Source organism: Undibacterium sp. Ji50W, from assembly GCF_049340445.1.
Taxonomy (GTDB): Bacteria; Pseudomonadota; Gammaproteobacteria; order Burkholderiales; family Burkholderiaceae_D; genus Undibacterium.
Window position 1 is genome coordinate 287653 of sequence record NZ_JBMPOX010000002.1, and the last position, 56564, is coordinate 344216.

The following is a 56564-nucleotide window of genomic DNA, read 5'->3' on the forward strand; positions in this document are numbered from 1 at the left end:
ATGGCAGGGCTTACAAAGTGTGACTAAAACGCTATGCTGTACCTTAGCACACATCGAAAAAGCACGCTAAAAATGCTAAAATGCGAATATGGCGAAGCAAACAAAATCCCTACATATCAATTTGCACGATGAGGCAACGCAGTCTGCATCACAGACTGCCAAACACAAGTTCAAAGTGAAAACTGAAGATGATGCCAATTTGGAATTGAATCTGACGAATCATTTCCTGATCGCAATGCCCTCCATGCTCGACCCCATTTTTGGCGGCACGGTCATTTACCTGTGCGAGCATAGTGCACGCGGTGCCATGGGTATGGTCATCAACCGTCCTACCGATTTGACAGTGGCGGGCCTGTTTGATCGCATAGACCTGAAGCTGGAAATCATTCCCGATTCGCACCCCATAGGCAAACGCCCAGTCATGTTTGGTGGCCCGGTGCAGGATGACCGCGGTTTTGTGCTGCATATGCCACCAGGCAAGTATTCATCTTCCCTCAAGGTAACGGACGACATCGCCTTTACTACCTCAAGAGACGTGCTGGAAGCCGTGGCTGCCGGTGACGGCCCCGAACAGGTGCTGATCAGTGTCGGTTATGCTGGCTGGAGTGCCGGTCAACTGGAACAGGAAATACTGGCCAACGGCTGGCTGACGGTCGCCGCTGACGCCAGCATCATGTTTGATCTGCCTATGGAAGAGCGCTTCGCCGCTGCCATCAAGCTGTTGGGCATCGACCCCATGATGCTCGCCGCCGATGCGGGACACGCCTGATGGCTGCGAGCGACGGTACCGTCCTTGCATTTGATTTTGGTTTGAAACGCATAGGCGTTGCCGTTGGAAATACTTTTCTGCGCCAGGCAGAAGCCTTAAGCATTATTCACGCCCCCACCAATGATGGCAAATTTGCCGAAATCAGCCGTTTGATGGAACAGTGGCAGCCTGTCCTCTGTGTGGTTGGCCTGCCCATGCATTCCGATGGCGCGGACAATGAAATGACACAGCGCTGCAAGCGTTTTGCCAATCAGCTCAATGGCCGCTTCAATGTGCCTGCGGTACTGGTGGATGAACGTTATTCTTCCGCCGTGCTGGATGCGCGACGTGGCGAATTTATCGACGATGACGCGGCTGCCCTTATCCTGCAACAATATTTTGATGAAACGCCATGACTTCTCCACACCTCAGCCTGGATGCAGAAGCACTGTACCAGCAACTACTGAATCAGATACGGCCCCATGCCGCAGTACAGGAACATCTTGCCATTGTCGGCATTTATTCTGGCGGTGCCTGGATAGCCGAACGCCTGGTGACTGACCTGGGCCTGAAAGACAAGGCCGGTTTCATCGACGTTTCCTTTTATCGCGATGACTATGCCGCCAAAGGCCTGCATGCCGAAGTCAAGCCCACGCACATTCCCTTTGATGTGAATGGTGCCCACATCATCCTGGTGGATGATGTGCTGTACACCGGCCGTACCACCCGTGCCGCCATCAATGAATTATTTGATTATGGCCGTCCGGCCCGCATCATGCTGGCAACCCTGGTCGATCGCGGTGGCCGCGAATTGCCGGTTGCAGCCGATTTTGTTGCCCATGCAGCCTCATTTGAACCCGCCGTCTCTGTCAATCTGCAGCGTGCAGATGATGGCACTTTCAGCATCTCTGTCGACCATGCATAATCCCCAGCTCAACAAACACGGCGAACTCCAGCATTTGCTGACGATAGATGGTTTACCGAAAGCCATCGTCAACCATATCCTGGATACCGCTTCCTCCTTCGTCAGCGTCAGCGACAGGGAAGTCAAGAAAGTGCCGCTGATGCGTGGCAAAAGTGTATTCAATCTGTTCTTTGAAAACTCTACCCGTACCCGTACCACGTTTGAAATTGCTTCCAAGCGTTTGTCGGCTGATGTCATCAATTTGAATATCGCCGCTTCCAGCACCAGCAAGGGTGAATCCCTGCTCGATACCATAGACAACCTGGCGGCCATGCATGCCGACATGTTCGTGGTACGCCACGCGACTTCCGGTGCGCCTTTCCTGATCGCCAAACATCTGAACGACACCAAACAGCATCATGTGCATGTGGTGAATGCCGGTGACGGCCGGCATGCCCACCCCACCCAGGGTTTGCTGGACATGTACACCATACGTCATTACAAAAAAGACTTCACCAACCTGACGGTCGCGATCGTTGGTGACGTCTTGCACAGCCGTGTGGCCCGTTCCGACATCCATGCCCTGACCACCTTGGGCGTGCCAGAAGTACGCGTCATTGGTCCACGTACCCTGTTGCCAGGTGGCCTGGAACAAATGGGTGTACGGGTGTTCAACAACATGAACGAAGGCTTGAAAGGCGTCGATGTCATCATCATGCTGCGCCTGCAAAATGAACGCATGAGTGGTGCCCTGCTGCCCTCGGCGCAGGAATATTTCAAGAGCTATGGCCTGACGCCTGAACGTCTGGCACTGGCCAGGCCAGGGGCCATCGTCATGCATCCGGGGCCGATGAACCGTGGTGTGGAAATTGATTCTGCCGTGGCCGATGGTCCGCAGGCAGTTATCCTGCCACAAGTCACGTTTGGTATTGCCGTGCGCATGGCAGTCATGAGCATCGTGGCTGGTAACAGCGGCGGGGTATGAGGGAACTATGAAAATACATATCAAGAATGGCCGCGTGATTGATCCCGCAAGTGGCACAGATGCTGTACAGGATCTATTTATCGCGGCCGGCAAGATCGTCGCCATCGGCCAGGCACCGGCAGATTTTGTCGCCAATAAAGTTGTCGATGCCACCGGTTTGGTGGTCGCACCTGGCCTGGTTGATCTGAGTGCCCGCCTGCGTGAACCCGGCTTTGAATACAAGGCTACGTTGGAATCCGAATTGCAGGCCGCAATGCGTGGTGGTGTCACCAGCCTGGTCTGTCCGCCGGATACGGACCCGGTGCTGGATGAATCCGGCCTGGTGGAAATGTTGAAGCAAAGAGCGCGCATGCAAAACAAGGCGCATGTGTATCCGCTCGGTGCACTGACAGTCGGCTTGAAGGGCGAAGCCCTGACCGAGATGGCAGAGCTGACACAGGCCGGTTGCATCGGTTTTTCACAGGCAGAAGAAACCATTGCCAATACCAATACTTTGCAAAGAGCGCTGGAATACGCCAGTACCTTTGGCTTCACCGTCTGGCTGCGTCCGCAAGATGCCTATATCGGCAAGGGCGGGGTGGCGCATAGTGGGCCATTGGCGTCGCGTCTGGGTTTGTCTGGTGTGCCTGTCATGGCAGAAACCATTGCCCTGCACACCCTGTTCGAACTCATGCGCGCGACCAATGCCAAAGTGCATCTGTGTCGCATCTCTTCCGCTGCTGGTTTGGAGTTGATACGCAAGGCCAAGAAAGAAGGCTTGTCTTTGACCTGTGACGTTGGTGCCCACCATGTGCACCTGACCGATGCAGACATCGGTTTCTTCGATTCGAATGCACGCCTGACCCCCCCTTTACGCAGCCAGCGTGACCGCGATGCCATCAGCGCGGCATTGAAGGATGGCACCATCGATGCGATCTGTTCCGACCACACGCCGGTCGATGATGACGAAAAATTGCTGCCCTTTGCCGAAGCTTCACCCGGCGCAACCGGTCTGGAATTATTGCTGTCGCTGGTACTGAAATGGGTAGAAGACAGCCGTGGCGAAGTCAGCCTGATGCTGGCCCTGTCCAAAATCAGCCACCATGCAGCCAGGGTCGCAGGTGTGCCTGCCGGACAAATCGCCGTTGGGCATGCTGCCGATATCTGCATCTTTGATCCGGCTACGCGCTGGAAGGTAGAAGCAAAAGCCCTCGCCAGCCAGGGCAAGCATACCCCTTTTCTGGGGTATGAATTACCGGGTATGGTGAAGGCAACCATCGTGTCGGGGCACGTGGCGTTTGATACCCTGCATTGATTGAGCTTTACTACATTGAGCTTTATTGTGCAGGCAGTTTCTGAGGATGTAGATTGAGCTGCATCATTTGGGTAATAAGATACATGCTGGGAGTATGGTTCACCGTACTCCCGTTTGTTTTATTGTGATTTAAAATTTTATTCTTACCCCTTGTGGGTATGGGCGAGTTGGGCATGATCGTTTGGCATTTTTTTCGGGTATTCATTCATCTCATGGCGGGTCTGCTGACTTGCGCAGTGGTCTTTCCGTTTGCCCATGATGCCAGGCGCGGTTATCTGGTGCGTCGCTGGTCGGTCAGATTGCTGGCCATCTGCACCGTGGATGTTGCTTTCAAAGATAAAAGCGAAGGGGCGGTGAATGCGTCTGCGATGATTGTTTCCAATCATATTTCCTGGCTGGACATTTTTGTCATCAACACCTTGCACCCTTGCCATTTTGTTGCCAAGTCAGATATCCGTAACTGGCCTTTGCTGGGTTGGTTATGCGAGAAAGCGGGCACCATTTTTCTGGTGCGTGGCAGGCAGCGTGATGTACGTCGTATTTATGAAGGACTGGTACATCAGATCGAAGCGGGTAAACGCATTGCGTTTTTCCCCGAAGGCACGACAGCATCACAAGGGAATGTGCTGTCTTTTCATGCCAATCTGTTTGAAGCAGCGATAGAAGCCCGTGTGCCGGTGCAGCCATTTGTGCTTCGCTATCTGGATGCACAAGGCCAGTTCCATACGGCGGCTGATTTTATTGGCGACATGACTTTTGCAGAGAGTATGCGCATCATCTTGCTGGCACCACGCATGACGGCAGAACTGGTGCGCTTGCCCAGCATCCCTACCGACGGTGCGCACAGGCGCGATGTCGCCAGGCTGGCGCGCGCAGCCGTGATGCAGGAATTGGGTGTGGTCGAAAATTAACCTGGCTGTTGCTGTTGCGGGCAATCTATCTGCACCACGTCACGGTCTTCCAGCGCAACCGCCGTCAATTTGCCGCCCCAGACACAACCGGTGTCCAGGCTGACCAGATTGGGGCGCAATACCAGACCCAGTGTCGACCAGTGGCCGAAAACCATGGTGCTGTCTTCTGTGGCCCTGGGCAAATCAAACCATGGCGCAAATCCTTCGGGTGCTGCACCCGCACCATCCTTGGTAGCAAAATCCATCTTGCCGTCGGCGCTGCAAAAACGCATGCGTGTTAGTGCATTGATGATGCAGCGGTAACGTGCATGACCCTGTAAATCATCTTGCCAGTGATCGGGTGTGTTGCCATACATATTCTGCAGCAGGTCCAGCCAGTCAGGCGCGCGCAAGCGGGTTTCCACTTCCTTCGCTAGACTCAGCGTCTGCGCTGCCGACCATTGCGGAAAAACGCCAGCATGTACCAGCACATGCTGGTTCTTGAAAATTGCCAAAGGGCGTTGTCGCAACCAGTACAGCAAGGCATCACGGTCAGGGGCTTGCAGGATGTCGTCCAGGGTGTCGTTGCGGTGGGCAGGGCGTATGCCATGGGCGACAGCCAGCAAATGCAGGTCGTGGTTGCCCAACACGCTTTCGGCGCGGCCACTTTGTTGCAGGCTGCGTATCAAACGCAGGCTTGCCAGTGAATGCGGACCACGATTTACCAGATCACCGGCGAACAGAAAGTAGGCGTGCGGTGAGCGCGCTTCTATCTTGTCAAGCAGGGTTTGCAACTGTTCGGCACAACCTTGTATATCGCCGATGAAATAGGTTTTGCTCATTGAGTGATTAATGATCCGCACCCAGTCGTTTCGATTCGGAGCGACTGATCAGGGCTTGCTGTTTTTGTTGCTCACGCACGCTGGCAGTGATCATGGTTGGCCAGCCTATCAGGTGTTGCTCGGCAATCTCTGCCAGGCCACGCATCCACACCGGCGATTCATTCAGGCAGGGGATGTAATTGAATTCCTTGCCACCGGCCCGCAGGAAATCGGTCTTCACTTCCATGGCGATTTCTTCCAGGGTTTCCAGGCAGTCGGCGATAAAGCCGGGGCAGATCACGTCGATGTGTTTGACACCGTCTTTTGCCAATTTTTGTACCGTCGGTGCAGTATAGGGTTGCAACCACTCGGCACGACCCAGGCGCGACTGGAAGGTGACAATATAATCGTCCTTGCCCAAGCCCAGCTTGTCAGCCAGCAGGCGGGCGGTTTTATAGCATTCGCAATGATAGGCGTCGCCCCGCAGTAAAAAAGCTTTCGGCAAGCCGTGAAAACTCATGACCAGTTTTTGAGGCCGGCCATGGCTTTGCCAGTGCTCCATGACAGATACTTTCAATGCCTGAATATAGCCGTCATGATCATGATAGTTCTTGATGAAGCGCAGCTCAGGCATGTTCCTGACTTGTTGATAATGCTGGACCACCGCATCAAAATTGGATGCGGTGGTGGTGCCAGAATATTGCGGATAGGCGGGCAAAATCAATATGCGCTCGCAACCTTCTTTTTTGAGTTTTTGCAAGACCTCAGGGATGGATGGCGAACCGTAGCGCATGGCATAGGCAACTTGAACTTCGTGTCCGCGTTCACCCAGGTAGCCCTTCAGCAGGGCGGCCTGTTTTTCTGTATGAATTTTCAGCGGTGAACCATCTTTGGTCCAGATGGATGCGTATTTTTTTGCAGACTGGCCAGAACGAAATGGCAGGATGATGCCGTGCAAGATCAGCCACCAGATTGGGCGCGGCACTTCCACTACACGGCGGTCCCATAAAAATTGTTTCAGGTAGGGGCGCACTGCCGATGCCGTAGGGGCTTCCGGTGTGCCGAGGTTGATCAGTACGACGGCAGTTTTAGCTATCTTGCCGTGGGAATATTCGGGTTCTTTGAGGAAGCGCATGATGTTTTATATTCTTAAGATGCCAGTAATTCTCTGGCGTGTTTGCGCGTGGTTGCTGTGATTTCTATGCCGCCCAGCATGCGGGCGATTTCTTCGACACGTTGTTTGTTATCCAGCGCTTCAATCTGTGATGTGGTCTTGCCTTTGTGGCTGGCCTTGCTGACCTGGAAGTGCTGATTGGCTTGGCTGGCGACTTGTGGCAAATGGGTGACGCACAGGACTTGCCGGTCTTGCCCCAGTCGTTTCAACAAACGCCCGACCACTTCGGCCACACCACCGCCGATGCCGCTATCGACTTCATCGAAAATAAGGGTAGGGGTGGCAGTGGCACCGGAAGTGATGACCGAGATAGCTAGCGAGATACGTGCCAACTCACCACCGGATGCGACTTTGGCCAGTGGGCGCGCCTGTACACCGGCATGGCCGGCTACCAGGAATTCGATTTGTTCCAGCCCATAGGTGGCCGGTTCGGAAGCATGCAGGGCGATGGAAAAACTGCCGCCGCCCATGCTCAGGTCTTGCATCGCGGCGGTGACTGCCGACCCCAGTTCTTTTGCTACTTTGGTGCGTGCCTTGCTGAGTTTTTGTGCCACCTGCAGATAACTTAAACGGGATTTTTCTTCTTGCGCTTTCAGGGCATCCATATCGCTGGCATTGGATAGCTGCTGCAACTGTGCCGATAAAATGGCAAATTCTTCATGCAGTTTTTCTGGTGCGACGTGGAAGCGACGTGCCGTAGTGTGAATTGCTTCGACGCGGCTTTCGACTTTGCGCAGGCGCGCCGGGTCTAGCTCGGTGCGACTCAGGTAATCATTCAGGGCATAGGTGGTTTCCTGCAGGTTGATGCAGGCAGAATCCAGTGCCTCGATGACAGGCTTGAGGGCAGCGTCATAGTCCAGCAGCTTTTGCAACTTGTGCTGGACTGCCGTCAGTTGTGACAGCACAGGATGGTCCGATTCGGAAATCAGGGTGCTGGCTTCCTGCGCCCCTTCCAGCAAGCTGGCGGCGTGCGCCAGACGGCTATGTTCCTGGGTGATGTCTTCCCACTCACCGGGCTTGATCTGCAATTTGTCGAGTTCACCGACTTGCCATTCCAGCCTTTCGCGCTCTTGCAAGACATTCTTGGCATTGGTTTCAAATTCCTCACGCTGCTTGCTCAGATTGCGCCAGGCCTTGTAGCGCAGGCCGACTTCGCGTACCTGTTCTTCCAGTCCGCCCTGCATGTCGAGCAGGGAACGCTGGGCCTCGGTTTTCAGCAAGGATTGATGGGCATGCTGGCCATGGATATCCACCAGCAAATCACCGATCTCGCGCAACTGACTGGCGGTGGCGGTGATACCGTTGATCCAGGCTTTCGAGCGTCCGGCATTGTCTATCGTACGGCGCAGTATCAGTTGCTGGTCGGGGTCGCTGAAATCATTGGCTTCCAGCCAGTCTGCCAGGTTGGTATTGATGGCAAATTCGGCGCTGACATCGGCTTTGGCAGCCGATTCGCGCACCATGCTGGCATCACCCCGGCCACCCAGTGCCAGGGTCAGGGCATCAATCAGGATGGATTTACCGGCTCCGGTTTCACCGGTCAGTACGCTGAAGCCGGATGAGAATTCGAGTTCCAGTGTATCGACAATGACAAAGTCACGAATGGCAAGCGTGCGCAGCATAATGAACAGACGTAATGGTATGAAATGGATGTGGGTAAGGATGTAGGTAATACAGCGGCCAAACAGTGCCAGCCGCTATTTTAGCAATACCCGCTATATACGTGTTTCAGTTGAGGTTTCAGTGAATGGTTCAGTAGATGGTTCAATTAAGTGCACCTTCGACCGAGGGATATTCGTTCCAGTGCAGTTTTTCGCGCAGGGTATTGTAATAATTCCAGCCATGCGGATGCAGGAAGGTCACCGTATGGGCAGAGCGGTTCACGATGATCCTGTCCTGATACAGCAGGCTGGCAAAGTTCTGCATGTCAAAGTTCAGGCTGATGTCGCGTCCGGCCACGATCTCGATCACGATTTCACTACTGTCCGGCAAGACGATCGGGCGGTTGGACAAGGCATGCGGTGCAATCGGCACCATGGCAATGCCAGACAGACTGGGGTGTAGCAAAGGGCCGCCTGCCGACAGGGCATAGGCGGTGGAACCGGTAGGGGTAGAGACGATCAGGCCGTCAGAACGCTGGTTGTACATGAAATGACCATCGACTTCGACCCGCAGTTCCACCATGCCGGAACCGGCACCGCGTGACACCACGATATCATTGAAGGCGACACCGCTGAAAATCTGGTAACCGTCACGTACCACGATGGCCTGCAGCAGACTACGGCGCTCGGATGCATATTTGCCATCCAGTATGTCGGTAATCGCCGGTATCATGCGATCAAGAGCAATATCGGTAATAAAGCCCAGCCGGCCCTGGTTGACGCCTATCAGCGGTACGTTATAGGGAGCCAGTTGACGCGCGATGCCCAGCATGGTGCCATCCCCGCCGATGACGATGGCGGCATCGGCAGATTTGCCGATTTCAGGAACAGTCATGGTGCTGAACTGCACCAGTTGCGGGTATTGCGCTGTTTCTGCCTCGATAACGACGTGATGTCCTGCGTGCTCCAGGAAGTTTGCCAGTTCCGTCATGGAATCCGCGATACCGGCAGCATTATATTTCCCAACAAGTGCAATGGTTTTGGCCTGGACTGTCATAAACAAGGGGGAGGTGACATGATGCCTCAGATTAGACCATAATTAAGCCAGGAATGAATGAATTGAGTGCACTTTATGACATTAAAAGCTGTTTTGCTGGATCTGGATGATACCTTGTGGCCGGTGGTGCCGGTGATACGCCATGCCGAGGCGGTGTTGCAGCAATGGATGCATGAACACGTACCCGTGGTCGCCCAAAATTACAGTGTGGAAAAATTGCGTGAACGCAGGAATAGTCTGGTATCGGCCGACCCGCGTTTTCAATATGATTTGTGGGCGCTGCGCCATACCTTGCTCCGTGAGGTATTCCAGGAACATGGCGTAGCGGTGGAAAAAGCCGATCATGCCATGGCCGTATTCGCCGATGCCAGGAACCAGGTGGATTTGTACGAAGACGTCAGGTCAGGCTTGCTGGCGCTGGAAAAAAAAATAGTGCTGGGGACGGTCTCGAATGGTTTTGCCGATTTGTCGGCCATTGGTATTGCCGGGCATTTCAAGGTATCGATTGCGGCGTACCGCTTTGGCTGTGCCAAGCCCGACCCGCGCATTTTCCTGGCGGCTTGCGACGCGCTGGAGTTGGCACCCTCTGAAGTCTTGTATGTGGGTGACGATTTGTTGCTGGATGTGCAAGGTGCACAACAAGCTGGCCTGAAAGGTGGCTGGATGAATCGCAAGGGTTTGAAAATTGAGGATGAACGCCATATGCATATCAGGCCCGATGCAGAATTTGCCACCTTGCATGAGCTGGTACAGTGGATATGAAACTTTTAGGACTTACGCAAAACCGCCCCAGCTGCGTTGTAGCTCCTCTCCTAGGAGCCGTGTACTATTCGTACTGTCTTCGTCGCTACGGTGTAGACGGGGTTTAAGACAACACCGTTGTCTGCCGACGAAACGAACCTCCCTTGCAAGGGATGTTTCCTAAAAGCGATAGCCTTGCTGGGACAATTTTGCGTAAGTCCTAACTTTCTATGTTCATTGCTGGCATGAACGCATAAAATGAAGCTATGCAACTCGATATTCGCGCACAAACCTTATTAAAAGCACTGGTCGAACGGTATATCGCCGATGGCCAGCCTGTGGGCTCCCGCGCGTTGTCGAAAATTTCCGGCCTGGAATTGTCGCCTGCGACCATACGCAATGTCATGGCTGACCTCGAAGAGATGGGTTTTGTTGCCAGTCCGCACACGTCAGCCGGACGCATACCCACGCCACGCGGGTATAGGGTGTTTGTGGATAAATTGCTTACAGTGCAAGAGATCAATGAAGTTGGTCTGGAGTCACGTCTACAGGCAGGCATGTTGTCGCAACCGCCACAAAAATTGATCGCCAATGCCGCACAGATTTTGTCTTCGCTGTCGCAGTTTGCCGGCGTCGTCATGACACCGCGTACCGAATCGATATTCCAGCAAGTCGAATTTCTGCGCTTGTCGGAAAAACGTATCCTGCTGGTCGTGGTGTCGCCCACCGGGGATGTACACAACCGTCTTTTGCTGACCGACGTAGACTATAACCAGGGGCAACTGGTGCATGCGGCCAATTACCTGAACCAGAATTTTGGCGGTTTAAGTTTTTCCGATGCGCGTACCCGCATCAACAGCGAATTACGGCAACTGCAAAATGACATGACCCGGTTGATGCAGGCGGCGGTGGAAGCGGGCAGCAACGCCATGGATGAGCAAAATGACGAGGTTGTCATTTCAGGTGAGCGCAATTTACTGAATGTGCAGGATCTGTCTTCCAACATGAGTTCCCTGCGTAAATTGTTTGACATGTTCGAGCAAAAAAGCAGTTTGATGCAATTGCTGGATGTGTCCAGCAAGGCGACTGGCGTGCAGATCTTTATCGGTGGTGAATCGCAGCTGGTTCCCATGGAAGAAATGAGCATAGTGACCGCACCCTATGAAGTTAACGGTAAGATAGTTGGTACACTGGGAGTCATAGGTCCGACCCGTATGGCCTATGAAAGAGTGATACCAATCGTGGATATTACCGCAAAGTTATTGTCGAATGCGCTGAGCCAGTAGCCTTTGAATTAATCGATATAGTTGACGTCATGCGCCTTGCTGAAACAGGTTTGGCGAGCAACCATGTCCAGCCTCTGGGTCGTGCAAGCAATTCTCTTACACTTGTGACTGATAATTATTGATATGGACAAGAAAAACGTAACAATACTATTGGTGGACGATAACGACGTCACCAGGGAAGTGCTGAGGGTAATCTTGCGCAGCGAAGGCTATGATGTCGTGGGTGAGGCAGCCGATGGCAGCACCGGGCTGGAAATGGCAGTCAAGCTCAAACCGCAACTGATCATGCTGGACGTGGTCATGCCCAAGATTAGCGGTATCGAGATTTTGCCGCGTCTGAAAGAACTGGTTCCCAATGCCCGTGTACTGATGGTCACCGCCAACAAGGACCAGGCAACCATTGCAGAAGCCGTCAAGACCGGTATTCATGGCTATATTCTCAAGCCATTCAATGCACAAAAAGTGATAGACACGGTAGCGGCTGTCGTTGCCAAAATCAGCAAGTAACGCAAGACCACCAGACTCAGGCAGGCTTGCCTGAGTTCTATTTGACTGCCTGCTTATGTGTCGCGTTGTGTGTTGATATGTGCAGAGTTATGTGCAGAGATTCGTCTGCAGGATGGATGAATGGTTTTTAAGTCTTGTGTTCGCAGTTGTTTTTTGTGCAGTTACCGTAAATGGCCAGCGCATGTTCGGCAATTTTAAAGCCACGGTCCAGCGCTACCTTTTGTTGGCGTTGCTCGATTTCTTCATCAAAAAATTCTTCAACCCTGCCACAATCCAGGCAGACCAGATGGTCATGGTGTGAACCCTCGTTCAGTTCGAAAATTGCCTTGCCGGTCTCGAAGTGATTGCGATTAAGCAGGCCGGCCTGCTCGAATTGCGTCAAAACACGATACACTGTTGCTAAGCCAACATCCATATTTTCATTCAGCAGGATCTTATACACGTCTTCTGCTGTCAGATGGCGAACCCGGCTGTTCTGGAAAATTTCCAGTATCTTCAGTCGTGGAAGGGTAGCTTTCAGGCCGCTGGCCTTCAGGTTTGGAGTGCTGTTTGTCATGTTTTCGATCAAAAATTTGCTATCTGCTTTATGATATCGGGTTTTAGGGCTTGTTGCTCAATAATGAGGTTACCTATGCGTTTGTTGTTTTCAGCTTCAAAACGGACCACACTGGGCCGTGCTGCAGGTCTGGCACTGATTGCCTGCCTGACTGCATGTTCGTCAGTTTTGCCTTTCTTGTCCAGTGCAGACAAAACTTCGGTGTATGCCACACCGACAAATACTGGTGACACCAGCGGAGCCCAGGTGGTCGCACCTACCGGTTTTGCTAAATTGCTCAGCTATATCTCACCTTACCGCGTGCCTATCCAGCAAGGTAACTTCGTATCACAGGAAATGATTTCCCAGTTGAAAGAAGGCATGACCCGTGAGCAAGTACGTTTTTTGCTGGGTACGGCTTTGCTGACTGACATGTTCCACGAAGACCGTTGGGATTATCCCTTCCGCCTGACCAAGGGCAATGGCGAACAAATCTCCAGCCGGGTATCAGTGTATTTCAAAAATAACACTGTTGCCAAGTTTGAAGGCGGTAACCTGCCGACTGAAAAAGATTATCTGGCCCGTATTACCGAATCCGCCCTGGGTGTGAATCGCGTACAGTCTGTCATCGATACTGATGGTCCGGCCAAGAAAAAAGAGAAATAAGACACTATGACAGCCTTGAAAATTGCCGTAGCGGGTGCTTCTGGCCGTATGGGGAAAATGTTGGTTGAAGCAATCAGCGCTGCGGATGACCTGGTACTGGCCGGGGCGCTGGATGTGCCTGGTTCGCCGGCACTGGGTACGGACGCCGGTCTCAGCCTGGGTAAGCCGACAGGGGTGTTGATCGAGTCGGATCTGGCCAAGGCTTTGGCAGATGCCGCCTACCTGATCGACTTCACCCGCCCTGAAGGTACGCTCAAGCACCTTGAGTATTGTGCTGCGCATGGCATCAAGATGATCATAGGTACCACCGGTTTTGACGAGGCAGGCAAGGCAGCCATTGCTGCCGCCGCGCAAAAGACTGCCATCATGTTTGCGCCAAATATGAGTGTGGGCGTGAATGTCACGATGAAGTTGCTGGAAATGGCCGCCAAAAGTTTTTCTCACGGGTATGACATTGAGATCATTGAGGCACATCACCGTCATAAAGTGGATGCGCCATCAGGCACTGCGCTGAAAATGGGTGAAGTGATTGCTGACACACTGGGTCGGGACCTGAATGAAGTCGGGGTATTTTCCCGCGAAGGCGTGACCGGCGAGCGTGATCCGTCCTCCATCGGTTTTGCCACTATCCGTGGCGGCGATATTGTCGGTGATCATACAGTCCTGTTTGCCGGCATCGGTGAACGAGTGGAAATAAGCCATAAGTCATCCAGTCGCGTCACCTATGCGCATGGCAGTTTGCGTGCAGCCCGTTTCCTGCAGGATAAAGCCACTGGCCTGTTCGACATGTATGATGTATTGGGTTTGCGCTAGTCGAAACGCTGACCCGGCCCTATGAATTCTGCGATCGCACATTATTGGGAACAGGCGGATTTGCTGGGACACATGGTCGGCTGGTTTTTGCTGGCGATGTCGGTACTCAGCTGGACCCTGATCTTGTTGAAGGCCTGGACTTTCTGGCGTATCCGTCAGGCGGCACCAGCCTTGCGGGCTTTCTGGCAATCACCCAGCCTGGCGGATGCCATGGCCATGCTGCGACAGGCCGATAAAGCACATATCTTTATGGCCCTGGCAGATGCCGCAGAGCAGGCAGACAGACGTGCCGGCACCTTGTCTGAACACACCGCATTCAGCGAAGTCCTCACCCGCAGCCTGCGCCAGCAATTGCAGACGCTTACCACCAGGCTGGAAGCCGGATTGACCATGCTGGCGTCGATAGGCGCAACGGCTCCCTTTGTCGGCTTATTGGGCACGGTGTGGGGTATCTATCATGCGCTGACGGCCATTTCGGCATCAGGTGCCGTGCAGATAGACCAACTGGCTGGCCCGGTTGGTGAAGCCCTGATCATGACCGCACTGGGATTGATAGTCGCCATCCCGGCAGTACTGGCCTATAACGGTTTTAACCGCATCAACCGCATTACCCTGGCCGAGCTGGATGGCTTTGCCTTCGACCTGCATGCGCACTGGTGCAAAACCTGAGGCTGACGCATGTCATTCGGTCAATTCCAACAATCTGATTCTGCTGCCTCCCGTTCACAGGGGGCGATGGCGGATATCAATGTCACACCCATGGTGGATGTGATGCTGGTCCTGCTGGTGATTTTCATTATCGCGGCCCCTTTCATGACGCATGCCATCAAGCTGGATTTGCCCCAGGCACAGTCTGCTGCCGTGCCAGAACCGGCGAATGCCATACCTATCGCATTCGATGCTGCAGGACGTCTGTACTGGGACAAGGACCTGTTGTCCATGGCTGAACTGGAGTCCAGGCTAGCCGTGCTCGCACGCAGTAACCCGCAGGCAGAAATACAATTGCGCGCCGACAAGGCAACCCGCTATGAAATCATTGCCCAGGTCATGGCTGCCGCCCAGGCACAAGGCTTGAGCCGGATTTCTTTCATTACCGACAAGAAAGCTGCACGCTAAACCTGGCAGGCCTGTCACGGGCAATGCACATTATTCCTTTCCACGACGCCATTATTCGGGTCTCTCCCAGAGGCTTTACTCAATAATACGGAGTAAGCAGTTATAATCTACGGTTCTGAGTCATTTCCGCACCTACTTCTGCTTACGCCATGCAAGAAAAATATACGCCTTCCGACGTCGAACAATCGGCGCAGTCCCATTGGAAAAAGATCGATGCCTATACGGTAGTAGAAAACAATCCACGTTTCCCTAAAGGCAAGTATTACGCTTGCTCCATGCTGCCTTACCCTTCCGGCAAGCTGCATATGGGCCATGTGCGTAATTACACGATCAATGACATGCTGGCACGCCAGTTGCGCATGAAGGGCTATAACGTCCTCATGCCTATGGGTTGGGATGCGTTTGGCTTGCCAGCAGAGAATGCCGCGATTGCGTATAAAAAATCGCCGGCAGAATGGACTTACGCCAACATCGAAGACATGAAGTCACAAATGCAACCCCTGGGTCTGGCATTTGACTGGACACGTGAAGTCGCGACTTGTGACCCGGACTACTATCGCTGGAACCAGTGGCTGTTCCTGAAGATGCTGGAAAAAGGCGTTGCCTACAAAAAAACCCAGGTCGTCAACTGGGACCCGGTCGATCAAACCGTGCTGGCGAACGAGCAGGTGATCGATGGTCGCGGCTGGCGCTCTGGTGCACTGGTCGAAAAGCGTGAAATCCCTGGCTATTATTTCGGTATCACCCAATACGCAGACGAACTGCTGAACAGTATTGACGATCTGGATGGCTGGCCTGAGCAAGTGCGTACCATGCAGCGCAACTGGATAGGCAAGAGCGAAGGCGTGCGCTTCGCTTTCCCGCATGACATCAAGGATGACAGCGGCGCGCTGGTACAAGACGGCAAGATGTATGTCTTTACGACCCGCCCTGACACCATCATGGGCGTGACTTTCTGCGCAGTAGCAGCAGAACATCCTATCGCCACGCTGGCAGCAAAGAACAATGCCGCACTGGCAGCCTTCATCGAAGTCTGCAAGGCGGGGGGTACCACGGAAGCCGAAATGGCGACCAAAGAAAAAGAGGGCATGCCTACCGGCCTGTTTGTCACCCATCCTTTGACAGGTGAGCAGGTCGAAGTCTGGGTCGGCAATTATGTCTTGATGACCTATGGTGATGGTGCTGTCATGGGCGTGCCTGCACATGATGAACGCGATTTCGCCTTTGCGAAAAAATACCATATCGCCATCAAGCAAGTGGTGGCGATTGAAGGCGAAAGTTTCAGTACTGATGCCTGGGCAGAATATTATGGCGACAAGCAGCGTGGCGTTACCGTCAATTCCGGCAAGTATGATGGCCTGAGCTTTAAAGCCACGGTTGATGCAGTGGCGAATGACCTGGTAGCCAAGGGGCTGGGCGAAAAGAAAACCACCTGGCGCTTGCGTGACTGGGGCATTTCTCGCCAGCGCTACTGGGGTACACCCATCCCTATCATCCATTGCGCAAGTTGCGGTGATGTGCCTGTACCATATGAAGATTTGCCGGTGGTATTGCCTACCGACTGCATCCCGGATGGTTCTGGCAATCCATTGAAGCACCGTGAAGATTTCCTGAATGTGCCTTGCCCTAAATGTGGCAGCCCGGCACATCGCGAAACCGACACCATGGATACTTTCGTTGATTCCAGCTGGTATTTCATGCGTTATACCTGCCCGGATGCGACCACCATGGTGGATGAGCGCAATGATTACTGGATGGCGATGGACCAGTACATCGGCGGCGTCGAACATGCGGTTTTGCATTTGCTGTATGCGCGTTTCTGGACCAAGGCCATGCGTGACCTGGGCCTGGTCAAGATAGACGAGCCTTTCAAAAACCTGTTCACCCAGGGCATGTTGCTGAACGAGTCTTACTATCGTGAAGATGCCAGTGGCAAGAAAATCTGGTTCTACCCGAATGAAATCGAAGTCCAGCATGATGACAAGGGCCGTCCTGTTGCTGCCGTGTTGAAGTCGGATGGACAGCCTGTGCAAATGGGCGGCATCGAAAAGATGTCCAAATCCAAAAACAACGTGGTCGAACCCAAAGACATTATCGAGCAGTTTGGTGCTGATACAGCACGCCTGTTCACCATGTTTGCCGGTCCTCCAGATCAAAGTGCGGCCTGGAGTAATAGCGGGGTAGAAGGGGCATCGCGTTACTTGCGTCGCCTGTGGGCATCGGCGTTGAAATTGTCTGGCACGATTGCCTCTGGTTCGGTCGCGCCCCTTGCTTACGCCAATGATGTCAAGGCCTTGCGCCGCGAAGTGCATCTGACGCTGAAGCAGATCGATGCCGATTACGATCGCCTGCAATACAACACCGTGGTCTCCGGTGCGATGAAGTTGTTGAACACGATAGAGTCCTTCAAGTCAGAAGCCGAAGGTAGTGCAGCAGCCTTGCGCGAAGCTTTCGGCATCTTGCTGCGTGGGCTGTATCCGGTGTGCCCGCACATTGCCCATGTGCTGTGGCAGGAACTGGGTCTGGCTGCTGACCTGGGTGAAATCATAGATGCACCCTGGCCGCTGGTGGATGAAGCGGCATTGGTGCAGGATGAAATCGAGCTGATGGTGCAAGTCAATGGCAAACTGCGTGGCAGCATCAAGGTTGCCAAGGATGCCGACAAGGCCACCATAGAAGCGACTGCCCTGGCCAATGAAAGCGTGCAGAAATTCATGGAGGGTGCCGCCAAGAAAATTATTATCGTGCCTGGCAAACTGGTGAATATCGTTGCCTGAGGTGTGGTAAAAGCGATGAAAAAAGCGGTGACAAAAGCGTGGTGTTGAACAATAGTCTGATTTGTAACAAAGGAAACTGCATGCAAGCAATGTATTTCAAGCGTCTGCAATGGCTGGCAGCCATCCTGTCTGTGATGCTGCTGTCTGCTTGTGGGTTTGCCTTGCGCGGCCCGGTGGCTTTGCCGTTCAAGAATATATACATAGGCATGCCGGAAAGCTCGGCACTGGGTGGTGAATTGCGTCGCCAGATACGCGCCAACGGGCAGACCCAGATCATGTCCAGCGCCAAGGATGCGCAGGTCATACTCGAAGTCATGAGTGAAACCAGGGACAAGCAGATTCTGTCTCTGAACAGCCAGGGTCGTGTGCGTGAATACAATTTGATTTACAACTTCCGTTTCCGCCTGCGCAACAACGAAGGCAAGGAATATCTGGAACCGGTAGATATACAACTGAAGCGCAACATCAGTTTCAATGAAACCCAGGTGTTGGCGAAAGAGGCCGAAGAAGTCTTGCTGTACCGTGACATGCAAAATGACCTGGTGCAGCAGATCATGCGCCGCCTGGCCGTTGTAAAGATGGACGATTAAGATGCTGCTACGCTTCGATGCCCTCGATGGCCATCTGGCGAAAACACTGGCGCCACTGTATGTGATCACCAGTGATGAGCATTTGCTGGCGCTGGAAGCTGCAGACAAGATACGCCGCACGGCAAAGGCACAGGGTTTTTACGAGCGTGACATCCTGACGGTGGAACGCAGTTTTAAATGGGGTGCCTTGCTGGCAGCGAATCAGTCGCAATCCCTGTTTGGTGATAAAAAACTGATCGACTTGCGCATTCCCACCGGCAAGCCCGGCAAGGATGGTGGCCAGGCCTTGCAGGAATATGTGGCGAATCTGTCGCCAGATAACCTGACCCTGATCACCTTGCCCAAGCTCGACTGGGCTACGCAAAAAGCCGCCTGGGTGACCAGTCTGCAGCAGGCTGCGGTGTATATCGATATCCCGCTGGTGGAACGTAATCAGTTGCCTAACTGGATCAGCCTGCGCTTATCGATGCAACAGCAAAACGCTGACAGGCAAAGCCTGGATTTTATTGCTGACAGGGTAGAGGGCAATTTGCTGGCTGCGCATCAGGAAATCCAGAAACTGGCATTGCTGCATCCACCTGGCAAACTGAGTTTTGAACAAATCCATGATGCCGTACTGAATGTGGCGCGCTATGATGTCTTCAAGCTCAATGAAGCCATGCTGTCTGGCGATGTGGCAAGACTGGTACGTATGCTGAATGGTTTGAAGGGCGAGGGCGAAGCATTGCCACTGGTCTTGTGGGCCATGGCAGAAGAAATTCGCACCTTGCTGAAATTGAAGTCCGGCATGGCGCAGGGCAGACCCTTGTCAGCCTTGTTGAAAGAATATCGCATCTGGGGCCCGCGTGAAAAGCTCATGGACCCGGCCCTGCGGCGCGTCAGCCTGACAACTCTGCGAGCGGCCCTGCAAGAAGCTTCACAAGTCGATAAGATGGTAAAAGGTTTACGAGCCAAGGCATTTGCAGGCGATCCCTGGGATGCCTTGTTGCAATTGGGTTTGAAAGTGGCCAAGGCAGCTTAAGCGCTGCATGGCCTGCACCTGATGCTGATAGCAAGCGGTTTATCAAACCGGAAATTGAATTCTCTTGCCATCTTTCTGGTGGCTGATCAACGAATATGAGGATGCTCAGACGTTCTCTGAAGACGATATGGATATCAAGCACTACATGAACGACCTCGGCACCCGTGCCCGCGCAGCATCGCGCGCCATGGCCAAAGCCGACACTGCCGCCAAGAACAAGGCCTTGTCACTGATCGCCGCAGCCATCAGGCGTGAAGCTGCGGTCTTGCGCGCAGCCAATGAACTCGACCTGGAAGCAGCAAAAGCAGCAGGCATGGAAGCCGCCATGCTGGACCGGCTGACCCTGTCCGACAAGGCAATTGCCACCATGGCCGAAGGGCTGGAACAGATCGTCAGCCTGGCTGACCCTATTGGTGAAATCTCGAACATGAAATACCGTCCTACCGGCATACAGGTAGGGCAGATGCGGGTGCCGCTGGGTGTCATTGGCATTATTTACGAAGCGCGCCCGAATGTGACCGTGGATGCGGCTGGCCTGTGCATCAAGAGTGGCAACGCCACCATATTGCGCGGTGGCTCGGAAGCCATACACTGCAACCAGGCCCTGGCGAAACTGGTCAAGGAAGGCCTGGCCGGTGCCGGCTTGCCGGCTGATGCTGTACAGATTGTAGAAACTACTGACCGTGCTGCCGTTGGCGAACTGATCACCATGCCGCACTATGTCGACGTGATTGTCCCGCGTGGCGGCAAGGGCCTGATCGCGCGCCTGATGCAGGAAGCGACCGTACCGATGATCAAGCATCTGGACGGTATCTGTCATGTCTATATCGATGACAAGGCTGACCTGAAAAAAGCAGTCGATGTGGCCTTCAACGCCAAATGCCATCGCTACGGCACTTGCAACACCATGGAAACCTTACTTGTCGCGCAAGGCATTGCAGCGCAGGTCTTGCCTGCACTGGCTGACCTGTATGCAGGCAAGCAGGTGGAATTGCGTTGCGATGATGCCGCCGCTGCGATCCTGGCAGGCTATCCGTATCTTGCCAAAGCCACAGAAGAAGACTGGAGCACGGAATACCTGGCAGCGATCCTTGCAGTCAAGGTGGTGGCCGACATGGATGAAGCCATTACCCATATCAATGATTATTCATCCAAGCATACCGAATCCATCATCACTGAAGACTATAGCCGTGCCCTGCGCTTCTTGCGTGAAGTCGATTCGGCATCGGTGATAGTGAATGCCTCTACCCGTTTTGCCGATGGGTTTGAATATGGTCTGGGTGCAGAGATTGGTATCTCGAACGACAAGCTGCATGCGCGTGGACCGGTAGGGCTGGAAGGCTTGACTTCGATGAAGTATGTGGTCTTTGGTCATGGCGAAGTGCGTCAGTAACAAAGTAAAAATAAATACTGCAAATTAAAAAAGGTACATCATGCTTTGGGTAAAAGCTTTTCACATCCTGTTCGTCACGTCCTGGTTTGCCGGTCTGTTTTATCTGCCGCGCATTCTGGTCAATCTGGCGATGGAAAGCCATGTGACGACCACGGAGCGGCTGTTGTTGATGGCGCGCAAACTGTATCGCTTCATGACGATATTGGCCGTGTTGGCCCTGGTGCTTGGCCTGTGCTTATGGCTGGGGTATGGCATAGGCAAGGGGCCGGGTAATGGCTGGCTGCATGCCAAGCTGGCTTTCGTGATCTTGCTGATAGGCTATCACCACGCCTGCGGCAGCTTGCTGAAGAAATTTGAGAAGGGCATGAACAAGCGCAGCCATGTCTGGTTTCGCTGGTTTAATGAAGTGCCGGTGATTTTGTTGTTGGTGATATTGATTTTGGTTGTTGTCAAACCTTTTTAGGGAACTTAATTTTGTAGGAGCGGCTTTAGCCGCGAACATTGTGCCGTGTCCATCATTCAGCTTACATCGGCTATTCGCGGCTGAAGCCGCTCCTACACGAATCAGAACTCCAGGTCAGCAATTGGCGGTGAAAATTCACCATTGTTTTTTAACGGATAAAGGGCACTCCTATGACGCGTTATTCTTATTTTTGTCCATGCCCACGTGGCCTGGAAATAGCCCTGGCTGAAGAGCTGGGTGAAATTGCAGCCATGGATAAAACCATGTCTGTGCACAATCAGGTGCCTGGCGGTGTGCACTGTTCAGGCAGTCTGCATGATGGCTGGCGTATCAACCTGCATTCACGCATTGCTTCACGCGTGCTGATGCGCATGGCGCATTCCGGCTATGCCAATGAAAATGATATTTATGACCTGGTGCTGGATCAGCCATGGGAAGACTGGTTTGGCTACCACCACACGATACGGGTTGATGTCACGGCAGTGAAGTCGCCTTTGAAGAGTCTGGATTTTGCCACGCTTAAAATCAAGGATGCGATCTGCGACCGTTTCCGCGACCAGTTCACCCAGCGTCCATCGGTCAACACCAAGAACCCGGACATGCGCATCGTCGGTTTTCTGGATGCGCGCAATTTCACGATTTACCTGGATATCTCAGGCGAACCATTGTTCAAACGCGGCTGGCGACTGGAAACCGGTGATGCGCCCTTGCGTGAAAACCTGGCAGCAGGTTTGTTGCGTACCGCTGGCTGGAAACCGGGCACCCCCTTGTTTGACCCTATGTGCGGGTCCGGTACCATTCTGATTGAAGCAGCGCAAATCCTGGCAGGTATTCCACCAGGCCTGAAGCGTGAATTTGCGTTCGAGAAAATGCATCAGTTTGATGCCGATGCCTGGGCACAGATCAAGGCCAGCGCCAAGCCACATCCTTTGCCAACCGAGCCAACTATTTTTGGCAGTGATATTTCCGGTGACATGATCGTCATGACGCGCAATAACCTGAACAAGGCTGGTATCCGTTTTGACGTGCCACTGAAGCAGATAGAGGCGCAGGAAATCAAGGCACCGACGACCGCGCCGGGTGTTTTGCTGACCAATCCACCTTACGGCGAACGTATCGGTGTGCGCGGCGACAGCACGATGGAAGATGATGATATGGCCAAAGATTTCTTCAGTGCTTTCAGTACCACGCTGAAGCAGCGTTTTGCTGGTTGGAGCGTGTTCCTGTTTACTGCTGATTTGAGCTTGCCGAAAATGTTGCGCCTGAAAGAATCGCGCAAGACGCCGTTCTATAACGGCGCGCTGGAATGCCGTTTGTTCCGCTTTGATATGGTGGCCGGCTTTAATCGCAGGGAAGAAGCCAAGCCCAAAGATATCGCTGAATAATTTTCATCATGTCGTTACAAAACGGCCAGGCCTCAGCAGACCTGGCCGTTTTGCTTTAGGCTTACAGGTATTCCTGTCGTTTGCAAAAAGTGGAGATACTCTGATGTCACAAGAAGCAATAGCAAAGCAATTGAATTTGAAAGATCCATCCTTATTGCGTGACCGCGCCTATATCAATGGTGAGTGGGTCACAGGTTCAGCCAAGTTTGAAGTGAATAACCCTTCCACATTGGCAATATTGGGTACGGTGCCGAATCTGGATGCCAGCCATACTGAAATCGCCATCAAGGCTGCACAAGTTGCCTTCCCGCTGTGGGCTGCAAAAACCGGTAAAGAGCGTGCCAATCTGATGCGCAAATGGTTTGACCTGATGATAGAGAATGCCGATGACCTTGCCGCCATCATGACCGCAGAGCAGGGCAAGCCTTTGGCTGAAGCCAAGGGTGAAGTCATCTACGGTGCCAGTTTCATAGAATGGTTTGCCGAAGAAGCCAAACGGGTATCCGGCGACGTCATGGCATCGACCTGGAGCGACAAGCGCATGGTGGTATTGAAGCAGCCGATTGGTGTCTGTGCTTCCATCACGCCGTGGAACTTCCCTATCGCCATGATTACGCGCAAGGTGGCACCTGCCGTTGCGGCCGGTTGTTCCATCGTCATTAAACCTGCAGAACAGACACCCCTGTCGGCCCTGGCGATGGCTGAACTGGCGCACAGAGCTGGCATACCAGCAGGTATCATCAATATCATCACGGCTGATTCTGAACAATCCATCGCTGTCGGCAAGGTTTTGTGTGACAGCCCTGTGGTACGTCATTTGTCCTTCACCGGTTCAACACCGGTTGGTCGTATCCTGATGCGGCAGTCGGCACAGACAGTGAAAAAAATGGCACTGGAGCTGGGTGGGCATGCCCCGTTTATCGTGTTTGAAGATGCAGACCTGGATGCCGCAGTGGAAGGCGCATTGCAGTCGAAATTCCGCAATTCTGGCCAGACCTGTGTCTGTACCAACCGGTTTTATGCGCACGAATCGATTTATGATGCCTTTGTAGAAAAACTGGCAGCCGGTGCCAAGAAAATCAAGGTCGGTGATGGCTTTGCGACTGGCATCAACCAGGGGCCAATGATCGATGCGCAGGCCATAGCCAAGGTCGAAGAACATGTCGCCGACGCCCTGAAGCAAGGGGCCAGTTTGCAGGCTGGTGGTAAATTGCTTGAAGCCGGGAAACTTTTTTATGAACCAACGGTGCTGTCGAATGTCACATCTGGCATGTTGATCATGAATGAAGAAACCTTTGGTCCGGTGGCTGCCGTGGTCAAGTTCAAGACTGAAGAGGAAGCCGTTGCTGCTGCCAACAACACGGATTTTGGCCTGGCCTCGTATTTTTATTCACGTGACATAGGGCGCGTCTGGCGGGTTGCTGAAAAACTTGAATATGGCATGGTCGGTATCAATACCGGCCTGATCTCGAACGAAGTGGCACCGTTTGGCGGCGTCAAACAATCCGGCCTGGGGCGTGAAGGTTCCAAATATGGCATGGATGAATACCTGGAAATGAAGTACCTGTGCATGGGCGGAATATAAATCCATTCATGCAGTACCCAAGACGACCACGCGGGTTTGTTGCCTGTGTGGCGTGTAACCTGAATAGTAAACATGTCTTCTACTACCAAAGTCAGTAATGCTGGCCTGGCGACCTTATTGGCTGCCCTGGCCATGTTGGGCCCGTTTTCGATTGACACCTATTTACCGGCATTCCCGAATATTCAGGCAACCCTGCACGCCAGCGCGCTGGAGGTACAGCAAACCCTGACGGCTTATATGCTGTCGTTTGCCGTCATGACCTTATGGCATGGGGCATTGTCTGATGCCTTTGGCCGACGTAACGTGATTCTGGTGGCACTGGCGGTCTTTGCGGTGGCCAGTTTTGGCTGCGCTTCCGTACACAGCATTCATTATCTGTGGGGTTTTCGTATTCTGCAGGGCGTGTCAGCCGGTGCCGGCATGGTGGTCGGGCGAGCCATCATACGGGATTTGTATGCGGGCGCGCCGGCAGAGCGCCTGTTGTCCCTGGTGACCATGATTTTTTCGATCGCCCCCGCAATCGCCCCTATTTTGGGCGGCTGGGTAGTCAGTTTTGCGAGTTGGCGCGCCATTTTTCTATTATTGTTCGGCTACACCATTGTATTGTGGTGGGCCAGCTACAAATACCTGCCGGAATCGCTGCCGCTAGACAAGAGACAGCCTTTTAGTGCAGAATTTCTGTGGGAAAGTTATAAAAAAGTCTTCAAATCACCGCTATTCCATTTGAAGGCAGGTACTATTGCCTTTAATTTTGCCGGTCTGTTTTTGTATGTGTCTGCCGCGCCCGCGTTTATCACCCAGCATTTGCATCTGGGACCAGACCAGTTTGGCTGGCAGTTCGTACCGTCGGTAGGAGGTATTTTTTTTGGTGCCCTGGCAGCCAACCGCCTGGCTGGAAAAATGACGGTCTGGAAACAGGTCAGCATCGGTTTTTGCTTCCTGCTGGGGGCGGCGGTATTCAACGTCGTCTTCCATTTTTTTTCAGCCCCCGTATTGCTGTGGTCTGTAACGCCTTTGTTTTTTTATACTTTTGGCATGTCTTTGGTCGCACCCGGTGCAACCTTGCTAGTTTTGGATCTATTTCCTAATATAAGGGGCATAGTCGCTTCCTGCCAATCAGCGACAGTGACTATGCTGGGAGCTGTGATTGCCGGTGTTGTGGCCCCGGCACTGGATCATTCAGTGCTGACGCTGGCACTGGGGCAGTTGGGATGCACCACAATTGCAGCCGTGATGTGGTACACGGGACGTGCCTATTGGCGTGCCATGACCGCACAAAACCAGAATGCATGGGAAACGGTAGAATAAATGCAAAATAGTATTGATTGAGTAAGTAATAAATAAATTTCGAGTCAGTTACTTGAAATATCTTTTACTGACCATATATAATTGGTGCTTTGCAGCAAATTGTTAAATTTCATCCTGTAACATTTGATTTACATGAGATTTACTTCAATTTTTTTTGCATATGCAAATAAGATATCCATCGTGTTCTTTTAAAGCGGACTTATATAGAGTGTAGCCTTTTAGACACGCCGAATTCATCAAGTTGTCACTTTTCGCAGGTATCGTGCCGCTTGTCGTTGGATCTCTTACCGATTCAAGGCTGTAAAACACCTGTAATTCTGTTTTTACCGTGCTTGAAATCAATTGGTGAAAACTTAACATTCATTTTTGGAAACTAGATAATGAAAAAATCCTTCCTTGCACTTGCTCTGATGAGTGCTTTCTCCGGTGCAGCGTTTGCTCAATCTTCCGTTACTGTCTACGGTATTGTTGACGCTGGCTTCCAAAGTCTGGATAACGGTACAGTTGCTGGCCGTTTCAACAAACTCCAGAGTGGTCAGGAAAACGGTTCCCGTCTGGGCTTCAAAGGTACTGAAGACCTCGGTGGCGGCCTGAAAGCCAACTTCGTTCTGGAAATGGGTCTGAACGTTGATGATGGTAGCTCTGCACAAGGCCGTACATTTGGCCGTCGCTCCACAGTTGGCCTGTCTGGCGATTTCGGTACAGTAGATCTGGGCCGTGACAAGACTCCAACTTTCAAATTCTTCGACAACTTTGATCCGTTTGCATCCGGCTTCATCAACAACGGCAGTGGTTTGTCCAACCTGTACTTCATCGGTGGCTCTGCAACCGTTGCTGGTGCTAATGCCAACTCCACAGGTCGCGCAAGCAATGCAATCTATTACTACACACCAGGCAACCTGAACGGTTTCTCTGCTGTTGGTCAATATGGCTTCGGCGAAGCCGCTGGCGACAATTCTGCTGGCCGTTCCCTGGGTCTGAACCTGCGTTATACAGCCAATGGTCTGGACGTTGGTTACTCTTTCGTCAAAGACAATGGTCAAGCTGCAGTTGGTGGCCCAGTCAATGCACGTAAAGGTAATACACTGGCTGCTTCCTACGACTTCGGCGTAGCGAAACCAGTTTTGATCTATCAAAAAGTGAGCGATGACGCTGCTCTGGCTGTTGATCAAAAGATCTTCACTTTGGGTGTAACAGTTCCTTTTGATGCAACAAACAAAGTTCTGGCTACTTACTCCAAAATCAAAGATTCCACACGTCTGTCTGCTGCTACAACGGACACAGTTGGCGATGCCAAGCAATTCGCTGTCGGTTATCAGTACACATTCTCCAAGCGTACTGACCTGTATGCTGCTTTCGCTAGCACATCACAAGATGCCAATTCCCAAAAAGTGGGCGCAGCAGTTAAAGGCGCTGACGTAAAAGAATTGACATTCGGTATACGTCACCAGTTCTAATATCCTTGTCAGTCGGGTTGCGACCTGACTGGTACTGATACTAAAAGAGGCGCTGTCTTTTGAGACAGCGCCTCTTTTTTCTGCGTTGCCAGGATGCTGGCAATCACCGCTTTGATGCATTGATACAGACCCGTGGCCGATATTTCTGTCAGTCCATGCCGGGTTTGTTACAATGTCCATATACTTAGTTGAACAGGGCTGTATCATGAAAACAACATCGAACATCGTCACTGGCGCGTTGGCCAACCTGGCTGCCTTACTGGTGAGTGTGGCTGCGATGGCACAAACGCCACCCAAAGTGGACCCGGTACCACCGAAACTGGAAAAACTCGAAGAAATCAGCAATGAGCCAGGCGTGACTGTCGCCAAGCCTGAACCAAAAAACAAAGTAGTAGAAAAACGCAGTAATGGCGGTAAAGTCACTGAAGCCCAGGTCAAGGCTGGCAATAGCAACTATACCGTGAAGGCCAACCCTGAATACGGTAATGCGCCCAAGGGAACCGTCCAGGGGGACTCGAACCGGGCGGCGCAATGGACCATCCTGGAATTTGGTGGCAAGAAAGAAGCCAAGGAAGGCAATCCACCTGATGTGCTGCCACCAGCAGCACCGGCCAAGCCGGCTCCTGCCAGTTCTGCGGTTAGCAAATAAATTTTTATTCGTCCTTCATTTTAAATAACATGGCAGTTTTTACACCGGTAAGTCTGGAAGACCTTGGCCCCTGGATGAAACAATACCCGCTTGGCAAAGTGCTGGGCATCAAGGGTATCGCTTCAGGAATTGAAAACAGCAATTTCTTCATCACTACTGAAGCGGGTGAGTTTGTCCTGACGATTTTTGAAAATCTGAATTTCGAACAACTACCGTTTTATTTGAAGTTGATGCGTCACCTGGCTGACCATGGCGTATTGGTGCCGGCACCGATTGCCAATGATCAGGGCGAACTGGTGGTGGCACTGCATGGCAAGCCCGCAGCGATCGTCAGCAAACTCGAAGGCCGCTCGCAGATGGAGCCGCAGCCACAACACTGCGCAGAAGTCGGCAGCATGCTGGCGCGTATGCATCTGGCAGGACAGGATTTCAGCATACAGCAGCCCAATTTACGTTCGCTGGACTGGTGGCATGAAACTACGCCCAAGGTCTTGCCTTTCCTGTCTGATGAATTGCAGCATCTGTTGCGTGCCGAAGTGCATTTCCAGGATGCCTTTGACAGCACAGCCATCTATCGCGCCTTGCCGCGTGGCCCGATTCATGCCGACCTGTTCCGCAACAATGTGATGTTTGACGGTGAGCGCCTGACGGGCTTCTTTGATTTTTATTTTGCCGGTTGTGACACCTGGATATTTGATGTGGCAGTGACGGTCAATGACTGGTGTATTGATGTGGCCACCGGTGTATTGGATGAAAAGCGTGTGCTGGCGCTGTTGAACGCCTATCATGCAGTAAGGCCGTTCACGCAGGAAGAAGGTATTGCCTGGCAGCCTATGTTACGTGCAGCAGCACTGCGTTTCTGGCTGTCGCGCCTATATGACTTTTACCAACCACGGGACGCAGAAATGCTGACGCCGCATGATCCTGGTCATTTTGAACGCATACTTCGTTTAAGAGAGTCCGCCAGCGTGTCCCCTTTGCCGAGTCAATGATGAATGCAGTTGATGCCGCATCCGGATGGGGATGGGTGAAACAAGGTTTCACGCTGTTTGGCAAACAGCCAGCTGAAATGCTGACACTGTTTTTTGCCTACATGTTTTTAAGCCTGGTGATAGGGTTCATTCCTTTTGCCGGACGGTTCCTGCCCTTGATGCTGGTGCCAGTATTTGCCATGAGTTTCATGCAGGCATGTAGTCAAATCGAGGATGATAAGCGGGTGTATCCCAATCTGCTGTTGACGGGATTCCGGTCCGAAGGATTGTTGCGCCTGTTGAGCCTGGGTGTGCTGTATGTGCTGGCGGCAATGTCGGCGATCGGTCTGTCCAGCCTGGCGGATGACGGTATATTCTTGAATTTCATTTTTGCAATGACGCCGGAAGACCCCGAAACCCTACCCAAGGGCAAGCTGTTTTTGGGTATGCTGGTAGCAGGTCTGGCTTATCTTCCCGCCATGATGGCATTCTGGTTTGCAGCGCCCCTGATCACCTGGGGCAGAATGTCGGTGGGCAAAGCCGTGTTTTACAGTTTCTTCGCAGTCCAGCGTACCGGTCTGGCATTTACTGTGTATGGACTGGCATGGCTGTTGATCGGCGTTTTTGGGCCGACTTTATTGGGCATGATAACGGCTGCCGTCGTGGGGCAGGTCGCCATAGGCTTGCTGGTGATGATACCGGTATCGCTGGTGCTGACGGTGGTGATGTATTGCTCGTTTTATCCGACCTACACAACTATTTTTGGCAGGCCGGATATACCGCGGTCAGAAACCCCGCAAAATCCGGAAATGCCGCCAGGATAGATCCGCTGACACAGATTCTTGGGGGAGTGTATTTCGTACAGGATAGACGTTCACAACTTTAGCGACACCAAGCGTTAAAGTTACCGGAATCCCTTGTCAAGGAAACGGATTAATTTCTATGGTATCCAGTGGAGACGCGTCCTGAGCGGAAATGCCTACTACCGTGGCAACGACGACCCTGTTGCCAGACAATAAGGCGACTTGCTCTACATGGTTCAAACCAAAATTAGCCATGGTACTGACAGGGTCATTTTTGTGAGATTCCAACATAATTGCGCTTGAATCTATCGCATTCAAATACTCGATCAGACCATTTTTCAGTGGAAGTTCAATCAAATTTGCCATTTGAATCACCTTTTAATTAACTTTATTACACCGTTTCCAATTTGTTCGTTAGAATGGTCTTAATTTGACCGTTCTAGTGCACTCATTAGAACTTCTTGATACGTTGGAGTTGCATAATCGACACGAAACCGTGCCCCGCGACTGTGTTCCAACGCAAAACTGATCGACCTTATTAGCATCTGTGCAAGCACTCCATCCCATACAGGGAGAAAGCCACCTCCGATCCAGAATAACGTCTCTTTAACCTCAGTTTCTTCACGAATAACAGGCAACTGAAGTAGGTAGTCGAGTCTCTGTAAGATATCACAAATTTTTACACTTTCAGTATGTGAAACAAAAAAACTGGTTTCATTCCATTTTTTAAGTGTAAAGCGCATTCCAGCCTTCATTCAATCCGCTGGCATCCCATCCCACCCTGCAAATAATGGTGCCAGCGTGATTTCAGCCTGTTCAAATCAGTCTGCTGACTGATGCTCCGAAGGCAGATCGAGGTCTTCAATAATCTCGAAGCTGTGCGTCATTTCTGCCGTTTTTTCCAGCATGATGGATGCCGAACAGTATTTCTCATGCGACAGCTTGATGGCACGCTCCACCAGATTCGGTTTCAACTGACGGCCCCGCACAATAAAGTGAAAGTTGATCTTGGTGAAGACCTTGGGTTCAGTGTCGGCACGTTCTGCTGTCAGCCTGACCTCACAGCCACGGATGTCCTGCTTGCTTTTACGCAATATCAGTACGACGTCATAGGCGCTACAGCCGCCTGTACCCAATAGCACCATTTCCATCGGCCTTGGTGCCAGGTTACGACCACCGCCATCGGGTGCGCCATCCATCAACACGGCATGACCCGAGCCGGTCTCTGCCAGAAAAGACATGCCGGACAAACCTGTCCAGCGTACAGTTGCTTCCATTTTTCCTCCTAGAAATTACACTTGTTACAGATTGTAGCCTAACGAGCAAAATTCTGACTTTGTGCACCAAAACGGTAAATTACCTTGCAGCGCACAATTTCTTGTCCTATTATTGACTCATCGGTTAGTTAATGCTTCTTGCCCTTAACTGCCAAGCAATTGTCTCCTCCACCTACTCCTTTGGTGGATTCAACCCGAAGCTAGTCTTCGGGTTTTTTTTTGCCTTTTTATAAAGGCATCTGCACAAAAATTAAACAATCCTTGCACTAAGTCTTTGAAAATACTATAATTTCCGACTCCCTGATCGCCCCAGGCGAGAAGTGATAAGGACGAGTCTGCTGAAATTAGTAGCAGAACCACCAAAAACACAGAATATTCAGGGCGTTTTTAACTTTTATTAGGATTCAACATGAAAACCTTTTCCGCTAAGGGCCATGAGGTTCAGCGCGACTGGTTCGTGATTGACGCGACAGATAAAGTACTCGGACGTGTTGCCAGCGAAGTGGCACTCCGTTTACGCGGCAAGCATAAACCAGAATTTACACCACACGTAGACACAGGCGATTTTATCGTTGTTGTTAACGCAGGCAAACTGCGCGTGACTGGTACTAAAGCTCTGAACAAAACATACTACCGTCACACTGGTTATCCAGGCGGTATCTATGAAACAAATTTCCAGAAAATGCAAGAGCGTTTTCCAGGTCGTGCACTCGAGAAAGCTGTTAAAGGCATGCTGCCTAAAGGCCCACTCGGTTATGCAATGATCAAGAAGCTGAAAGTCTATGCAGATGCAACACATCCGCACGCAGCTCAGCAACCACAAGTACTCGACATCTAAGGATTAGCCATGATCGGTAATTACAACTACGGAACTGGCCGTCGCAAGAGCGCAGTTGCTCGCGTATTCCTGAAATCCGGCAGCGGCAAAATCGTTGTCAACGGCAAACCAGCTAATGAGTATTTCTCTCGTGAAACTGGCCTGATGGTCATTCGTCAACCTCTGGAACTGACTAATAATCTCGAAACATTCGACATTATGGTTAACGTTCACGGCGGCGGCGAGTCCGGCCAATCCGGTGCTGTTCGTCACGGTATCACTCGTGCCCTGATCGACTACGATGCAACTTTGAAACCTGAATTGTCCAAAGCTGGCTTCGTTACTCGTGATGCTCGCGAAGTTGAACGTAAAAAAGTTGGTCTGCGCAAAGCACGTCGCGCAAAGCAATTCTCCAAGCGTTAATTTTTTCCCGCTGGAACGAAAAAGCCGCCTGGATGGGCGGCTTTTTTGCTTTGGGCATGGCTTATGTCAGACATGTAACGAGTTTTATACTGAATATCAGGTTCAAGTCTTCTGCTGTTAGAATAGCGTCAAAATTGCTTGCAAGGAAAAGATCATGATCAAAATAGGCATTGTTGGAGGTACAGGTTATACCGGTGTGGAGTTGCTGCGGATACTCGCATCGCATCCGCAGGCACAGATTACTGCCATTACCTCGCGTAAGGAAGATGGCTTGCTGGTGTCCGAGATGTACCCATCCTTGCGTGGCCGCGTGGACATCGCTTTTACTTCACCGGACAAAGCTAACCTGAAACAATGCGATGTCGTGTTTTTTGCGACCCCGCATGGCGTCGCCATGGCACAGGCACCAGAATTACTGGCGGCAGGCGTAAAGGTGATTGACCTGGCGGCAGACTTCCGTATGAAGAATGTGGCAGAATTTGAAAAATGGTATGGCATCCCGCATACCTGCACCAATGTGCTGGAAGAAGCGGTGTATGGTTTGCCGGAATTGAATCGCGCAGCCATCAAGTCGGCGCGAGTGATAGGCAACCCTGGTTGCTACCCGACCACCATGCAACTGGGCTTTTATCCGCTGCTGAAGGCGGGCATTATTGATGCAGGCAATCTGATTGCTGATTGTAAATCTGGCGTGTCGGGTGCCGGCAGAAAAGCTGAGCTGGGCCTGCTGTTTTCTGAAACCAGCGATAGCTTTAAAGCCTATGGCGTATCTGGCCATCGCCATACACCAGAGACCGTGGAACAATTGCAAGCCATGAGCAAAGACGCGATTGGCCTGCTGTTCACACCGCATCTGGTGCCGATGATACGTGGCATGCATTCAACCCTGTATGCGCGCTTGAATAGCGAAACCAGCAACGAGCAATTGCAATCCCTGTTTGAAGATGCCTACAAGGATGAGCCATTTGTGGATGTGATGCCATTTGGCGCGCACCCTGAAACCCGTTCCACCCGCGCATCGAATATGCTGCGCTTAGCACTGCACAGGCCAAACAATGGCAATACCGTGATTGTGCTGGTGGTGCAGGATAATCTGGTGAAGGGCGCCTCAGGCCAGGCGGTCCAGTGTATGAACCTGATGTTTGGGCTGGAAGAAACTACCGGGCTGATGCATGTGCCCGTCATGCCTTAATCCCTGACCATCCCAGGACCATGACTAAATCACGTTACGCTCAGCGGCGCTATCTGGCACCGAAAATGACCATTACCAATGAAAAACCCTGGACCACCAAGTTGGCCATGGCCGGGGTGGTGATAGGCGTTGCTGCCGTAGTGGCATGGTGGACGTATGACCTGGGTAAAAACTTTGCTTTCGGTAGCAAGATCAGCGCAGGGCAAGTCGAACAGTTGAATAAGAAGGTAGAGGAATTGACTGCCGAGCGCGACAAGCTGTCGCTGTCAGCCAATACCATAGACAGCAAGGTCAACATCGACAAGTCCACGCAAAAGGAATTGACCGACCAGGTCAAGGCCCTGACTGCAGAAAATCTGAAACTCAAGGATGACCTGGCTTTTTTTGAAAGCCTGACTCCGTCTGCAGTCAGTGCAGAAGGTATTTCCCTGCAAAATTTCAAAGTTGAAATACTAAGCCCCGGACAGCTGCGCTATCGCGCCCTGGTCATGCAAGGGGGTAAAACCGGGCGGGATTTCGCCGGGGAAATGCAATTCAGCCTGAACTTGGTACAAGCTGGTAAACCTGCTACGATGCTGTTTCCCGATCCTAAGTCGGGTGACGCTGGGAAGTTAAAATTATCATTCCGGCATTATCAGCGACTGGAGGGAACAATTTCCCTGCCAGAGGGAGCATCGGTCAAAGGTGTGCAGGCCAGGGTATTGGCAAATGGGCAGATCCGGGCTCAGCAAACGGTCAATTTATAAACCACGCAAAGAAACTGCTGCAATTGCTAAAAATAGCACTTCTCATACGCCGCGGGTTCTGGCTTAATTCCTCAAGAGGAAGCAAGAATGTTTAATCGAAAAAGCAAAAGCACCATAGACAGCCTGATTGGCGCCACTACCGTCATTGAGGGGGACCTGATGTTCAAAGGCGGCCTGCGTATAGACGGACATATACGTGGCAATGTTTCTTCTGACCTGGAATCGTCCAGCATGCTGGTTATTTCTGAACAGGCAACGATAGACGGTGAAGTCCGTGCTGCACATATTGTTGTCAATGGTGTCATCAATGGACCGGTTTTCTCGTCAGAATTGCTGGAATTGCAACCAAAAGCGCAAATTTCTGGTGATGTTCACTATAAAACCCTGGAAATGCTGAGCGGTGCCGTGGTTTCCGGCAAACTGTCGCATGACCTGGCGCAAGAACCCGTCCTGAAACTTGCAGCGAGCAATGCATAGTTTTGCTTGCGGGTCTATAATGACGGTAACTAGTTTGAAGGAGTAATGTATGAACGCTGTTGCCGAAATGCCCGCACCCATTGTTTTTACTGAAAGCGCCGCTGCCAAGGTAGCCCAACTGATTGAAGAAGAGGGTAACCCTGACCTGAAACTGCGCGTGTTTGTGCAAGGCGGTGGTTGCTCAGGTTTTCAGTATGGTTTCACTTTTGATGAAATCACCAATGAAGATGATACGACCATGACCAAGAACGGAGTCCATCTGTTGATCGATTCCATGAGTTATCAATACCTGGTCGGTGCAGAAATCGATTACAAAGACGACCTCGAAGGCGCGCAATTTGTGATCAAGAACCCGAATGCAACCACCACTTGTGGCTGCGGTTCTTCGTTCTCTGCCTGATGTTGTTTGATATGGCCTGAACTTTGGCAAGTATGAAAAAGGACGCTGCGGCGTCCTTTTTTGTTTTTGCAATCACATCCTCTTTTCACTGTATCTGCAAAGCACAATGAAAAGTATTTGCGGGAATTTCACTGAACAATTCATCACAAGACCAGCAAAGCTGATTACACTCATCTGTAGCTCACAGCATTCCTATTGATGCAGTGAGTCTTCACAAACAGGAGTCAGTATGGAGGCAGACACACTTGCCATATCTTCACGCCAGCATACGCTGGTGCAGGCTTTGCGCCGGCAACTGCCCGCGCATTGTATTTTGCATGATGAAGAAGATACCCGGCCCTATGAATGTGATGGCCTGGCCGCCTATCGTCAGTTGCCCATGGTGGTGACCCTGCCAGAGAATGAAAGCCAGGTCATCAGCATCATCAACATCTGCCGGGAAATGCAGATCGCCATCGTGCCGCGTGGCGCAGGCACGGGTCTGTCTGGCGGTGCCATGCCGATTGCCGATGGCCTGGTATTGTCCACGGCCAGGCTGAACCGCATTCTCAAGGTGGATGCCTATGCACGGACTGCCGTAGTACAACCGGGCGTGCGTAACCTGGCCATTTCCGAAGCGGTTACCAAGCATGGTTTGTATTATGCGCCCGACCCTTCGTCACAGATCGCCTGCACCATAGGCGGCAACGTGGCAGAAAATTCGGGTGGTGTGCATTGCCTGAAATACGGCCTGACGGTACACAATGTGATGGCCGTGCGTGCCGTGACCATGGAAGGGGACATCATTGAACTCGGCGGTGGCGCGCTGGATGCGCCGGGGCTGGATTTGCTGGCGGTATTCATCGGTTCGGAAGGCATGCTGGGCATCGTCACCGAAGTGACGGTCAGGCTGATACCCAAGCCGCAGACGGCGCGCGTCATCATGGCTTCGTTTGATGATGTCGTCAAAGGCGGCAATGCGGTTGCCAGCGTGATCGCTGCCGGCATTATTCCCGCCGGACTGGAGATGATGGACAAGACCTCATCACGCATGGTCGAGCCCTTTGTGAATGCTGGTTACGACACCGAGGCCGAAGCTATCCTGCTATGTGAATCGGACGGCACCACAGAAGAAGTGGAAGAAGAAATCGGACGTATGAGCGCCGTGCTGGAACAGGCCGGTGCCACCGCACTGGCGGTGTCCACCAGCGAAGCCGAGCGCCTGCGTTTCTGGTCTGGTCGCAAGAATGCCTTCCCCGCAGCGGGCCGGATATCGCCTGACTATTACTGCATGGACGGTACGATTCCGCGCAAGCATCTGGCGCGGGTATTGATTGGTATCGGCGAGATGGAAAAAAAATATGGCTTGCGCTGCGCGAATGTGTTTCATGCCGGTGACGGCAACCTGCATCCCCTGATTTTATTTGACGCCAACAAGGAAGGTGAATTCCATCAGGCCGAATTGTTTGGTGCCGAGATACTTGAACTTTGCGTGACGGTAGGCGGTACCATCACCGGTGAACACGGGGTAGGCATAGAAAAAATCAATTCCATGTGTGTGCAGTTTTCCAGTGAAGAAATCACCGCCTTCCTGGCATTGAAGCGGGCTTTTGATCCTGCAGTTTTACTGAATCCGGATAAGGCGATTCCTACCCTGCACCGTTGTGCAGAATATGGTCGCATGCATGTAAAAAAAGGGGCAGTGAAGTTCCCGGATTTGCCACGCTTTTAGAGCTTGTTTCAAGGTCAAAAATTTATTTCGGAATATGGCATGCAAAGCATCGTAGAAAATTTTCGTGAGCGCATACTTGCTGCAAGCAATCAGCAGACGGCACTACAAATCCAGGGCAGCGGCAGCAAGCGCTGGTACGGGCAGGAGTTGCATGGCGAACTATTGGACACCACCGCCTATCAGGGCATCCTGGCCTATGATCCGACCGAACTGGTGCTGACGGCACGCAGCGGTACCCGTTTGCAAGACATTGAAGCTGCGCTGGCAGAACACAACCAAATGCTGGCATTTGAACCGCCGCATTGGGGTACTGCGGCCACCCTGGGTGGTGTGATCGCTGCAGGCTTGTCTGGCCCCAGGCGGCCTGCCGCAGGCGCTGTACGCGATTTTGTGCTGGGTGCCAGCCTGATGGATGGGAAGGGAGACGTGCTGGAGTTTGGTGGACAGGTCATGAAGAATGTCGCTGGCTATGATGTCTCGCGTTTGCTGACTGGTTCCATGGGCTGCCTGGGTTTGCTGCTGGACATATCGGTCAAGGTATTGCCGCGTCCGTTTGCTGAAACCACCCTGGTGTTTGCCTTGTCGGAAGCGGATGCGATTACGCGCCTGAATCAATGGGCGGGCCAGGCCTTGCCGATTTCCGGCAGTTGCTGGCAGGTCGGACGCCTGATGTTGCGCCTGTCCGGGGCCGAGGCTGCGGTGCGCGCTGCCAAAGCCCGGCTGGGTGGAGAAGAGATGCAGGACGCTGCCGAATTCTGGATCAGCCTGCGCGAACAGACGCATGATTTTTTCTCGCAGGATGAGGAGCAAGGCTTGTGGCGGCTATCTTTGCCATCGACCGCCACACCTGTCCGTCTGAGCGGTAAATCCATGATCGAGTGGGGTGGGGCGCAGCGCTGGCTATACAGCAATGAAAAGCCAGAGCTGATACGCCTGAATGCACTGGCTGCAGGTGGGCATGCCTGCCTGTTCCGTGGTGGTGACAAAAGCCTGGGTGTATTTACCCCTTTGTCCGCACCTCTGGAAAAAATTCATCAGCGCTTGAAGCAGGTATTTGATCCCGCCGGGATATTTAATCCTGGTCGCATGTACAAAGGATTTTGAACAATTATGCAAACCAATCTCGCTGATTTCATCAAAGATACCCGCGAAGGCAAGGAAGCCGAAGACATTTTGCGTAAATGCGTGCATTGCGGATTTTGCACAGCGACCTGTCCCACCTATCAACTGTTGGGTGACGAACTGGATGGACCGCGTGGCCGCATTTACCTGATCAAGCAGGTACTGGAAGGCAAGCCTGCTACACAAAAGACCCAGCAGCATCTGGATCGTTGCCTGACTTGCCGCAATTGTGAAACTACCTGTCCATCCGGGGTGCAGTATGGTCGCCTGGTGGATATTGGTCGTCAGGTGGTCGAACAGCAAGTCAGCCGCCCTTTGCTGCAGCGTATCAGCCGTTCTGCCTTGAAGCAGTTATTACCGCGTAAATGGTTGTTTGCACCCGCCATGAAAATGGGACAAAGCCTGCGCCCCATGTTGCCACGCGTCTTGCAAAACAAGATACCAGCAGTGCAAGAAGCCGGGGTATGGCCGCAGGCCGAACATGCGCGCAAGATGCTGCTACTGGATGGTTGCGTGCAGCCATCCATGTCGCCCAACATCAATGCTGCCACAGCCCGTGTACTGGATGCGCTGGGGGTGCAACTGCAGGTAGCGCCCAAGGCTGGCTGTTGTGGTGCCATACGTTATCACCTGAATGCGCAGGAAGATGGGCTGGATGACATGCGCCGCAATATCGATGCCTGGTGGCCGTATGTAGAAGCGGGTGCCGAAGCCATCGTCATGACCGCATCCGGCTGTGGCGTGACTGTCAAGGAATACGGTCATTTGCTGGCGCACGATGCGGCATATGCCGACAAGGCGAAGAAAGTCTCTGCACTGACACTGGATTTGAGCGAGATATTACCCGCATTCCAGGATGAGCTGGTGCGTCGTCTGCAAGGCAAAATCAGCAAGCGCATTGCCTGGCATCCACCCTGTACCCTGCAACACGGGCAGCAGATACGTGGCAAGGTAGAAGGCTTGCTGACGGCGCTGGGTATTGATGTCCAGCTTTGTGCTGACAGCCATTTATGCTGTGGTTCTGCCGGTACTTATTCTGTCTTGCAACCCAAGCTTTCCTATCAATTGCGGGATAACAAATTACGCAGTCTGGAAGCAACGGATGCAGAGATGATTTTGTCGGCGAATATAGGTTGCCTGACACATTTGCAATCGGGGACAGACACGCCTGTCAGGCATTGGGTGGAGCTGATTGATCTGGCATTGCACGCCGCCGAGATAAGTAAGGGTTTGCCTGAAGCGGGCAGTGTGGCAAATGCTGTCAATAAAGCTGAGTGACATATGTCCAGCCAGCGTGAACTCCTTAGCGAATGCGGACATCCACGGCAAAGTGTGTTGATGCCTGATGTAGTTCATGGTGCCTATTATCGCGACTCCTATAGAACTGAGCTTTGTCGTTGCGAGTTGTCTGTCATCGATGCATTTCACGGGATCTTCATGCACAGGCCAACATGGATGAAGTTAGTCATCCTGAGCCGTAATTACCTGGCATCCATGTTTGGAGTCGCCGTGGCAGACAGGGCAGAAATTATGCACCCGAGTAGGAGATCAGATTACAAAGTGGGCGAAAAAATAGGCGCTTGGCCTATTTTTTTTCTGAGTTCAGATGAATTGGTTGCAGGCCGGGACAACAGCCATCTGGATTTCCGGCTTTCCATAGTGCGTGTAGAAGAGGAGCAGACCGTCGCTATCGTAGTGTCCACGGTCTGCCTGACTCACAATTGGTTTGGGCGAGTCTATATACAACTGATACGCCCCTTTCATCGCTGGGGGCTAAAGTACCTGATAAGGCAAGCAATACTGACGGGGCGCTTGTGATTTGAGACGTTATCCAGAGACTTTTCTCATCACTCCACTAGCAACTTTTCTATGTCGTCCAGCAAGTCCTTTGGCGCAGTTTGTGGTGCATAGCGTTTGAACACGCTACCATCTTTTTTAACCAGGAACTTGGTGAAGTTCCATTTGATGGATTGGCTGCCCAGCAGACCGGGTGCCTGGGATTTCAAATGTTTGAACAGTGGGTGTGCCTTTTCACCATTCACATCAATCTTGTCAAACAGGGGAAACGTGACGCCGTAATTCTTTTCACAGAATGCCCCGATCTCGCCAGCAGAACCCGGCTCCTGATGACCAAACTGGTTGCAGGGAAAGCCCAGCACTTCCACACCCTTGTCCCTGAATTGCTGGTAGATGGCTTCCAGCCCCTTGTATTGCGGAGTAAAACCGCAATTGCTGGCTGTATTGACGATCAGTACGACCTTGCCTGCATACTGTTTCAGGTCAACCGGCTGACCTTGCAGGTTATTGGCATTGAATTCCAGCGCGCTCATACTATCCCCAGATGTTTGGTGCCTGCAGTCAGGTCACGGTCTTTGGCATCCTTGCCTTGTAACATGATGGCCAGGCGCAGTTCATTGACAGAGTCAGCATTGCGCAAGGCATCTTCATACGTGATCTGGTCAGCTTCATGCAAGTCAAACAGCGACTGATCGAAGGTCTGCATACCCAGCTCACGGGATTTTTTCATGATTTCCTTGAGTTCATGCACCTGGCCTTTAAAGATCAGGTCAGACACCAGCGGTGTATTGAGCATGATTTCAACCGCCGCAGCACGACCCTTGCGCCCCTTCAGGGGAATCAGGCGCTGGGAAATGACTGCCTTCAGATTTAGCGACAAATCCATCAGCAACTGGGCGCGACGTTCTTCCGGGAAGAAGTTGATGATACGGTCCAGCGCCTGGTTGGAACTGTTGGCATGCAGGGTAGCCAGGCAAAGATGGCCGGTTTCTGCAAAGGCAACGGCAAAATCCATGGTTTCGCGGTCACGTATCTCACCGATCTGTATCACATCCGGGGCCTGGCGCAGGGAGTTCTTCAATGCAGCACCCCAGTCCTGGGTATCAATCCCGACTTCACGCTGGGTGATGATGCAGTTCATATGTGGATGCACATATTCTATCGGGTCTTCGATAGTGATGATGTGGCCATAGCTATTCGCATTCCGGTATCCCAGCATGGCGGCCAGCGAAGTTGATTTACCGGAACCGGTCGCACCTACCATGATCACCAGACCGCGTTTGGTCATGGCGATTTCTTTGAGATTGCCTGGCAAACCCAGGTCTTCCAGCTTGGGAATGGCGGTCGTAATCGTCCGCAATACCAGGCCAACACGACCCTGTTGCATGAAGGCCGAGACGCGGAAACGCCCCATGCCCGCCGGGCTGATCGCGAAATTACATTCCTTGCTCGCCTCAAACTCTGCGGACTGTTTGTCGTTCATGATGGCGCGTGCCAGATCGACCGTATGTGCTGGTGACAAAGGCTGGTTGGACACCGGGGTGACACGGCCATCTATCTTGAAAGCCGGAGGGAAGTCTGCAGTAATAAACAAGTCAGAGCCGTTTTTGCTCAGCATCAGCCTGAGCAAATCGTGCATGAATTTGGTAGCCTGGTCGCGTTCCATGTGAATGCCGTCCTGTAATCAGTTAACCGGGGAAATTTTCCGGGAGTTTAGCTGCAAAGCGTGCAGCACCGATAGAGATCACATTTCTGCGTACCAGATCTATCAGGTTTTGGTCTAGCGTCTGCATGCCGACATTGCTACCGGTCTGGATGGCCGAATACATCTGCGCCACTTTGGCTTCACGTATCAGGTTACGGATCGCCGGTGTACCTATCATGATTTCATGCGCCGCCACACGACCGGAGCCATCCTTGGTTTTCAGCAGGGTTTGTGAAATGACGGCCTGCAGGGATTCAGACAACATCGAACGCACCATTTCTTTTTCTTCACCCGGGAAAACGTCGACAATACGATCAATGGTTTTTGCAGCGGAAGAGGTATGCAGTGTACCGAACACCAAGTGACCGGTTTCGGCGGCAGTCAATGCCAGGCGTATGGTTTCCAGATCACGCAACTCACCCACCAGAATGGCGTCAGGATCTTCACGCAATGCCGAACGCAGCGCATTGTTGAAAGACATGGTGTGCGGACCGACTTCACGCTGGTTGATCAGGCATTTCTTGGATTCATGCACGAATTCGATCGGGTCTTCGACCGTCAGGATATGGCCATACTCATTTTCATTGAGATGGTTGACCATGCCCGCCAGTGTTGTTGATTTACCAGAACCGGTTGGCCCTGTCACCAGCACCAGTCCGCGCGGTTTTAACGCCAGCTCAGCAAAAATGCGGGGGGCATTCAATTGTTCCAGTGACAGAATCTTGGATGGAATGGTACGCATCACCGCTGCCGGACCACGTTCCTGGTTAAAGGCATTCACACGGAAGCGTGCCAGACCCGGAATAGAGAAGGAAAAATCGCACTCCAGCGTTTCTTCATAGGCTTTGCGCTGCGAGTCGTTCATGATGTCATAAATCAATTCATGGACATCTTTATGTTCCAGTGGCGGCAGATTGATGCGCCTGACGTCGCCATGTACCCGTATCATGGGCGGCAAACCGGAAGATAAGTGTAAATCGGAGGCATTGTTCTTGACGGAGAACGCCAGCAGTTCTGAAATGTCCATTTATAATTCCGCTAGTGGTTATCGTTGTTGATTGCGTTGTTGTCTGATTTTAAAGCTTTAAAAACTGTTTTAAGGGCGATAGTAATAAGCTTATCGCCATAGTAAGCTGTTTATGGCAGCAATCCGCAACGAATTTGATTGATTATTGCTTCCCTGATTATGTCCTCAATTTCTGACAACTTGCAAGCCGTACTTGCGCATATCCATGCTTATGCACTGGAGAGTGGGCGTGAACCCAGCCAGGTAGAATTACTGGCAGTTTCCAAAACTTTCGGTGCCGAAGCCGTGCTGCAGGCCGCAGCAGCAGGGCAACGTCGCTTTGGCGAGAATTATCTGCAGGAAGCCCTGGACAAGATACAGGCAGTGCAGGCCATGGCACCGCAATGGCCGCTGGAATGGCATTTTATCGGCCCTATACAAAGCAACAAGACCCGGCCCATTGCCGAACACTTTGCCTGGGTGCATTCGGTCGACAGGGAAAAAATCGCCCGACGCCTTTCCGAACAAAGGCCAGATCATTTGCCAGCCTTGAATATTTGTCTGCAAGTCAATATTAGTGGCGAAGAAAGCAAGAGCGGCGTGTTACCGGCGGAAGCGCTGGACCTTGCGCAACAGATTGCCGGCTTGCCACGCCTGAGCTTGCGCGGTTTGATGGCCGTGCCTGAAGCCAGTGACGATCAGCAACAGCAACGACTGGCATTTCGTCAGTTGAAAGAATTAAGCCAGTCCATACAGGCCGCCGGGATAGCACTCGACACCCTGTCCATGGGCATGAGCAGCGATCTGCACGCGGCAATTGCAGAGGGCAGTACCATGGTGCGGGTAGGCACGGCAATCTTTGGAAGCAGGAATTATGCAAAATAAACTCAAAATCGCCTTTATTGGCGGCGGCAATATGGCCAACGCACTGATCGGTGGCCTGATCAGCGAATTAACCAGCGCTGAACATATCCATGTGGTGGATGTAAACCAACAGTCCCTGACCCGCATGGAGACTGAATTTGGCGTCAGCACGGCGATGGCGATCGATGACAGGTTGCAGGGTGTCGACGCGATTATTCTGGCGGTCAAACCGCAAAATCTGCGTGATGTCGTGGCAGAACTGACACCTTACCTGAAAAATCAATTGCTGATTTCTATTGCGGCAGGCATCCGTGCGGCTGACATGTCGCGCTGGCTGAATGGTTATGCCAAGATCGTACGCACCATGCCAAATACCCCGGCCCTGATCAGTAAAGGTATCACCGGCTTGTATGCCTTGCCAGACGTAAGCGCAGCCGAAAAACTGACAGCCGAACAGATCATGCAAGCCGTGGGCCTGACCACCTGGCTGGATGATGAAAGCCTGCTGGATGCCGTCACTGCCGTGTCTGGCAGTGGCCCTGCCTACGTGTTCTATTTTATTGAAGCCATGCAGCAGGCAGCCCAGGAACTGGGCCTGAGCCCCGAGCAGGGCGTGCAACTGGCGATTGCCACATTTAATGGCGCATCCCAACTGGCATTGCATTCCAGCGAGCCGGTTGCCGTATTACGTGACAGGGTGACATCAAAAGGCGGTACCACCTATGCCGCCCTGACCAGTATGGAAGCGGCTGGCGTCAAACCTGCCATTGTGGCTGCCATCAAGGCAGCTGCCGCACGTGGCAAGGAATTGGGGGACGAATTCGGGCAACAGGCTTAGATCAGCGTAACAAAACAGCGTTTTTCCATGGTGTTGCGTACCAACATCATGGAAAGTCAGTAATGTTGCACCGCACAATGTGTTTTGCTACATTGCGTAGCATGACAAAAATAAAAACAATAAGTTCTAAATTGGGATTAAGTGCCTTCGCCCTGGTTTTTGTTTTGGGGTTTGGTTTTGGTGGTGCTGAAGTCGGTGTCTTGCCGATGGCAAAAATGCTGATGGGCTGGTGGCGAGCATCATCTCTGGTCGCCGTGCCCGCCAGGATAGAAAAGCTGGCATTAAAGCGACACGATGGTGAAAGCACGACCTGGCAAGTGTTGGGCGAATTTGTCTACCAGTATCAGGGCAAGGAATTTCGCAGTCACCGTATCAATATCGGTGGCGACAGCAGCGACAATATCGGCTCTTATCAGCAAGACCGTTATGCAGAATTGCAACGTGCACAGGCCACTAACCAGGACATCGATGTTTGGGTGGACCCGCAACAACCAGAATTTGCCGTGGTGGATCGCCAGATTCGCCTGAAACGTTTACTGTTCCTGATTCCCTTTGCTTTCCTCTTCCCAGCCGTTGCTCTGGGGGCCTGCTGGTTTTTGTGGGCGATCTGGCACTCGCCTGCCATGGAAGAAAACCCCGCTGATGACCAGGTATGGACGCAGGTGTTGAATCCCTCGCCACAGCGGGGACTGATCAAACCCGAGCCCAGCGGTGCCCTGGCCGCGGGACTGTTTGCCGTGGTATGGAATATGGTGAGCTTACCTTTGGTATTGCTGGCGCTATCTGGTGGTGGCTGTGCTATGCGTTGGCTATTGCTGGTGTTTCCTCTTGCCGGTGTGTTGATCGCCTATTATGCGGTGCATCAGGCTTACCTGCGTTGGCGTGTAGGCAAGACAGCACTGAGCATGTCGCAGTTGCCTGCCATCGGGGTCACTGACTGCAGAATACGTGTGCATTTTTTCACCCCGCTGGGGCAGCGCATGCACACCCCATCCATGTCATACGATGCGCATACCAGTATTGAATGCCTGTACGAAGACAGCAGGGGAGAAGATACCGATACCAAAATATTGTGGTCAGAAACCTTGCCCATACTTTCGTTCGCACATACTGCTTCTTACCTGGATATCAGTCTGAACTTGCCTGATCGCCTGCCAGCAAGCGTTACCTGGGACAAGGACAGACAGAAGGTCATCTGGAAACTGCGGATAAAAATATTGAACCACACACTGGAATTCAATCTGCCTGTTTTGCATGGTCTGGGTGAGGTACCAAGTGCTTTGATGTTGGCAGAAATGGTGGGCACACCGCAACGCCCTTGATGGATGTCGCTTTATATTGTCATTGTGCGATCATGATGCAGTCAGGCAGAGGCATGGCGCATGATAGTTTGTACACCCATTTCCATTTTCTGCCCTGCTGATGAATTGGCTGAATGTACGCGTATCTCTGGCGGAATAAAACCGCGTGTTATGACGGCTTCTTCCAGCCAGGTAATGACATCATAGCCGGTGCCACGTTCATCATCGCCCAGGTCGTGGTCAAGACTGATGATCTGAACCTTGCCGCTTTCCAGAAGACTGATAGCTTCGTCTGGCCAATAGACCCTCACCCAGCCTTCCGGGGTCTGGCGTTCATCATCAAGAAAGACTTTCATCGGAATTTATTCCTATTCTTCGTTCCGGCTGATGACACAAATTGTGCTTATTGTTCTGCCGTATTGTTCAGTTTTTCAACATCCTTGCTGCTTTCTTTCCTGCCGCGCTCATTCAGCTTACCTCACAAGTCAGGGGTTGTAGCGATTCTGTTTCAGCATATTGCAGAATAAGGCACCTTGTTCAATTGCATCATCCAGTGCGACATGGGTATGTGGCATGGGATCAAACCAGTGCCTGGGCATATTGCGTTTGGTGCTGTCGCGATAATCGGTTTTCATCACCGCCATGGCAAAGCTTTTCATGTCCAGCGCCGAGTGACTGAATGGGCTTTCGCCGGCAAAGCGTATCAAATACCAGTACACAAACAGAAAATCGAAACCGGCTGGATAAGCGACGAACACTGGTTTTCCCGGCAAGGATTTAATCCAGCTGACATAACGCGGCATGGCCGTGGCCGGGTCTTCGATATCCTGGCGGCAGGCTGTCCATGCTTCCGGTTGGGTTTTCCACCAGGCGGCTGTTTTGGGATCGGCAGTGGCACCCGGCAGACAGGCGAGGTTGACGCTGAAGGTGGAAATCATCTGCTTGTCTGCGGTGTAGGCAGCCGATCCCAGGCTGAGCATGGAATGTGGTCCTGGAATGGGGCCGTCGGTTTCCACATCGGTGCTGATGTAAATTTCTGTCATGGTCAGTCGTGTCGTAAGGGCGATAGCAGGCTTCTGGTCAATCGGCTTGCGGTGTCAATTTTTTCATATTATTCCAGATATTGATAGAACCGCGTGATGTTTGGTGTGACCTGATATCTGCTTCGGGCTGTACACAGTCAGCGATTTACCTGCGTTCCCAATTGACTTTTTTCAAAGCGGGCATTTCCCAGATACTTGAGATAACGTGCGTTACCGCTGACGTCGCTCATCTGATAATACGCGCCTACGTGCAAGGTAGGTAATTCGTCGTTCAGCGCCAGCATTTTTTCGGGTGTGACGTAGTGGACCGTGCCACTTTGCGCATCCAGGCGAAACACCTTGCCATCGGTCGCCGTGATCAGTTGATAGCGCGGTCTGGACCAGGCACCATCACACGCAGACAGCGTGATTATTAGTGTGATTAACAGCGAGAAGACCAACAACATACGGATATGCATCATGTGTGCTCCTGATGGAAGTCGGGCGCGGACCTGCCTGCGAATGGAAGGTGCGAATTGCCATTTTGAAAATATAAACTAATATTATTCATTTGGCAATTTATTTCGCCAATGATATCGTCTCTCTACATATTGCTGATCGCAATCAGTAAAAAAGTATCGCAGCGGCATGCAATCTGAGGTTGTACGGTGCAAATCCCTCAAGCACGACAATGTCAGGCAGATTTTGATGAATGGAATAATTGGGTCAACATGCTCTGGCCAGTTGCTGCGAAAGTACAGGAAACCAGGCACAGCTCATCGGGTTAATACAGAACGGGATTGAATTCAAGCTGTGGGGAGGCGATATCCGCAAGCTGTATTATCGGGCAGGAGCAGGCGCATTTGCATGTTCGCCAAGGACGTGAGCGTAATTATTTGAGGCACACCCTGACCACAGAAAAATACCTCATCCGCGCATCGTCTTTTGAAATTTTGTTATTATCCTGCAATGCTTATGATCAGGTTAGCGCACCATGTCTGAACTCGTCGTTCTTACCACTTACTTCAATCCTTGCCGCTATCTATCGCGCAGGCAAAACTATGATGCGTTCATGCAGGGTATGCGTGCTGCGGGCGTGACTTGTATCACGGTGGAATGCGCGTTTGGTGATGCGTCGTTTGAATTGCCGGCGGCACTGGATGTCTTGCAGGTGCGTTCTTCGACCTTGCTGTGGCAGAAAGAGCGTCTGCTGAATCTGGCTGCTTCATGGTTGCCTGCCAGTTGCCGTTATGTGGCATGGCTGGATTGCGATATTTTGTTTGACAATAAAAACTGGGCCAGGGAACTGGTCGCCGTTTTGCGACAATATCCGGTCGCGCAAGTGTGGGAAACCTGTCTGCGGCAGCCACGGGATGGTGTCGCCGATGGTGTCGCCTATCGTACCGCTGACGTGCAGCCAGACCGTGTTACCTCGTTCGCTGCCGTCATGCAGGAACAACCCGCCTCCTTGCAGGCCGGACGTTATGATAGCCACGGACATACCGGCTATGGCTGGGCCATGCGACGCAGCCTGTTTGACAGTACAGGCCTGTATGAAGCAGCGATTTCCGGCAGTGCCGATCATTTCATGGCGCATGCGATATATGGCGACTATAACTTTTGCATACAGAATGCGCTGAAGCATGATCATGCCCAGATTACGCATCTGCAAGTTTGGGGCCAGCGTTTTTATCAACAGGTGCAAGGTCAACTGGGTGTGGTAAGAGGAGAGATTCGCCACCTGTGGCATGGGGATGCCCGCCACCGTCGCTATTTTTTACGCATGCATGACATTACTGACCTGGGTTTCAATCCCTGGACTGATTTGAGCATGCGTGCCGGTCGCCCCTTGGAATGGCATGCAGAAATGCACAAGCCAGCCCTGCGCCAGTACTTCGTCAATTATTTCCAATCGCGCCGTGAAGATGGCGACAACCAAGAGAAAGCAAGTCATGCTGAAACCCAATGTTGATCCGGTCAGGGATGCTGATTTTAAAAGCTATCACCGGGACATGGCCTATATGGATGTGGTCTACATGGCGCTGGACAATGCCATGCTGGCGATGCAGCAGCAGATAGAGGATCTGTACCAAGAACATGAAAACAAGCAGGCGCAAAGGCAGCGCGTCATCAAGCGCACGGTAGAAGATTTGTTGCCGGGATTTTATGCCAGTACCCTGAGTCAATTGCAGTCAGTCTGCCCAGGCTTTGTCGATGCTGTGGTATTGATAGCATTTGAAGAATACCGGCCATGGCTGGGCATATTGCCGCGACCTGGTAGCGCCAAAGCCCTTGCCACCTTGCAAACCAGGCTGGCATTTTATTTTGATACCCGGGTTGACCTGGACAAGGTGGAAAATCTGGACCAGGACCTGGCTGCCATCAGTGAACAAATCAATGCCTTGCAAAAAAAGCGTCAGGAAACCGTAGACATCATCAGCGTCCTGAAAAAAGCGCAGACTACCAACCTCGCTTTACCAGCAGAAGTCAGCAGTTATATCGACCAGCTTTTCAAGCGCGCAGTGGCCATGCCAGGCAGTGGCAGTACCATGGCATCCGTCAAGCGCAAAGACCTTGAAACGGAATGGCGTCAGCGCAGGCAATATTATGCACATTCCACTTATCATGACAATTATGCCTGGTACAGCATGGCGCATGATTTTCCTGCCCATTCGATGATGCAAAACAATGTACAGAGCAATCTGGCCAGGCAGCGACAGGCAGATACGCTGGCTGGTGCCGTACTGGCGGATTCGTATCTGTTCAATAGCAACACCGCGGCAGCGAACCCCGTCCAGTATGAACCCGGCTCTTTTTCTGATACCCGCAATGACGCCGATATCCTGCTCAATACGAATACCGTAACTGCCTACACCGATAGCACGGACAGCACGCAAAATCCTCCTTCCGCGCAAGCCGATCTCTACGATTGCAATAGCACAGTCATGCTGAGTGATGACATAAGGACCGACGACAGCCTGGGTGCGTATTCCTGAGAACCGGTTTACGATCTTAAGCGCGAGCGCAATCGCAGTCCACGCGGGGCTCATGTGCTGCTCAAAATGCGCATGGTTTAGAGACCATTCCGTTTTTTGCGCTGCGCTTTTTGTCCTGAATGTTGTCCTGAATGTTGCCCTGACCCCGCGGATGCACGCACACTTGCTCGCTACAGATCGCAAACAGGTTCTGAACAAGGCAAATTGTGTCAAAAGCACCAAATGCAAAGCAATGAGGATGGATTTACCACGCTGTAAAGGGAGCGGCCAGCTTAAATTGAAATTTTGATTGTCATTAATATGACGGATGCTAATATTGGCATTCAGACCAATCCTCATTTCAGAATGATATGTCGTCTAACCGGTACATTCGTTTCCGCGACATCAGTTTGAAAACCCGCCTGACGGTGGCGGTGGCCCTGTTTTTTTTGCTTTCCCTGGTCTTGCTCTCGTGGCTGGCCACCTCGGTTTCCGAGCGAACACTGGAAAAACTCATCATAGCGCGCCAGACTGGCTTGATTGCTGCCATGGCGAATGAAATAGACCAGAAGGTGGAACTCAGGAAAAATGCGCTGATACTGTTGGCCACTGATCTTGGTACGGATGATGAAGATCAGGGAAAACTGCAAGACTTGCTGATACACCAGAAAAGTCTGGGTAGCCTGTTTGATAATCTTGCCGTTCTCAATTTGCAGGGTGAATTTCTGGCACTTCTGCATGGCGCTGAAGAGCGCGGTAAGCTCAACTTGTCTGGCCGGGATTATTTCCAGGAAGTGATCAGGCAAAAGAAGCTGCTGGTTTCCCTGCCCCAGAAAGGTAGCGTCACCAGCCGTCCTCTGGTGGTGATGTGCGTTCCCGTATTTGATGGCAAAGGCACTATGCGCTATGTGCTGGCGGGTATTATCGAGCTGGCACAGGAAAGCTTTCTGGCGGATCTGGCAACCACCAAGATAGGTGGCAACGGCTATTTTTATATCACGACACGGCAAGGCGTATTTGTTGCCCATCCCGACAGTAGCCGCGTGCTTGCCAACAGCCGCGAGCGGCCCGATACCCATCAATTGCCGGAGACTGCGTTTTCAATGCTGGAAGGCAGCCTGATTTCACATGAGCATAAAAATAATGAGGCAATTCTGTCTTACCGGCGCCTGAAGTCGGTAGACTGGATCATCACCTCTGTCTATCCAACCAGTGAAGCTTTCATCGTCATTACCGAAGTGCGTAAGGACATCATACTGGCCGGTACCGCCTTGCTTGTCATGTTGCTGCTGCTGGGCTGGTGGTTCATGTACTGGCAACTCAAACCCTTGCACCATTTACGCCAGAAAGTTAATCATGCTACGCCGGACTGGATAGATACACTGACACCAAAAGTGTATCCGAAAGATGAGATCGGGGATCTGGCCAAGGCATTTGACGATGCCATGTTGAACCGTCGTGCCGCTGAAGCCGCCTTGAGTGCCAGTGAAAACAAGTTGCGTCTGATTGCCGATAATATGTCGGCCTTTATTGGTTATATCGACCGTCATGAAAAGTATACTTTCGCCAATAAGCGCATTGCGCATCTGTCGCGTATGGAGCCGGCCGCTGTCATAGGAAAAACCATGCGCGAAGTGGCTACTCCTGATGTCTATGACAAGATAGTCAAGCCCCATGTGGTCCGGGTGCTCAATGGCGAATGGACACGTTATGAGCGTCGCATACAGCGTTACGGTCACTGGGAATGGGACAGGGTCACTTATGCGCCGGATTTCAGCAAGTCAGGCCAGGTCGAAGGTTTTTTTGTCCTGGTAGAAGACATCACCGAATTCAAGCGGGTACAAGATGATTTGATACGCAGTGAGCAGAGGGTGCGTACCATCACCGACAATGTACCCGCCATGATTGCGTATATTGATGCGAATGAACGCTATCAATTCTGCAATCGCAATTACAGCCAGATTCCCGGACTGGAACCTGAAAATATCCTGGGCAAATCCATCCTTGAAGTGTTTGGCGAACAATCCTATCTGGAGCGCAAGGAAAAAATACAGCAGGCATTGCATGGTGAAAAAGTGTCTTTCGAACGCTATGCCTACGAGCATGATATCAAAAGGTATTTGCAATATGAGTATGTGCCAGACATCAATACTGATGGCGTGACTACAGGCTATTATTCCCTGGTCATTGATGTGACGGCGCGCAAGCAGGCGGAATTAAAACTGGCCGCCAGTGAAGGCTTGTTGCGCACCATCGCTGACAATATTCCCGCCTTTGTCAGCCTCGTCGATGCAGAAAATCGCTATCAGTTCGTGAACCGGCCTTATGAGGCCTGGTTCCATCTGCCGTTGACGGCGATACGCTGCCAGTCTGTGCCATCGCTGCTGAGCGGCACCATGCTGCAACAACATCTGACCCATTACCAGCGGGCCATGGCCGGTGAAAAAACAGAATTTGAAACCGAGATCAGCATAGGCGGCAAGGCTGGACATTATCATGCCACCTATGTGCCCCAGTATGATGATTGCGGCCAGGTTGTCGGTGTGAATACCCTGATCAACGATGTCAGCGACGCCAAGGCAGTGGAAAGGCAATTGCTGGCACTGGCCAGATTTGACACCCTGACTGGTTTGCCCAACCGCAATCAGATCAATGAAAGAATGGAACAGGCCAGTGCCCGTTCACAGCGCAGCGGCCGTTTGATGGCAGTGATGTTTCTTGATGTTGACAAGTTCAAGAGCATCAACGATAGCCTGGGTCATCATGCGGGTGATGCAGTCTTGCAGGAATTTGCCAACCGTCTTAAGCATTGCATACGCCAGACCGACCTGGCGGGCCGCCTTGCCGGCGATGAATTTGTCATCGTGCTGGAAGGCTTGAACATGCATAGTGAAGCCGATATGGTAGCAAGTAAAATTGTGCAAGCCATGACTACGCCTTTTGATATCGAAGGAAAATCCTTGATGGTGACGACCAGCATCGGTGTGGCGATATCTTCAGCGCAGGACTTTGGCGCAGCTGAGTTGCTGAAGAAAGCGGATGAAGCTTTATATCTGGCAAAAAAGGCAGGGCGGAATAATTTTAAGGTTTTGCAGTTGGGGTGAGAGGATATTCCCAAATCGCTGAGAAAACCCACCTCCATTCCCTTGCAAGCAGTTGAGAAATTGATAGCGTAAAGCATACTTTGCGAAACCCCGTAACATCCCTTGAAGGGAAATGCCGAATAGGTATTCGGCGTATTTTCAAAATATTTGGCCTGCTTAATCCCTGTTCCTCAATAACTCAAGTATGCTGGAAAAATCCTTGCCACCAGCACCTGCCTTGCTATGGATGCCATACAGGTTGCGTACGGCTTCACCCAGCGGAATGCTGGCATTCGTGCCCAATGCGGCTTCCGTGGCCAGCCCCAGATCCTTCAGCATCAGGTCTACACCAAAGCCGCCAGTATAGCCGCGTGAAGCGGGTGCATTTTCCATCACGCCTGGATAGGGGTTGTACAATTCCAGCGCCCAGTTGCGGCCTGAGCTTTTGCTCATGATGTCGGACAGGACTTTGGGATCCAGCCCATTTGCCACACCCAGTGTCAGCGCTTCTGCCGTGCCTGCCATCAGTATACCCAGCAGCATGTTGTTGCAGATTTTTGCGGTCTGCCCGGCACCGTGTTCACCGGCGTGGAAAATATTCTTGCCCATGACATTCAGGACAGGGCGTGCGCGTTCCAGATCGCTTGTGCTGCCACCGACGATGAAGGTCAGCGTGCCTGCGGCTGCACCGGCTGTGCCACCAGAGACCGGGGCATCGATCATCGCCAGCCCGCGTGCGACTGCAGCGTGTGCGACTTTCCTGGCGGATTGCGGGGCGATGGTGCTGCAGTCTATGATGATTGCGCCATCGGCGATGTGGGCGAGTATGCCTGCATCGCCCAGGTACAGGCTTTCTATGTGGCGGCTGGCTGGCAGCATGCTGATGACAATGTCCGCGCCTTCAATAGCCTGCCTGGCATTGCTGGCAGCCAGTGCACCGGCGTCTGCCAGTGTTTTCAGGGCAGCAGGGGACAGATCGAAAACGGTCAGTGGGTAGCCTGCCTTGAGCAGGTTAAGGGCCATGGGCGCGCCCATGTTGCCGAGGCCGATGAAGGCAATTTTGGATTGGTTTGACATGGTGGTTTATCTCCTTGTTATACGTGCTCTTTGTTTGACTTGGTGGGTGGCTGTGTCGTGTAGGTTGGGCCGGGCCTCGCTAGGCTACGGTTTACCAGCCCAACACTCAGCATTGAAATAACGCATTCATTTATCAAAAGCCCAGTGTTGGGCTGGTAAAACGTAGCCCAACCTACGTGAGGCAAGCTAACTTCAAGCCGCCCGCTTCTGCAGTGATTCACTAGCACCCAAATCCCGCAATGGATGCTGCTCTGCCGTCCAAAGATGTGTGAAATATCGCTCACCATCCTGCGGCTGCATCTCATGCAAACTACCTGGCAACCATTGCGGTTTCTGATCCTTGTCCACAATCAAGGCCCGTATCCCTTCCGCAAAATCATGGCCTTGCGCACAGGCGAGTGCGGCGACTAACTCCATGCGGAAGATTTCTGCCAGCGACAAATGTTTGCCGCGTTCTTGCAAGGCATGTGCCAGCCATGCGGAAGTCGGGCTGCCTTTTTGCAGGTTGCTGACGGCTTTTTGCAACCATGGATGTTCTTCCTGCTGTACCGTATCGACTGCAAGTATTTGTGCGACGATGGCCGGCAGGTCAGCAGCACTGCACAGGCGATTGATGAGATCAAAGTTGGCACGCAAGGGGCCTGCGGTGTCGCTGGGCAGCGCTGAGAATTGCTGCAAGACCTGGTTGACGCGCTGATGGTTCTGGTGGGCTTGACTGCTCCACGCAGCAGCCTGCAAAGCCGCCAGCACATCTGCCTTGCTGGCATGCGGCAAGGCTACGTCTGCCAGTTTCACAAACAGTGCGTCGCTGGCATTGATACTGGCACCCGTCAATGCCAAAAACAAACCCAGCTTGCCTGGCATTCGGTTTAAAAACCAGGTACCACCTACATCGGGGAACAGGCCGATGGCAATCTCCGGCATCGCAAGACGGGATTTTTCGGTGACGACGCGGTGGCTGGCACCGGCCATCAAACCTATGCCGCCACCCATGACGATGCCATGGCCCCAGCACAAGATGGGTTTGCGGTAAGTGTGGATCTGGTAGTCGAGACGGTATTCCTGCTCAAAAAAATCCAGGGCATAGGCATTAGCAAGAAGATCGTCTTTTTTGTCGGAGGCATGATGCTCGCGCATGCTGGTATACAGGTTTTGCAAGTCGCCGCCTGCGCAAAATGCTTTGTCACCGGCGGCTTGCAACACCACCATGGCGATGCTGCTGTTTGCATCCCAGGCATGCAATTGCGTGCCCAGCAATTGCACCATTTGCTTGGACAGGGCGTTCAGGGTTTTTTCCGCATTCAGGGTGGCGATGCCTATCTGCATGCCGTTGGTTGCAGGCAGGGTGTGGAACAGGACAGGGGCGGCATCGTTCATGCATTCCTCCAGACTGGGGGGCGTTTTTCCAGGAAGGCGGTGACGCCTTCTTTTTGATCGGCGGTATCAAACAGGGCCAGGAAGGCTTCGCGCTCTTGTGGCAGCACGGTGTTCATGGGTTGCTGGCGTGCGCCCTGTATCAGTTGCTTGCAGGCCTTGACGCTGCTGGGGCTTTGCTTGCCCACTTGCTTGGCCAGCGCCAGTGCATGTTCGAGTGCAGCGCCGGTAGCGACCACTTCTTCCACCAGGCCTATGCGCAGGGCGGTGGCGGCGTCGACACGTTCACCGCACAAGATCAGGCGCTTGGCCCAGCCTTCACCGACCAGCCAGGCAAGATGTTGTGTGCCGCCAGCGCAGGGCAGCAAGCCGACGGCAGCTTCTGGCAAGGCCATCTGTGCCTGGGTTTCGGCGATGCGCAAATCGCAAGCCAGCGCACATTCCAGTCCGCCACCCATGGCATAGCCATTGATGGCCGCGATGGAAACACCGCGGAAGCGGCCCAGGGTTTCAAATGCTTCACCAAAGTGGCACGCCATGTCCAGCGCCACGGCTTTGTCGCCGTCGGCAAACAACTTCAAATCTGCGCCTGCTGAAAAGAATTTCTGGCCTGAGCCGGTGATGACTAGGCTATAGATATCTGCATCAGCATTGAGGTCGTTGACCAGTTGCGTCAAAGCCTGCAAACCGGCTGCCGTCCAGGTATTGGCGGGCGGGTTGGCCAGGGTTACCAGGGCAGTGTGACCGATGATTTCGCATTGCAGATTGGTGTAGTTAGAGTACTGAGGGTATTTGCTCATAAAAATTCCTCGCTTGCGGCTTGGTTTAACATGTGGCGGGCGACGATGACACGCATGATTTCATTCGTACCTTCAAGTATCTGGTGCACCCTGACATCGCGCAGGAAACGCTCCAGTGGGTATTCGCGTATATAGCCGTAGCCGCCGTGGATTTGCAGGGCTTCATTGCAGACGGCAAAGCCGGTGTCGGTGGCCAGGCGCTTGGCCATGGCACAATACACTGAGGCATTGTCGGCCTTGCTGTCGAGCTTGCTCGCAGCTAGCCTGACCATCTGGCGGGCTGCCACCAGTTCAGTCTGCATGTCAGCCAGTTTGAATTGCAGTACCTGGAAGTCAGACAGTTTTTTCTGGAACTGCACGCGCTCGTTCATATAGGCTTGTGCACTATTGAGTGCTGATTGCGCAGCGCCGACAGAACAGGTGGCGATGTTGATGCGCCCACCATCAAGGCCGCGCATGGCAATCCGAAAGCCTTCGCCCTCTTCACCCAGCAAGTGGTTGCGCGGTATGCGTACCTGGTCAAAATTCACGGTGCGGGTGGGCTGGCTGTTCCAGCCCATCTTGTCCTCTTTCTTGCCATAACTGATGCCGGGCAAATCAGCCGGTACGGCAAAGGCTGAGATGCCGCCTGCACCTTCGCCACCGGTGCGTGCCATGACCACCAACATATTGGTCGCACCCGCGCCCGAGATAAAGGCCTTGCTGCCATTCAGGACATAGCTGTCACCATCCAGGCGGGCACTGGTACGCAGTGATGCTGCGTCAGAACCAGAGCCTGCTTCGGTCAGGCAATACGACGCCAGTTTCTTGCCTGCGGCCAGTTTGGGCACCCATTCTTGCTGCACTTCTGGCCGGCCCCAATGCGCAATCATCCAGCTCGCCATATTGTGGATGGTGATATACGCCGTGGTAGAAGGGCAGGCGCGAGCCAGCTCTTCAAAAATGATGGCGGCATCCAGCCGCGTCAGGCCCAGCCCGCCCAGCTCTTCTGGCACATACAGTCCGCAAAATCCCAGT

General features: G+C 52.5%; 59 protein-coding genes (1 of these 59 running past the window's edge). 41 read left to right on the forward strand and 18 right to left on the reverse strand.

Annotation, left to right across the window (positions count from 1 at the left end):
- Positions 1-88 precede the first annotated feature (88 nt).
- The 6 genes from ACO0K9_RS06525 to ACO0K9_RS06550 all read left to right on the forward strand — a co-directional run bounded on the left by ACO0K9_RS06525 (position 89) and on the right by ACO0K9_RS06550 (position 4842).
- Positions 89-769, forward strand: coding sequence for a YqgE/AlgH family protein (locus ACO0K9_RS06525; protein WP_422983009.1), 681 nt, complete (start codon positions 89-91; stop codon positions 767-769).
- Positions 769-1164 (forward strand): Holliday junction resolvase RuvX, encoded by a 396-nt coding sequence (ruvX, locus tag ACO0K9_RS06530; RefSeq protein WP_422983011.1) that lies wholly within the window; start codon positions 769-771, stop codon positions 1162-1164. The genes ACO0K9_RS06525 and ruvX overlap by 1 nt, the downstream gene beginning before the upstream one ends.
- Positions 1161-1673 carry a bifunctional pyr operon transcriptional regulator/uracil phosphoribosyltransferase PyrR gene (gene pyrR, locus ACO0K9_RS06535; RefSeq protein ID WP_422983013.1) on the forward strand — a complete coding sequence of 171 codons (513 nt, stop codon included), beginning with the start codon at positions 1161-1163 and terminating at the stop codon, positions 1671-1673. The genes ruvX and pyrR overlap by 4 nt, the downstream gene beginning before the upstream one ends.
- Positions 1666-2637: an aspartate carbamoyltransferase catalytic subunit gene (locus ACO0K9_RS06540; RefSeq protein WP_422983177.1), complete on the forward strand. Its 972-nt coding sequence runs from the start codon at positions 1666-1668 to the stop codon at positions 2635-2637. Before pyrR ends, ACO0K9_RS06540 begins: the two co-directional genes overlap by 8 nt.
- Before the next feature lie 7 nt (positions 2638-2644).
- The gene (locus tag ACO0K9_RS06545; protein ID WP_422983015.1) at positions 2645-3931 is read left to right on the forward strand and encodes a dihydroorotase; all 1287 of its coding nucleotides are present in this window, start codon (positions 2645-2647) and stop codon (positions 3929-3931) included.
- Positions 3932-4104: 173 nt separating this feature from the next.
- Complete coding sequence (locus ACO0K9_RS06550; RefSeq protein ID WP_422983017.1) at positions 4105-4842, forward strand: lysophospholipid acyltransferase family protein; 738 nt, start codon at positions 4105-4107, stop codon at positions 4840-4842.
- Here the strand turns inward: ACO0K9_RS06550 and ACO0K9_RS06555 are convergent.
- From ACO0K9_RS06555 to ACO0K9_RS06570, 4 genes are all read right to left on the reverse strand, one after another.
- Positions 4839-5663: a symmetrical bis(5'-nucleosyl)-tetraphosphatase gene (locus ACO0K9_RS06555; RefSeq protein ID WP_422983019.1), complete on the reverse strand. Its 825-nt coding sequence runs from the start codon at positions 5661-5663 to the stop codon at positions 4839-4841. The two genes, ACO0K9_RS06550 and ACO0K9_RS06555, sit on opposite strands and share 4 nt — an antisense overlap.
- Positions 5664-5670: 7 nt before the next feature.
- Entirely contained in the window at positions 5671-6777 is a 1107-nt protein-coding gene (hemH, locus tag ACO0K9_RS06560; RefSeq protein ID WP_422983021.1) for a ferrochelatase, read from the reverse strand.
- A 14-nt stretch (positions 6778-6791) separates the two neighbouring features.
- Positions 6792-8438, reverse strand: a complete 1647-nt coding sequence (gene recN, locus ACO0K9_RS06565) for a DNA repair protein RecN (protein ID WP_422983023.1) — start codon at positions 8436-8438, stop codon at positions 6792-6794.
- 142 nt (positions 8439-8580) lie between these two features.
- Entirely contained in the window at positions 8581-9474 is an 894-nt protein-coding gene (locus ACO0K9_RS06570; RefSeq protein WP_422983025.1) for an NAD kinase, read from the reverse strand.
- A gap of 75 nt (positions 9475-9549) precedes the next feature.
- On the opposite strand from ACO0K9_RS06570, the gene ACO0K9_RS06575 reads away from it, so the two are divergent.
- From ACO0K9_RS06575 to ACO0K9_RS06585, 3 genes are all read left to right on the forward strand, one after another.
- The gene (locus tag ACO0K9_RS06575; RefSeq protein ID WP_422983027.1) at positions 9550-10236 is read left to right on the forward strand and encodes an HAD family hydrolase; all 687 of its coding nucleotides are present in this window, start codon (positions 9550-9552) and stop codon (positions 10234-10236) included.
- Between the two features lie 245 nt (positions 10237-10481).
- Positions 10482-11501 carry a heat-inducible transcriptional repressor HrcA gene (hrcA, locus tag ACO0K9_RS06580; protein ID WP_422983029.1) on the forward strand — a complete coding sequence of 340 codons (1020 nt, stop codon included), beginning with the start codon at positions 10482-10484 and terminating at the stop codon, positions 11499-11501.
- Positions 11502-11624: 123 nt separating this feature from the next.
- Entirely contained in the window at positions 11625-12008 is a 384-nt protein-coding gene (locus tag ACO0K9_RS06585) for a response regulator (RefSeq protein ID WP_422983031.1), read from the forward strand.
- A gap of 127 nt (positions 12009-12135) precedes the next feature.
- Here the strand turns inward: ACO0K9_RS06585 and fur are convergent, their stop codons facing one another.
- Positions 12136-12564, reverse strand: a complete 429-nt coding sequence (gene fur, locus ACO0K9_RS06590) for a ferric iron uptake transcriptional regulator (protein WP_422983033.1) — start codon at positions 12562-12564, stop codon at positions 12136-12138.
- A 75-nt stretch (positions 12565-12639) separates the two neighbouring features.
- Between fur and ACO0K9_RS06595 the strand changes: the two genes are divergently transcribed.
- From ACO0K9_RS06595 to ACO0K9_RS06670, 16 genes are all read left to right on the forward strand, one after another.
- The gene (locus tag ACO0K9_RS06595) at positions 12640-13209 is read left to right on the forward strand and encodes an outer membrane protein assembly factor BamE (RefSeq protein ID WP_422983035.1); all 570 of its coding nucleotides are present in this window, start codon (positions 12640-12642) and stop codon (positions 13207-13209) included.
- 6 nt (positions 13210-13215) lie between these two features.
- A complete protein-coding gene (gene dapB, locus ACO0K9_RS06600; protein ID WP_422983037.1) occupies positions 13216-14022 on the forward strand; it encodes a 4-hydroxy-tetrahydrodipicolinate reductase in 807 nt (268 codons plus the stop codon).
- A 21-nt stretch (positions 14023-14043) separates the two neighbouring features.
- Positions 14044-14691 carry a MotA/TolQ/ExbB proton channel family protein gene (locus ACO0K9_RS06605; protein ID WP_422983039.1) on the forward strand — a complete coding sequence of 216 codons (648 nt, stop codon included), beginning with the start codon at positions 14044-14046 and terminating at the stop codon, positions 14689-14691.
- Positions 14692-14700: 9 nt separating this feature from the next.
- On the forward strand, positions 14701-15138 hold the full coding sequence (locus ACO0K9_RS06610) for an ExbD/TolR family protein (protein ID WP_422983041.1): 438 nt from the start codon (positions 14701-14703) through the stop codon (positions 15136-15138).
- Between the two features lie 149 nt (positions 15139-15287).
- Positions 15288-17915 (forward strand): leucine--tRNA ligase, encoded by a 2628-nt coding sequence (gene leuS / locus ACO0K9_RS06615; protein ID WP_422983043.1) that lies wholly within the window; start codon positions 15288-15290, stop codon positions 17913-17915.
- 80 nt (positions 17916-17995) lie between these two features.
- Entirely contained in the window at positions 17996-18505 is a 510-nt protein-coding gene (lptE, locus tag ACO0K9_RS06620) for an LPS assembly lipoprotein LptE (protein ID WP_422983045.1), read from the forward strand.
- Position 18506: 1 nt separating this feature from the next.
- A complete protein-coding gene (gene holA, locus ACO0K9_RS06625; protein WP_422983047.1) occupies positions 18507-19526 on the forward strand; it encodes a DNA polymerase III subunit delta in 1020 nt (339 codons plus the stop codon).
- 127 nt (positions 19527-19653) lie between these two features.
- Positions 19654-20919, forward strand: coding sequence for a glutamate-5-semialdehyde dehydrogenase (locus ACO0K9_RS06630; RefSeq protein WP_422983179.1), 1266 nt, complete (start codon positions 19654-19656; stop codon positions 20917-20919).
- A gap of 40 nt (positions 20920-20959) precedes the next feature.
- Complete coding sequence (locus ACO0K9_RS06635; RefSeq protein WP_422983049.1) at positions 20960-21382, forward strand: CopD family protein; 423 nt, start codon at positions 20960-20962, stop codon at positions 21380-21382.
- 170 nt (positions 21383-21552) lie between these two features.
- On the forward strand, positions 21553-22767 hold the full coding sequence (locus tag ACO0K9_RS06640) for a THUMP domain-containing class I SAM-dependent RNA methyltransferase (RefSeq protein ID WP_422983051.1): 1215 nt from the start codon (positions 21553-21555) through the stop codon (positions 22765-22767).
- A 103-nt stretch (positions 22768-22870) separates the two neighbouring features.
- The gene (locus ACO0K9_RS06645) at positions 22871-24352 is read left to right on the forward strand and encodes an NAD-dependent succinate-semialdehyde dehydrogenase (RefSeq protein WP_422983053.1); all 1482 of its coding nucleotides are present in this window, start codon (positions 22871-22873) and stop codon (positions 24350-24352) included.
- A 72-nt stretch (positions 24353-24424) separates the two neighbouring features.
- The gene (locus ACO0K9_RS06650) at positions 24425-25660 is read left to right on the forward strand and encodes a multidrug effflux MFS transporter (RefSeq protein WP_422983055.1); all 1236 of its coding nucleotides are present in this window, start codon (positions 24425-24427) and stop codon (positions 25658-25660) included.
- A 380-nt stretch (positions 25661-26040) separates the two neighbouring features.
- The gene (locus ACO0K9_RS06655; RefSeq protein WP_422983057.1) at positions 26041-27117 is read left to right on the forward strand and encodes a porin; all 1077 of its coding nucleotides are present in this window, start codon (positions 26041-26043) and stop codon (positions 27115-27117) included.
- 205 nt (positions 27118-27322) lie between these two features.
- Positions 27323-27766, forward strand: coding sequence for a hypothetical protein (locus tag ACO0K9_RS06660; protein WP_422983059.1), 444 nt, complete (start codon positions 27323-27325; stop codon positions 27764-27766).
- A 29-nt stretch (positions 27767-27795) separates the two neighbouring features.
- Positions 27796-28758, forward strand: coding sequence for a homoserine kinase (locus tag ACO0K9_RS06665; protein ID WP_422983061.1), 963 nt, complete (start codon positions 27796-27798; stop codon positions 28756-28758).
- Positions 28758-29561, forward strand: coding sequence for a BPSS1780 family membrane protein (locus tag ACO0K9_RS06670; protein WP_422983063.1), 804 nt, complete (start codon positions 28758-28760; stop codon positions 29559-29561). Before ACO0K9_RS06665 ends, ACO0K9_RS06670 begins: the two co-directional genes overlap by 1 nt.
- Before the next feature lie 96 nt (positions 29562-29657).
- On the opposite strand, the gene ACO0K9_RS06675 is transcribed toward ACO0K9_RS06670, so the two are convergent.
- From ACO0K9_RS06675 to ACO0K9_RS06685, 3 genes are all read right to left on the reverse strand, one after another.
- The gene (locus ACO0K9_RS06675) at positions 29658-29906 is read right to left on the reverse strand and encodes a hypothetical protein (protein ID WP_422983065.1); all 249 of its coding nucleotides are present in this window, start codon (positions 29904-29906) and stop codon (positions 29658-29660) included.
- Positions 29907-29965: 59 nt separating this feature from the next.
- Positions 29966-30283, reverse strand: coding sequence for a hypothetical protein (locus ACO0K9_RS06680; protein WP_422983067.1), 318 nt, complete (start codon positions 30281-30283; stop codon positions 29966-29968).
- 78 nt (positions 30284-30361) lie between these two features.
- On the reverse strand, positions 30362-30817 hold the full coding sequence (locus ACO0K9_RS06685; RefSeq protein ID WP_422983069.1) for an OsmC family protein: 456 nt from the start codon (positions 30815-30817) through the stop codon (positions 30362-30364).
- Between the two features lie 409 nt (positions 30818-31226).
- On the opposite strand from ACO0K9_RS06685, the gene rplM reads away from it, so the two are divergent.
- The 10 genes from rplM (at position 31227) to ACO0K9_RS06735 (ending at position 39523) form a co-directional block, all read left to right on the forward strand.
- A complete protein-coding gene (gene rplM / locus ACO0K9_RS06690) occupies positions 31227-31655 on the forward strand; it encodes a 50S ribosomal protein L13 (RefSeq protein WP_110255178.1) in 429 nt (142 codons plus the stop codon).
- 9 nt (positions 31656-31664) lie between these two features.
- Entirely contained in the window at positions 31665-32057 is a 393-nt protein-coding gene (gene rpsI / locus ACO0K9_RS06695) for a 30S ribosomal protein S9 (protein ID WP_422983071.1), read from the forward strand.
- A gap of 154 nt (positions 32058-32211) precedes the next feature.
- Positions 32212-33249: an N-acetyl-gamma-glutamyl-phosphate reductase gene (gene argC, locus ACO0K9_RS06700; protein ID WP_422983073.1), complete on the forward strand. Its 1038-nt coding sequence runs from the start codon at positions 32212-32214 to the stop codon at positions 33247-33249.
- 20 nt (positions 33250-33269) lie between these two features.
- Positions 33270-33995, forward strand: coding sequence for a DUF6776 family protein (locus tag ACO0K9_RS06705; protein ID WP_422983075.1), 726 nt, complete (start codon positions 33270-33272; stop codon positions 33993-33995).
- An 87-nt stretch (positions 33996-34082) separates the two neighbouring features.
- Positions 34083-34472 (forward strand): bactofilin family protein, encoded by a 390-nt coding sequence (locus ACO0K9_RS06710; protein ID WP_422983077.1) that lies wholly within the window; start codon positions 34083-34085, stop codon positions 34470-34472.
- Between the two features lie 49 nt (positions 34473-34521).
- Positions 34522-34872, forward strand: coding sequence for an iron-sulfur cluster insertion protein ErpA (gene erpA / locus ACO0K9_RS06715; RefSeq protein WP_110255173.1), 351 nt, complete (start codon positions 34522-34524; stop codon positions 34870-34872).
- A gap of 229 nt (positions 34873-35101) precedes the next feature.
- Complete coding sequence (locus ACO0K9_RS06720) at positions 35102-36583, forward strand: FAD-linked oxidase C-terminal domain-containing protein (protein ID WP_422983079.1); 1482 nt, start codon at positions 35102-35104, stop codon at positions 36581-36583.
- Positions 36584-36622: 39 nt separating this feature from the next.
- Entirely contained in the window at positions 36623-37687 is a 1065-nt protein-coding gene (gene glcE, locus ACO0K9_RS06725; protein WP_422983081.1) for a glycolate oxidase subunit GlcE, read from the forward strand.
- Between the two features lie 6 nt (positions 37688-37693).
- Complete coding sequence (gene glcF, locus ACO0K9_RS06730; RefSeq protein ID WP_422983083.1) at positions 37694-38983, forward strand: glycolate oxidase subunit GlcF; 1290 nt, start codon at positions 37694-37696, stop codon at positions 38981-38983.
- A gap of 3 nt (positions 38984-38986) precedes the next feature.
- Positions 38987-39523: a DUF2867 domain-containing protein gene (locus ACO0K9_RS06735; protein ID WP_422983085.1), complete on the forward strand. Its 537-nt coding sequence runs from the start codon at positions 38987-38989 to the stop codon at positions 39521-39523.
- Positions 39524-39552: 29 nt separating this feature from the next.
- Here ACO0K9_RS06735 and ACO0K9_RS06740 read toward each other — a convergent pair whose 3' ends face one another.
- Genes ACO0K9_RS06740 through ACO0K9_RS06750 form a run of 3 tightly spaced genes read right to left on the reverse strand, consistent with a single transcriptional unit; the run spans position 39553 to position 42234 of the window.
- On the reverse strand, positions 39553-40035 hold the full coding sequence (locus ACO0K9_RS06740) for a glutathione peroxidase (protein WP_422983087.1): 483 nt from the start codon (positions 40033-40035) through the stop codon (positions 39553-39555).
- A complete protein-coding gene (locus ACO0K9_RS06745) occupies positions 40032-41168 on the reverse strand; it encodes a PilT/PilU family type 4a pilus ATPase (protein WP_422983089.1) in 1137 nt (378 codons plus the stop codon). Before ACO0K9_RS06745 ends, ACO0K9_RS06740 begins: the two co-directional genes overlap by 4 nt.
- A gap of 22 nt (positions 41169-41190) precedes the next feature.
- Positions 41191-42234, reverse strand: a complete 1044-nt coding sequence (locus ACO0K9_RS06750; protein WP_422983091.1) for a type IV pilus twitching motility protein PilT — start codon at positions 42232-42234, stop codon at positions 41191-41193.
- Positions 42235-42393: 159 nt separating this feature from the next.
- Here ACO0K9_RS06750 and ACO0K9_RS06755 point away from each other — a divergent pair, with 159 nt between their 5' ends.
- From ACO0K9_RS06755 to ACO0K9_RS06765, 3 genes are all read left to right on the forward strand, one after another.
- Complete coding sequence (locus ACO0K9_RS06755) at positions 42394-43098, forward strand: YggS family pyridoxal phosphate-dependent enzyme (protein ID WP_422983093.1); 705 nt, start codon at positions 42394-42396, stop codon at positions 43096-43098.
- Positions 43088-43915 carry a pyrroline-5-carboxylate reductase gene (gene proC, locus ACO0K9_RS06760; RefSeq protein ID WP_422983095.1) on the forward strand — a complete coding sequence of 276 codons (828 nt, stop codon included), beginning with the start codon at positions 43088-43090 and terminating at the stop codon, positions 43913-43915. Before ACO0K9_RS06755 ends, proC begins: the two co-directional genes overlap by 11 nt.
- Before the next feature lie 101 nt (positions 43916-44016).
- Positions 44017-45237: a DUF3592 domain-containing protein gene (locus tag ACO0K9_RS06765; protein WP_422983097.1), complete on the forward strand. Its 1221-nt coding sequence runs from the start codon at positions 44017-44019 to the stop codon at positions 45235-45237.
- A 41-nt stretch (positions 45238-45278) separates the two neighbouring features.
- On the opposite strand, the gene ACO0K9_RS06770 is transcribed toward ACO0K9_RS06765, so the two are convergent.
- The 3 genes from ACO0K9_RS06770 to ACO0K9_RS06780 form a co-directional block, all read right to left on the reverse strand.
- On the reverse strand, positions 45279-45572 hold the full coding sequence (locus ACO0K9_RS06770; protein WP_422983099.1) for a cyclic-phosphate processing receiver domain-containing protein: 294 nt from the start codon (positions 45570-45572) through the stop codon (positions 45279-45281).
- A gap of 129 nt (positions 45573-45701) precedes the next feature.
- Positions 45702-46283: an exonuclease gene (locus ACO0K9_RS06775; protein WP_422983181.1), complete on the reverse strand. Its 582-nt coding sequence runs from the start codon at positions 46281-46283 to the stop codon at positions 45702-45704.
- Between the two features lie 113 nt (positions 46284-46396).
- Positions 46397-46717: a hypothetical protein gene (locus tag ACO0K9_RS06780; protein ID WP_422983101.1), complete on the reverse strand. Its 321-nt coding sequence runs from the start codon at positions 46715-46717 to the stop codon at positions 46397-46399.
- Positions 46718-47232: 515 nt separating this feature from the next.
- On the opposite strand from ACO0K9_RS06780, the gene ACO0K9_RS06785 reads away from it, so the two are divergent.
- The 3 genes from ACO0K9_RS06785 (at position 47233) to ACO0K9_RS06795 (ending at position 52317) form a co-directional block, all read left to right on the forward strand.
- Positions 47233-48210: a hypothetical protein gene (locus ACO0K9_RS06785; protein WP_422983103.1), complete on the forward strand. Its 978-nt coding sequence runs from the start codon at positions 47233-47235 to the stop codon at positions 48208-48210.
- On the forward strand, positions 48191-49234 hold the full coding sequence (locus tag ACO0K9_RS06790; RefSeq protein ID WP_422983105.1) for a hypothetical protein: 1044 nt from the start codon (positions 48191-48193) through the stop codon (positions 49232-49234). The genes ACO0K9_RS06785 and ACO0K9_RS06790 overlap by 20 nt, the downstream gene beginning before the upstream one ends.
- 350 nt (positions 49235-49584) lie before the next feature.
- A complete protein-coding gene (locus ACO0K9_RS06795) occupies positions 49585-52317 on the forward strand; it encodes a diguanylate cyclase domain-containing protein (RefSeq protein ID WP_422983107.1) in 2733 nt (910 codons plus the stop codon).
- A gap of 156 nt (positions 52318-52473) precedes the next feature.
- Here ACO0K9_RS06795 and mmsB read toward each other — a convergent pair whose 3' ends face one another.
- The 4 genes from mmsB to ACO0K9_RS06815 all read right to left on the reverse strand — a co-directional run.
- Positions 52474-53373 (reverse strand): 3-hydroxyisobutyrate dehydrogenase, encoded by a 900-nt coding sequence (gene mmsB, locus ACO0K9_RS06800; protein WP_422983109.1) that lies wholly within the window; start codon positions 53371-53373, stop codon positions 52474-52476.
- A 192-nt stretch (positions 53374-53565) separates the two neighbouring features.
- Complete coding sequence (locus ACO0K9_RS06805) at positions 53566-54750, reverse strand: enoyl-CoA hydratase/isomerase family protein (protein WP_422983111.1); 1185 nt, start codon at positions 54748-54750, stop codon at positions 53566-53568.
- Positions 54747-55547, reverse strand: a complete 801-nt coding sequence (locus ACO0K9_RS06810) for an enoyl-CoA hydratase (RefSeq protein ID WP_422983113.1) — start codon at positions 55545-55547, stop codon at positions 54747-54749. The genes ACO0K9_RS06805 and ACO0K9_RS06810 overlap by 4 nt, the downstream gene beginning before the upstream one ends.
- On the reverse strand, positions 55544-56564 hold the 3' portion of the coding sequence (locus tag ACO0K9_RS06815) for an acyl-CoA dehydrogenase family protein (RefSeq protein WP_422983115.1). The gene runs 140 nt beyond the window's last position; 1021 of the gene's 1161 nt are visible here — the last part of the coding sequence; the start codon falls outside the window, past its right edge; its stop codon occupies positions 55544-55546. The genes ACO0K9_RS06810 and ACO0K9_RS06815 overlap by 4 nt, the downstream gene beginning before the upstream one ends.

Coding starts and splice junctions, on each gene's coding strand:
- ACO0K9_RS06765 (WP_422983097.1), top strand. CDS start 44,017: ATGACAAAAATAAAAACAATAAGTTCTAAATTGGGATTAAGTGCCTTC.
- ACO0K9_RS06710 (WP_422983077.1), top strand. CDS start 34,083: ATGTTTAATCGAAAAAGCAAAAGCACCATAGACAGCCTGATTGGCGCC.
- ACO0K9_RS06745 (WP_422983089.1), bottom strand. CDS start 41,168: ATGGAACGCGACCAGGCTACCAAATTCATGCACGATTTGCTCAGGCTG.
- ACO0K9_RS06610 (WP_422983041.1), top strand. CDS start 14,701: ATGTCATTCGGTCAATTCCAACAATCTGATTCTGCTGCCTCCCGTTCA.
- ACO0K9_RS06780 (WP_422983101.1), bottom strand. CDS start 46,717: ATGCATATCCGTATGTTGTTGGTCTTCTCGCTGTTAATCACACTAATA.
- ACO0K9_RS06675 (WP_422983065.1), bottom strand. CDS start 29,906: ATGGCAAATTTGATTGAACTTCCACTGAAAAATGGTCTGATCGAGTAT.
- ACO0K9_RS06630 (WP_422983179.1), top strand. CDS start 19,654: ATGGATATCAAGCACTACATGAACGACCTCGGCACCCGTGCCCGCGCA.
- ACO0K9_RS06795 (WP_422983107.1), top strand. CDS start 49,585: ATGTCGTCTAACCGGTACATTCGTTTCCGCGACATCAGTTTGAAAACC.
- ACO0K9_RS06540 (WP_422983177.1), top strand. CDS start 1,666: ATGCATAATCCCCAGCTCAACAAACACGGCGAACTCCAGCATTTGCTG.
- ACO0K9_RS06550 (WP_422983017.1), top strand. CDS start 4,105: ATGATCGTTTGGCATTTTTTTCGGGTATTCATTCATCTCATGGCGGGT.
- ACO0K9_RS06705 (WP_422983075.1), top strand. CDS start 33,270: ATGACTAAATCACGTTACGCTCAGCGGCGCTATCTGGCACCGAAAATG.
- rpsI (WP_422983071.1), top strand. CDS start 31,665: ATGATCGGTAATTACAACTACGGAACTGGCCGTCGCAAGAGCGCAGTT.
- ACO0K9_RS06660 (WP_422983059.1), top strand. CDS start 27,323: ATGAAAACAACATCGAACATCGTCACTGGCGCGTTGGCCAACCTGGCT.
- ACO0K9_RS06555 (WP_422983019.1), bottom strand. CDS start 5,663: ATGAGCAAAACCTATTTCATCGGCGATATACAAGGTTGTGCCGAACAG.
- pyrR (WP_422983013.1), top strand. CDS start 1,161: ATGACTTCTCCACACCTCAGCCTGGATGCAGAAGCACTGTACCAGCAA.
- argC (WP_422983073.1), top strand. CDS start 32,212: ATGATCAAAATAGGCATTGTTGGAGGTACAGGTTATACCGGTGTGGAG.
- ACO0K9_RS06755 (WP_422983093.1), top strand. CDS start 42,394: ATGTCCTCAATTTCTGACAACTTGCAAGCCGTACTTGCGCATATCCAT.
- ACO0K9_RS06805 (WP_422983111.1), bottom strand. CDS start 54,750: ATGAACGATGCCGCCCCTGTCCTGTTCCACACCCTGCCTGCAACCAAC.
- lptE (WP_422983045.1), top strand. CDS start 17,996: ATGCAAGCAATGTATTTCAAGCGTCTGCAATGGCTGGCAGCCATCCTG.
- ACO0K9_RS06650 (WP_422983055.1), top strand. CDS start 24,425: ATGTCTTCTACTACCAAAGTCAGTAATGCTGGCCTGGCGACCTTATTG.
- ACO0K9_RS06575 (WP_422983027.1), top strand. CDS start 9,550: ATGACATTAAAAGCTGTTTTGCTGGATCTGGATGATACCTTGTGGCCG.
- ACO0K9_RS06645 (WP_422983053.1), top strand. CDS start 22,871: ATGTCACAAGAAGCAATAGCAAAGCAATTGAATTTGAAAGATCCATCC.
- mmsB (WP_422983109.1), bottom strand. CDS start 53,373: ATGTCAAACCAATCCAAAATTGCCTTCATCGGCCTCGGCAACATGGGC.
- glcF (WP_422983083.1), top strand. CDS start 37,694: ATGCAAACCAATCTCGCTGATTTCATCAAAGATACCCGCGAAGGCAAG.
- ACO0K9_RS06670 (WP_422983063.1), top strand. CDS start 28,758: ATGAATGCAGTTGATGCCGCATCCGGATGGGGATGGGTGAAACAAGGT.
- ACO0K9_RS06640 (WP_422983051.1), top strand. CDS start 21,553: ATGACGCGTTATTCTTATTTTTGTCCATGCCCACGTGGCCTGGAAATA.
- hrcA (WP_422983029.1), top strand. CDS start 10,482: ATGCAACTCGATATTCGCGCACAAACCTTATTAAAAGCACTGGTCGAA.
- ACO0K9_RS06740 (WP_422983087.1), bottom strand. CDS start 40,035: ATGAGCGCGCTGGAATTCAATGCCAATAACCTGCAAGGTCAGCCGGTT.
- ruvX (WP_422983011.1), top strand. CDS start 769: ATGGCTGCGAGCGACGGTACCGTCCTTGCATTTGATTTTGGTTTGAAA.
- ACO0K9_RS06635 (WP_422983049.1), top strand. CDS start 20,960: ATGCTTTGGGTAAAAGCTTTTCACATCCTGTTCGTCACGTCCTGGTTT.
- ACO0K9_RS06655 (WP_422983057.1), top strand. CDS start 26,041: ATGAAAAAATCCTTCCTTGCACTTGCTCTGATGAGTGCTTTCTCCGGT.
- erpA (WP_110255173.1), top strand. CDS start 34,522: ATGAACGCTGTTGCCGAAATGCCCGCACCCATTGTTTTTACTGAAAGC.
- ACO0K9_RS06605 (WP_422983039.1), top strand. CDS start 14,044: ATGAATTCTGCGATCGCACATTATTGGGAACAGGCGGATTTGCTGGGA.
- ACO0K9_RS06790 (WP_422983105.1), top strand. CDS start 48,191: ATGCTGAAACCCAATGTTGATCCGGTCAGGGATGCTGATTTTAAAAGC.
- ACO0K9_RS06685 (WP_422983069.1), bottom strand. CDS start 30,817: ATGGAAGCAACTGTACGCTGGACAGGTTTGTCCGGCATGTCTTTTCTG.
- ACO0K9_RS06720 (WP_422983079.1), top strand. CDS start 35,102: ATGGAGGCAGACACACTTGCCATATCTTCACGCCAGCATACGCTGGTG.
- ACO0K9_RS06570 (WP_422983025.1), bottom strand. CDS start 9,474: ATGACAGTCCAGGCCAAAACCATTGCACTTGTTGGGAAATATAATGCT.
- hemH (WP_422983021.1), bottom strand. CDS start 6,777: ATGCGCTTCCTCAAAGAACCCGAATATTCCCACGGCAAGATAGCTAAA.
- ACO0K9_RS06785 (WP_422983103.1), top strand. CDS start 47,233: ATGTCTGAACTCGTCGTTCTTACCACTTACTTCAATCCTTGCCGCTAT.
- ACO0K9_RS06750 (WP_422983091.1), bottom strand. CDS start 42,234: ATGGACATTTCAGAACTGCTGGCGTTCTCCGTCAAGAACAATGCCTCC.
- leuS (WP_422983043.1), top strand. CDS start 15,288: ATGCAAGAAAAATATACGCCTTCCGACGTCGAACAATCGGCGCAGTCC.
- ACO0K9_RS06770 (WP_422983099.1), bottom strand. CDS start 45,572: ATGAAAGTCTTTCTTGATGATGAACGCCAGACCCCGGAAGGCTGGGTG.
- ACO0K9_RS06665 (WP_422983061.1), top strand. CDS start 27,796: ATGGCAGTTTTTACACCGGTAAGTCTGGAAGACCTTGGCCCCTGGATG.
- ACO0K9_RS06595 (WP_422983035.1), top strand. CDS start 12,640: ATGCGTTTGTTGTTTTCAGCTTCAAAACGGACCACACTGGGCCGTGCT.
- ACO0K9_RS06525 (WP_422983009.1), top strand. CDS start 89: ATGGCGAAGCAAACAAAATCCCTACATATCAATTTGCACGATGAGGCA.
- rplM (WP_110255178.1), top strand. CDS start 31,227: ATGAAAACCTTTTCCGCTAAGGGCCATGAGGTTCAGCGCGACTGGTTC.
- ACO0K9_RS06545 (WP_422983015.1), top strand. CDS start 2,645: ATGAAAATACATATCAAGAATGGCCGCGTGATTGATCCCGCAAGTGGC.
- ACO0K9_RS06585 (WP_422983031.1), top strand. CDS start 11,625: ATGGACAAGAAAAACGTAACAATACTATTGGTGGACGATAACGACGTC.
- ACO0K9_RS06680 (WP_422983067.1), bottom strand. CDS start 30,283: ATGCGCTTTACACTTAAAAAATGGAATGAAACCAGTTTTTTTGTTTCA.
- recN (WP_422983023.1), bottom strand. CDS start 8,438: ATGCTGCGCACGCTTGCCATTCGTGACTTTGTCATTGTCGATACACTG.
- holA (WP_422983047.1), top strand. CDS start 18,507: ATGCTGCTACGCTTCGATGCCCTCGATGGCCATCTGGCGAAAACACTG.
- glcE (WP_422983081.1), top strand. CDS start 36,623: ATGCAAAGCATCGTAGAAAATTTTCGTGAGCGCATACTTGCTGCAAGC.
- fur (WP_422983033.1), bottom strand. CDS start 12,564: ATGACAAACAGCACTCCAAACCTGAAGGCCAGCGGCCTGAAAGCTACC.
- ACO0K9_RS06735 (WP_422983085.1), top strand. CDS start 38,987: ATGTCCAGCCAGCGTGAACTCCTTAGCGAATGCGGACATCCACGGCAA.
- proC (WP_422983095.1), top strand. CDS start 43,088: ATGCAAAATAAACTCAAAATCGCCTTTATTGGCGGCGGCAATATGGCC.
- ACO0K9_RS06810 (WP_422983113.1), bottom strand. CDS start 55,547: ATGAGCAAATACCCTCAGTACTCTAACTACACCAATCTGCAATGCGAA.
- dapB (WP_422983037.1), top strand. CDS start 13,216: ATGACAGCCTTGAAAATTGCCGTAGCGGGTGCTTCTGGCCGTATGGGG.